Annotated in this window: 47 protein-coding genes and 1 riboswitch (1 of these 48 running past the window's edge); of the genes, 14 read left to right on the top strand and 33 right to left on the bottom strand. The window is 72.6% G+C overall.

Going from position 1 to position 57,671, the window contains the following annotated elements:
• Positions 1-139 precede the first annotated feature (139 nt).
• From truB to rimP, 7 genes are all read right to left on the bottom strand, one after another.
• On the bottom strand, positions 140-1,012 hold the full coding sequence (gene truB, locus ACIP9H_RS27765) for a tRNA pseudouridine(55) synthase TruB (RefSeq protein ID WP_401591217.1): 873 nt from the start codon (positions 1,010-1,012) through the stop codon (positions 140-142).
• The gene (gene rbfA / locus ACIP9H_RS27760) at positions 1,009-1,494 is read right to left on the bottom strand and encodes a 30S ribosome-binding factor RbfA (protein ID WP_401591220.1); all 486 of its coding nucleotides are present in this window, start codon (positions 1,492-1,494) and stop codon (positions 1,009-1,011) included. Before rbfA ends, truB begins: the two co-directional genes overlap by 4 nt.
• A gap of 42 nt (positions 1,495-1,536) precedes the next feature.
• Positions 1,537-1,833: a DUF503 domain-containing protein gene (locus ACIP9H_RS27755; protein ID WP_401961381.1), complete on the bottom strand. Its 297-nt coding sequence runs from the start codon at positions 1,831-1,833 to the stop codon at positions 1,537-1,539.
• 144 nt (positions 1,834-1,977) lie between these two features.
• Positions 1,978-5,130 (bottom strand): translation initiation factor IF-2, encoded by a 3,153-nt coding sequence (gene infB, locus ACIP9H_RS27750; protein WP_401591226.1) that lies wholly within the window; start codon positions 5,128-5,130, stop codon positions 1,978-1,980.
• A 160-nt stretch (positions 5,131-5,290) separates the two neighbouring features.
• Positions 5,291-5,569: a YlxR family protein gene (locus tag ACIP9H_RS27745; RefSeq protein WP_360911311.1), complete on the bottom strand. Its 279-nt coding sequence runs from the start codon at positions 5,567-5,569 to the stop codon at positions 5,291-5,293.
• 78 nt (positions 5,570-5,647) lie between these two features.
• Positions 5,648-6,634 carry a transcription termination factor NusA gene (nusA, locus tag ACIP9H_RS27740; protein WP_401591230.1) on the bottom strand — a complete coding sequence of 329 codons (987 nt, stop codon included), beginning with the start codon at positions 6,632-6,634 and terminating at the stop codon, positions 5,648-5,650.
• Between the two features lie 2 nt (positions 6,635-6,636).
• Positions 6,637-7,161 (bottom strand): ribosome maturation factor RimP, encoded by a 525-nt coding sequence (gene rimP, locus ACIP9H_RS27735; protein ID WP_401591233.1) that lies wholly within the window; start codon positions 7,159-7,161, stop codon positions 6,637-6,639.
• A 184-nt stretch (positions 7,162-7,345) separates the two neighbouring features.
• Between rimP and ACIP9H_RS27730 the strand changes: the two genes are divergently transcribed.
• From ACIP9H_RS27730 to ACIP9H_RS27720, 3 genes are read left to right on the top strand one after another with little or no spacing between them, the layout of a single operon-like run.
• A complete protein-coding gene (locus ACIP9H_RS27730; protein WP_401961416.1) occupies positions 7,346-7,912 on the top strand; it encodes a hypothetical protein in 567 nt (188 codons plus the stop codon).
• An 8-nt stretch (positions 7,913-7,920) separates the two neighbouring features.
• Complete coding sequence (locus ACIP9H_RS27725) at positions 7,921-8,349, top strand: ferritin-like domain-containing protein (RefSeq protein WP_401591238.1); 429 nt, start codon at positions 7,921-7,923, stop codon at positions 8,347-8,349.
• 30 nt (positions 8,350-8,379) lie between these two features.
• Positions 8,380-9,318, top strand: coding sequence for an aminoglycoside phosphotransferase family protein (locus ACIP9H_RS27720; RefSeq protein ID WP_401961376.1), 939 nt, complete (start codon positions 8,380-8,382; stop codon positions 9,316-9,318).
• Between the two features lie 561 nt (positions 9,319-9,879).
• Here ACIP9H_RS27720 and ACIP9H_RS27715 read toward each other — a convergent pair.
• The 10 genes from ACIP9H_RS27715 to ACIP9H_RS27670 all read right to left on the bottom strand — a co-directional run bounded on the left by ACIP9H_RS27715 (position 9,880) and on the right by ACIP9H_RS27670 (position 25,539).
• Positions 9,880-11,556 (bottom strand): proline--tRNA ligase, encoded by a 1,677-nt coding sequence (locus ACIP9H_RS27715; RefSeq protein WP_401591244.1) that lies wholly within the window; start codon positions 11,554-11,556, stop codon positions 9,880-9,882.
• Positions 11,557-11,637: 81 nt separating this feature from the next.
• Positions 11,638-12,171, bottom strand: coding sequence for a GNAT family N-acetyltransferase (locus ACIP9H_RS27710; RefSeq protein ID WP_401591246.1), 534 nt, complete (start codon positions 12,169-12,171; stop codon positions 11,638-11,640).
• Between the two features lie 14 nt (positions 12,172-12,185).
• Complete coding sequence (locus ACIP9H_RS27705; RefSeq protein WP_401591249.1) at positions 12,186-13,031, bottom strand: GNAT family N-acetyltransferase; 846 nt, start codon at positions 13,029-13,031, stop codon at positions 12,186-12,188.
• 139 nt (positions 13,032-13,170) lie between these two features.
• Positions 13,171-14,325 (bottom strand): flavodoxin-dependent (E)-4-hydroxy-3-methylbut-2-enyl-diphosphate synthase, encoded by a 1,155-nt coding sequence (gene ispG, locus ACIP9H_RS27700; RefSeq protein ID WP_401591251.1) that lies wholly within the window; start codon positions 14,323-14,325, stop codon positions 13,171-13,173.
• Positions 14,326-14,425: 100 nt separating this feature from the next.
• Complete coding sequence (locus tag ACIP9H_RS27695) at positions 14,426-15,751, bottom strand: M50 family metallopeptidase (RefSeq protein WP_401591253.1); 1,326 nt, start codon at positions 15,749-15,751, stop codon at positions 14,426-14,428.
• Entirely contained in the window at positions 15,748-17,025 is a 1,278-nt protein-coding gene (gene dxr / locus ACIP9H_RS27690) for a 1-deoxy-D-xylulose-5-phosphate reductoisomerase (protein ID WP_401591255.1), read from the bottom strand. The genes ACIP9H_RS27695 and dxr overlap by 4 nt, the downstream gene beginning before the upstream one ends.
• Before the next feature lie 77 nt (positions 17,026-17,102).
• Positions 17,103-19,040 carry an acyl-CoA dehydrogenase family protein gene (locus ACIP9H_RS27685; protein WP_401591257.1) on the bottom strand — a complete coding sequence of 646 codons (1,938 nt, stop codon included), beginning with the start codon at positions 19,038-19,040 and terminating at the stop codon, positions 17,103-17,105.
• 513 nt (positions 19,041-19,553) lie between these two features.
• Entirely contained in the window at positions 19,554-20,999 is a 1,446-nt protein-coding gene (locus ACIP9H_RS27680; protein WP_401961370.1) for an aldehyde dehydrogenase family protein, read from the bottom strand.
• Between the two features lie 88 nt (positions 21,000-21,087).
• Complete coding sequence (locus ACIP9H_RS27675) at positions 21,088-22,626, bottom strand: PucR family transcriptional regulator (RefSeq protein ID WP_401591263.1); 1,539 nt, start codon at positions 22,624-22,626, stop codon at positions 21,088-21,090.
• Positions 22,627-23,226: 600 nt separating this feature from the next.
• Positions 23,227-25,539, bottom strand: a complete 2,313-nt coding sequence (locus ACIP9H_RS27670; RefSeq protein WP_401961367.1) for an ATP-binding protein — start codon at positions 25,537-25,539, stop codon at positions 23,227-23,229.
• Between the two features lie 191 nt (positions 25,540-25,730).
• Between ACIP9H_RS27670 and gabT the strand changes: the two genes are divergently transcribed.
• Positions 25,731-27,062 (top strand): 4-aminobutyrate--2-oxoglutarate transaminase, encoded by a 1,332-nt coding sequence (gene gabT, locus ACIP9H_RS27665; protein WP_401591268.1) that lies wholly within the window; start codon positions 25,731-25,733, stop codon positions 27,060-27,062.
• Between the two features lie 355 nt (positions 27,063-27,417).
• Positions 27,418-28,041, top strand: a complete 624-nt coding sequence (locus tag ACIP9H_RS27660) for a phosphatase PAP2 family protein (RefSeq protein ID WP_401591271.1) — start codon at positions 27,418-27,420, stop codon at positions 28,039-28,041.
• Here the strand turns inward: ACIP9H_RS27660 and ACIP9H_RS27655 are convergent.
• From ACIP9H_RS27655 to ACIP9H_RS27615, 9 genes are all read right to left on the bottom strand, one after another.
• On the bottom strand, positions 28,013-29,518 hold the full coding sequence (locus ACIP9H_RS27655) for a CoA-acylating methylmalonate-semialdehyde dehydrogenase (protein ID WP_360911275.1): 1,506 nt from the start codon (positions 29,516-29,518) through the stop codon (positions 28,013-28,015). The genes ACIP9H_RS27660 and ACIP9H_RS27655 overlap by 29 nt on opposite strands.
• Positions 29,519-29,617: 99 nt before the next feature.
• On the bottom strand, positions 29,618-30,310 hold the full coding sequence (locus tag ACIP9H_RS27650) for a nucleotidyl transferase AbiEii/AbiGii toxin family protein (protein ID WP_401591274.1): 693 nt from the start codon (positions 30,308-30,310) through the stop codon (positions 29,618-29,620).
• Positions 30,311-30,385: 75 nt separating this feature from the next.
• Positions 30,386-30,856 (bottom strand): hypothetical protein, encoded by a 471-nt coding sequence (locus ACIP9H_RS27645; protein ID WP_401591276.1) that lies wholly within the window; start codon positions 30,854-30,856, stop codon positions 30,386-30,388.
• A 144-nt stretch (positions 30,857-31,000) separates the two neighbouring features.
• Entirely contained in the window at positions 31,001-32,395 is a 1,395-nt protein-coding gene (locus tag ACIP9H_RS27640; RefSeq protein WP_401591279.1) for an NAD(P)/FAD-dependent oxidoreductase, read from the bottom strand.
• Between the two features lie 57 nt (positions 32,396-32,452).
• Positions 32,453-33,253, bottom strand: coding sequence for an ABC transporter permease (locus tag ACIP9H_RS27635; protein WP_401591282.1), 801 nt, complete (start codon positions 33,251-33,253; stop codon positions 32,453-32,455).
• Complete coding sequence (locus ACIP9H_RS27630) at positions 33,253-34,188, bottom strand: ABC transporter permease (protein WP_401591285.1); 936 nt, start codon at positions 34,186-34,188, stop codon at positions 33,253-33,255. Before ACIP9H_RS27630 ends, ACIP9H_RS27635 begins: the two co-directional genes overlap by 1 nt.
• Positions 34,188-35,369, bottom strand: coding sequence for an ABC transporter ATP-binding protein (locus ACIP9H_RS27625; RefSeq protein ID WP_401591289.1), 1,182 nt, complete (start codon positions 35,367-35,369; stop codon positions 34,188-34,190). The genes ACIP9H_RS27630 and ACIP9H_RS27625 overlap by 1 nt, the downstream gene beginning before the upstream one ends.
• Before the next feature lie 28 nt (positions 35,370-35,397).
• The gene (locus tag ACIP9H_RS27620) at positions 35,398-36,627 is read right to left on the bottom strand and encodes a spermidine/putrescine ABC transporter substrate-binding protein (RefSeq protein WP_401591292.1); all 1,230 of its coding nucleotides are present in this window, start codon (positions 36,625-36,627) and stop codon (positions 35,398-35,400) included.
• An 84-nt stretch (positions 36,628-36,711) separates the two neighbouring features.
• Positions 36,712-38,229, bottom strand: coding sequence for a gamma-aminobutyraldehyde dehydrogenase (locus ACIP9H_RS27615; protein WP_401961359.1), 1,518 nt, complete (start codon positions 38,227-38,229; stop codon positions 36,712-36,714).
• 325 nt (positions 38,230-38,554) lie between these two features.
• On the opposite strand from ACIP9H_RS27615, the gene ACIP9H_RS27610 reads away from it, so the two are divergent.
• On the top strand, positions 38,555-40,225 hold the full coding sequence (locus ACIP9H_RS27610) for a PucR family transcriptional regulator (RefSeq protein ID WP_401591298.1): 1,671 nt from the start codon (positions 38,555-38,557) through the stop codon (positions 40,223-40,225).
• A gap of 18 nt (positions 40,226-40,243) precedes the next feature.
• On the opposite strand, the gene ACIP9H_RS27605 is transcribed toward ACIP9H_RS27610, so the two are convergent.
• Positions 40,244-41,734 (bottom strand): hypothetical protein, encoded by a 1,491-nt coding sequence (locus tag ACIP9H_RS27605; RefSeq protein ID WP_401591301.1) that lies wholly within the window; start codon positions 41,732-41,734, stop codon positions 40,244-40,246.
• A gap of 113 nt (positions 41,735-41,847) precedes the next feature.
• Here ACIP9H_RS27605 and ACIP9H_RS27600 point away from each other — a divergent pair, with 113 nt between their 5' ends.
• Positions 41,848-42,882, top strand: a complete 1,035-nt coding sequence (locus ACIP9H_RS27600) for an adenosine deaminase (protein ID WP_401591304.1) — start codon at positions 41,848-41,850, stop codon at positions 42,880-42,882.
• On the top strand, positions 42,870-43,553 hold the full coding sequence (locus ACIP9H_RS27595) for a glycerophosphodiester phosphodiesterase (protein ID WP_401591306.1): 684 nt from the start codon (positions 42,870-42,872) through the stop codon (positions 43,551-43,553). The genes ACIP9H_RS27600 and ACIP9H_RS27595 overlap by 13 nt, the downstream gene beginning before the upstream one ends.
• 27 nt (positions 43,554-43,580) lie before the next feature.
• Here ACIP9H_RS27595 and ACIP9H_RS27590 read toward each other — a convergent pair whose 3' ends face one another.
• Both ACIP9H_RS27590 and ACIP9H_RS27585 read right to left on the bottom strand, forming a co-directional pair.
• On the bottom strand, positions 43,581-44,105 hold the full coding sequence (locus tag ACIP9H_RS27590) for a hypothetical protein (protein WP_401591309.1): 525 nt from the start codon (positions 44,103-44,105) through the stop codon (positions 43,581-43,583).
• A gap of 81 nt (positions 44,106-44,186) precedes the next feature.
• The gene (locus ACIP9H_RS27585; protein ID WP_401591312.1) at positions 44,187-45,638 is read right to left on the bottom strand and encodes a gamma-aminobutyraldehyde dehydrogenase; all 1,452 of its coding nucleotides are present in this window, start codon (positions 45,636-45,638) and stop codon (positions 44,187-44,189) included.
• Between the two features lie 162 nt (positions 45,639-45,800).
• Between ACIP9H_RS27585 and ACIP9H_RS27580 the strand changes: the two genes are divergently transcribed.
• The 5 genes from ACIP9H_RS27580 to ACIP9H_RS27560 all read left to right on the top strand — a co-directional run bounded on the left by ACIP9H_RS27580 (position 45,801) and on the right by ACIP9H_RS27560 (position 51,019).
• Positions 45,801-46,304: an Lrp/AsnC family transcriptional regulator gene (locus ACIP9H_RS27580; protein WP_401591315.1), complete on the top strand. Its 504-nt coding sequence runs from the start codon at positions 45,801-45,803 to the stop codon at positions 46,302-46,304.
• A gap of 2 nt (positions 46,305-46,306) precedes the next feature.
• Positions 46,307-47,668: an aspartate aminotransferase family protein gene (locus ACIP9H_RS27575; protein WP_360911247.1), complete on the top strand. Its 1,362-nt coding sequence runs from the start codon at positions 46,307-46,309 to the stop codon at positions 47,666-47,668.
• 247 nt (positions 47,669-47,915) lie between these two features.
• On the top strand, positions 47,916-48,641 hold the full coding sequence (locus tag ACIP9H_RS27570) for an ATP-binding cassette domain-containing protein (RefSeq protein ID WP_360911245.1): 726 nt from the start codon (positions 47,916-47,918) through the stop codon (positions 48,639-48,641).
• Positions 48,623-49,777 (top strand): hypothetical protein, encoded by a 1,155-nt coding sequence (locus tag ACIP9H_RS27565; protein ID WP_401591320.1) that lies wholly within the window; start codon positions 48,623-48,625, stop codon positions 49,775-49,777. Before ACIP9H_RS27570 ends, ACIP9H_RS27565 begins: the two co-directional genes overlap by 19 nt.
• Positions 49,778-49,891: 114 nt before the next feature.
• A complete protein-coding gene (locus ACIP9H_RS27560; protein WP_401961350.1) occupies positions 49,892-51,019 on the top strand; it encodes an LOG family protein in 1,128 nt (375 codons plus the stop codon).
• A 581-nt stretch (positions 51,020-51,600) separates the two neighbouring features.
• Here ACIP9H_RS27560 and ACIP9H_RS27555 read toward each other — a convergent pair.
• From ACIP9H_RS27555 to rlmN, 4 genes are all read right to left on the bottom strand, one after another.
• Positions 51,601-52,626 carry an ABC transporter ATP-binding protein gene (locus ACIP9H_RS27555; protein WP_401591325.1) on the bottom strand — a complete coding sequence of 342 codons (1,026 nt, stop codon included), beginning with the start codon at positions 52,624-52,626 and terminating at the stop codon, positions 51,601-51,603.
• Complete coding sequence (locus tag ACIP9H_RS27550) at positions 52,626-54,257, bottom strand: ABC transporter permease (RefSeq protein WP_401961413.1); 1,632 nt, start codon at positions 54,255-54,257, stop codon at positions 52,626-52,628. Before ACIP9H_RS27550 ends, ACIP9H_RS27555 begins: the two co-directional genes overlap by 1 nt.
• Before the next feature lie 59 nt (positions 54,258-54,316).
• Positions 54,317-55,393: a thiamine ABC transporter substrate binding subunit gene (locus tag ACIP9H_RS27545; protein WP_401591329.1), complete on the bottom strand. Its 1,077-nt coding sequence runs from the start codon at positions 55,391-55,393 to the stop codon at positions 54,317-54,319.
• Positions 55,385-55,489, bottom strand: a riboswitch (TPP riboswitch). (Overlaps the previous gene by 9 nt.)
• A 68-nt stretch (positions 55,490-55,557) precedes the next feature.
• Positions 55,558-56,664, bottom strand: a complete 1,107-nt coding sequence (gene rlmN, locus ACIP9H_RS27540) for a 23S rRNA (adenine(2503)-C(2))-methyltransferase RlmN (RefSeq protein ID WP_401591331.1) — start codon at positions 56,662-56,664, stop codon at positions 55,558-55,560.
• A 318-nt stretch (positions 56,665-56,982) separates the two neighbouring features.
• On the opposite strand from rlmN, the gene ACIP9H_RS27535 reads away from it, so the two are divergent.
• Positions 56,983-57,671, top strand: the 5' portion of a protein-coding gene (locus ACIP9H_RS27535; RefSeq protein WP_401591333.1) for a hypothetical protein. Its footprint extends 43 nt past the window's final position; only the first 689 of its 732 coding nucleotides appear in the window; its start codon is at positions 56,983-56,985; its stop codon lies off the right edge, out of view.

Genomic DNA, 57,671 nt, shown 5'->3' with positions numbered 1-57,671 from the left:
CTGGGGGCACCTCCCAGCGGTAGCTGGGGGAGACGAGCGGAGACTGCGGTGCGCAGCGCGTTGGCGTAGACCGCGAGCGCCGTGGGGGCACCCCCGGCCGAAGGTTGGGGGAGGGCGGGAGGGCGGGGGAAAGGCCGGGTCAGGCGAAGTTCGCCAGGATGCGTGCCTGCCCCTCGCGCCCCTCCACCAACGCCAAGAACCTCCCGTCCGGCCCGAACACCCCCGTCGGCTCCGCCCCCACCGTGGCCGGCGCGTCGAGCCGGACCCCATTGGCGAGCAGACGGGCCGCCCGCTCGTCGACGTCCCAGCGGGGGAACGCCGCCGCCGCGGCCTCCGCGATGGGGAGGACCGCGAAGGACTCGGCCAGTTCCTCCAGCGTGCGGGCAAGGCCCGCCCCGTAGGGACCGACCCGGGTGCGCCGCAGCGCGGTGAGGTGGCCGCCGACGCCGAGCCCCGCGCCGAGGTCCCGCGCGAGGGCGCGGATGTATGTGCCGGAGGAGCACTCGACCGTGACGTCGACGTCCACGAGGTCGTCGCCCTCGCGCCGCACGTCCCGCACGACGAACGAGGAGACCGTCACCGGCCGGGCGGCCAGTTCGAACTCCTCGCCGCCGCGTACGCGCGCGTACGAGCGGACGCCGTTCACCTTGATCGCGCTGACCTTGGACGGCACCTGCATGATGTCGCCGGTGAGCGCCGCGATGCCCGCGTCGACGGCCTCGCGGGTGACCGCGCCCGCGGGGACCGCGGCCGTGATCTCGCCCTCGGCGTCGTCCGTGACGGTGGTCTGGCCGAGCCGGATCGTGGCCTCGTACTCCTTGCGGGTCAGCGCGAGGTGTCCGAGCAGCCGGGTGGCCTTCTCCACGCCGATGACAAGTACGCCGGTCGCCATGGGGTCGAGCGTGCCGGCGTGGCCGACCCGCCGCGTCCCGGCGAGCCTGCGGAGCCGGGACACGACGTCGTGCGAGGTCATACCGCCCGGCTTGTCGACGATGACAAGCCCGTCCTTCACCGTGCCTCGCCCCCGGCGCCCTCAGCGCCCTCGGCGCCTTCGTCATCCTCGTCGTCGCCGTCCTCGGCCGGCTTCCGGTAGGGGTCGGCCTCGCCGGCGTACGTGGCGTCGGTGGCGCTCTTGCGCACCTCCTCGTCGGCCTCGCGGGCCTTGGCGAGCAGGTCCTCGATGGTGCGCGCGTTCTCCGGGATCGCGTCGGCGACGAACGTCAGCGACGGCGTGAAGCGCACGCCCGTCTGCCGTCCGACCTCCGAGCGGAGGACGCCCTTGGCGCTCTCCAGGGCCGCCGCCGAGGCGGCACGCTCCTCGTCGTCCCCGAAGACCGTGTAGAAGACGGTCGCCTCCCGCAGGTCACCGGTGACCCGGGTGTCGGTGATCGTGACGTACCCCAGCCGCGGGTCCTTGATCCGTCGCTGGAGGGTCTCGGCGACCACGACCCGGATGCGGTCCGCCAGCTTGCGCGCCCGCGCGGTGTCGGTCATGCCTGCTCTTCTCTCTACTCTTCACTCTTCGGTACGTGAGTGTCAGTCGTCGTCGTCCCCGTGGATCCGCTGCCGAGCCGACAGCAGGTCCACCTCGGGACGGGCGACCATCCATCGCTCGCAGCGTCCGAGTACGTCATTGATGTGCCCGAGGTCCCCGGACACGACCGCCACGCCGATTTCGGCCCTGCGGTAAAGATCATGGTGGTCGACCTCCGCCACACTGACCGCGAACTTGCGGTGCAGCTCGGCCACGATGGGCCGGACGACGAAGCGCTTCTCCTTGAGCGACCGGACGTCGCCGAGAAGCAGATCGAAGGACAGCGTCCCTACAAACATGGGCGTCAGGTCAAGCCGACCTGTGGGGCCTCGTGGCGAACAGTGCGAACACTGCGAACAGTAAGCACCACACTAAAGGCAACGGCCGGGGCCGATCGACGGAATTTTTCTTCCACCGACCGGCCCCGGACACGGCACCAGCGATCAGACGCGCGGCTTCTCGCGCATCTCGTAGGTCGCGATGACGTCGTCGATCTTGATGTCGTTGTAGTTGCCGAGGTTGATACCGCCCTCGTAACCCTCACGAATCTCGGTGACGTCGTCCTTGAAGCGCCGCAGACCCTCGATGTTGAGGTTCTCGGCGACGACCTTGCCGTCGCGCAGCAGGCGCGCCTTGGTGTTGCGCTTGACCTCGCCGGAGCGGATGAGCACACCGGCGATGTTGCCGAGCTTGGAGGAGCGGAAGACCTCGCGGATCTCGGCGGTGCCGAGCTCCACCTCCTCGTACTCGGGCTTGAGCAGACCCTTGAGCGCCGCCTCGATCTCCTCGATGACCTGGTAGATCACCGAGTAGTAGCGGACGTCGACACCCTCACGCTCGGCCAGCGACGTGGCGCGGCCCTCGGCCCGCACGTTGAAGCCGATGATGATCGCGTCGGAGCCCGCCGCCAGGGTGACGTCGGTCTCGGTGACCGCACCGACACCCCGGTGGAGGATGCGCAGGTCCACGTCCTCGCCGACGTCGAGCTGGAGCAGAGAGGACTCCAGGGCCTCGACCGAACCGGACGCGTCGCCCTTGATGATGAGGTTGAGCTGCTGGACCTCGCCGGCCTTGAGCACCTTGTCCAGGTCCTCCAGGCTGACCCGGCGGCGGGACTTGGCGAAGGCCGCGTTCCGCTCGCGGGCGGCACGCTTCTCGGCGATCTGACGGGCCGTACGGTCCTCGTCGACCACCAGGAAGTTGTCGCCGGCGCCCGGCACGTTCGTCAGACCGAGCACCAGGACCGGGGTCGAGGGGCCCGCCTCTTCGAGCGTGTTGCCGGTGTCGTCGAGCATCGCGCGGACACGGCCGTACGCGTCGCCGACCACCATGGTGTCGCCGACCCGCAGGGTGCCGCGCTGGACCAGGACGGTCGCCACGGCGCCGCGGCCGCGGTCGAGGTGGGCCTCGATCGCGATGCCCTGTGCGTCCTGCTCGGGGTTGGCGCGCAGGTCGAGCGCGGCGTCCGCAGTGAGGACCACGGCCTCCAGCAGGCCGTCGATGTTGAGGCCCTGCTTGGCGGAGATGTCGACGAACATCGTGTCGCCGCCGTACTCCTCGGCCACCAGGCCGAACTCGGTCAGCTGACCGCGCACCTTCGTCGGGTCCGCGCCCTCGACGTCGATCTTGTTGACCGCGACCACGATCGGCACGTCGGCCGCCTTGGCGTGGTTCAGCGCCTCGATCGTCTGCGGCATGACGCCGTCGTTCGCCGCCACCACGAGGATCGCGATGTCGGTGGACTTGGCACCACGGGCACGCATGGCGGTGAACGCCTCGTGACCGGGGGTGTCGATGAAGGTGATGGCCCGGTGCTCGCCGTTGACCTCGGTGGCCACCTGGTAGGCACCGATGTGCTGGGTGATGCCGCCGGCCTCGCCCGCGACCACGTTGGTCTTGCGGATCGCGTCGAGGAGGCGGGTCTTTCCGTGGTCGACGTGACCCATGACGGTCACGACCGGCGGACGCGCGACGAGCGCTTCCTCGCCGCCCTCGTTCTCGCCGAACTCGATGTCGAAGGACTCGAGCAGCTCGCGGTCCTCCTCCTCCGGGCTGACGACCTGGAGGGTGTAGTTCATCTCGTCGGCCAGCATCTGCAGCGTGTCGTCGGAGACGGACTGGGTCGCGGTGACCATCTCACCGAGGTTCAGCATCACCTGGACGAGCGACGCCGGGTTGGCGCCGATCTTCTCGGCGAAGTCCGTCAGCGACGCGCCACGGGACAGGCGCACGGTGTCGCCGTTGCCGCGAGGCAGCATCACACCGCCGACGGACGGGGCCTGCATGGCCTCGTACTCCTGGCGCTTCGCACGCTTCGACTTGCGGCCACGGGCCGGACGGCCACCGGGGCCGCGGCCGAAGGCACCCTGCGTGCCACCACGGCCACCCGGGCCGCCGGGACGACCGCCGAAGCCGGGACGGCCACCGCCGCCGGCGAAGCCGCCGCCGCCACCCGCACCGGGGGCACCGCCACCGGGGCGCGGGCCGCCGAAGCCGCCGCCACCACCGGGACGACCGGCACCGCCGCCGCCACCGGGACGGCCGGCGAAGCCGCCGCCACCGGGACGACCGGCACCGCCGCCACCGCCGGGACGCGGGCCCGGGCGGGCACCGGCGCCTGCGCCGGGACGACCGGGACCGCCGCCCGTGGAGGCGGGACGCTGCGGCATCATGCCGGGGTTCGGACGAGGACCGCCGCCCTGGGGACGGGGCATGCCGCCCGGGGTCGGACGGGGACCGGACGGGGCACCGCCGCCGGGACGGGGCGCGCCACCGGGACGCGGACCGGCGGCACCCGGGGCGCCACCGGGGCGCGGGCCGGGCTGGCCGGGGGCTCCGCCACCGGGACGCGGCGCCTGCGGGCGCGGCATGCCGGTGGAGCCGGAGGTGAAGGGGTTGTTGCCCGGACGGGGACCGGCCGGACGAGCGGCACCACCCGGACGCGGCGCCTGGCCGCCCGGACGCGGAGCGCCGGGGCCGCCCTGACCGCGACCGCCGTCACGCTGGCCGTCGCGCTGACCGCCGTCACGCTGGCCGTCGCGCTGACCGGGACGCGGCGCGCTGCCGCCGGGACGCGGACCGGGCTGACCGGTACGCGCGGCGGGGCGCTCCGGGCGCTCGGCCTGGGCCGGACGCTCGGGAGCCGGGGCCTGCGGAGCCGGCGGGGCGGAGAACTCCGCCTGCGGCACAGGGGTGACCGGCGCCGGGGCGGGCTTGGCCGGTGCCGGCTTGGGGGCCGGCGTCGGGCGCGGACCGGGGGTCGGCGCGGAGCCGGCCGCGGGCCGGGGGGTGGGGGCGGGTCCCGCCGCCGGCTTGGGAGCCGGGGCAGCGGGACGGGCCGGCGCACCCGGAGTGGGGGCGGCCGGCTTGGCGGGCGCTGCCTTGCGGGGCGCCGCGGGCCTGGCGGCGGAGGGCTTGCCGGGGGCGGAACCGCCGCCGGGGCCCTGCAGTGCGTCAGTCAACTTGCGAACAACCGGCGCCTCGATCGTCGAGGACGCCGAACGGACGAATTCGCCAAGTTCTTGGAGCTTGGCCATGACGACCTTGCTCTCAACTCCGAACTCCTTGGCGAGTTCGTATACCCGGACCTTAGCCACTTCGCTCCTTCATGAGGTCCGGGGTGGTCGTCCGCCGGACCGTCGCTACTTCATGGGCGTACTCATCGCGTGCTCATCGAGTGCTCATCGCAATCTCGACCTACTTCCAACTCGCGGGGTACCTGGACCGCACGGTCGCCCGAGCGGTCTCCTTGCTCACTCACAGTGTCGCCTGCTCGACATGATCGCGGAGTTCCGCGGTGTCCAGCGGTCCCTGGGCCCGGAAGGCCCGCAGAAACGCCCGGCGGCGGACCGCCAGGTCGAAACAGACGGTGTCGGGGTGCACATAGGCACCCCGACCGGGCAGCGTACCGCGAAGATCGGGAACACAGGAGTCCCCGGCCATCACCACACGCAGCAGATCGTGCTTGGCCGCCCGCTCCCTGCAGCCGATGCATGTGCGCTCCGGGCGTGCTGGGCCGTGCGTCCGGCCAGACATCTTTAGTCTACCTCCCCGCGCCGACCTCACCCCTCTGGGTTATCCGGCGCACGGTCGATCCTCGATTGCCAACAGGTGCTACTGCTCGACCGGCTCGGTGTCCGGGCGGATGTCGATCCGCCAGCCCGTGAGCCGCGCGGCCAGGCGTGCGTTCTGCCCTTCCTTGCCGATCGCCAGCGAGAGCTGGTAGTCCGGCACGGTCACCCGGGCTGAGCGCGCAGCCATGTCGACGATCTCCACCTTGCTCACCCGAGCGGGTGACAGGGCGTTCGCCACCATCTCACCCGGCTCGTCCGACCAGTCGACGATGTCGATCTTCTCGCCGTTCAGTTCGGCCATCACGGCACGCACCCGCGCGCCCATCGGGCCGATGCAGGCGCCCTTGGCGTTCAGGCCCGAACGGGTGGAGCGCACCGCGATCTTCGTACGGTGCCCGGCCTCGCGGGCGATGGCCGCGATCTCCACGGACCCGTCCGCGATCTCCGGGACCTCCAGCGCGAAGAGCTTCTTCACCAGGCTCGGGTGGGTGCGCGACAGCGTCACGGACGGGCCGCGCACGCCCTTGGCGACCCGCACGACGTACGAACGCAGCCGCGTGCCGTGCTTGTAGTCCTCGCCGGGCACCTGCTCCTGCACCGGCAGGATGGCCTCCAGCTTGCCGATGTCGACCAGCACGTTCTTCGGGTCCTTGCCCTGCTGGACCACTCCGGTGACGATGTCGCCCTCGCGGCCCGCGTACTCGCCGAAGGTGATCTCCTCCTCGGCGTCCCGCAGCCGCTGGAGGATCACCTGCTTGGCGGTGGTCGCCGCGATCCGGCCGAAGCCGCTCGGTGTGTCGTCGAACTCCCGGGGCTCGGCGCCCTCGGGGGTCTCCGCCGCGTCCTCCTTGGCCCACACGGTCACATGGCCGTTGGTGCGGTCCAGCTCAACCCGCGCGTTGCGGCGGCTGCCCGGCTCGCGGTGGTACGCGATGAGGAGCGCCGACTCGATCGCCTCGACCAGCAGTTCGAAGGAGATCTCCTTCTCCCGGACCAGCCCCCGCAGGGCACTCATGTCGATGTCCACGGCTACGCCTCCTCAATGCTCTCGTCGCCGTCGGTATCGGCATCGGCCGGGTCCTTGCGACTGAATTCGATCTCCACCCGCGCCTTGGCGATCTCGCCGAAGGCGACACGGGCGGGCTTGGGCTTGCGCCCCTTGACACCGGGGACCTCGAGGTCGAGACCGTCCTCGTCGACCGCCATGATCCGCGCGACCAGCTCACCGCCGTCGGTCCGGTTCAGCTTGACCAGCCGGCCCTCGTTCCGCCGGAAGTGCCGCGGCTCGGTCAGCGGGCGGTCCACACCCGGGGAGGAGACCTCCAGCAGGTACGGCGTGCCGCCCATGGCGTCGGCGTCGTCCAGTGCCTGCGAGATCTCCCGGCTGAGGTCGGCGAGGGTGTCCAGCGGGGCGCCCTCGTCGGAGTCCACGATCACCTGGAGCTGGCGCCGGTTGCCGGCCGCCGTCACCTTGATCTCTTCCAGCTCCAGCCCCGTCTTCGCGACGAGGGGCTCAAGCAGCCCGCGCAGCCTCTCGCTCTGGGTGGTGCTCATCCGGGTGACTCCTCGGCCGCGTGTGCTGTTGTGGTGGAAGGTCGTGTGTCGGCCCAAAGCCTATCGGTTCGGGTGCCGGAACGACGATTCGGCGCCGCGGAGGGCGCCGTCGCGGGGCGCGCCGCCCGCGCCGGTACCCTCTCCCGTGGTGATCACGGGAAGGGGCACTGTGCCGCTCAGGAACATGCCGCGCCGGCGCGCGGTCCGCACCGCTCTCGTCCTGCCCGCCCTGCCGGCCGCGGCCGGGCTGCTCGGCGGCTGCTCCGACCCGCCGGGGCGGCGCTCCGGTGCCCCCGGGCCCTCCACGCCCTCGCCCGATCCCGGCGAGATCCTGCGCGAGCGGGCCGCCCGGGACAGCGGCGCGCTGCTCGCCCGCTACGACGCCACGGTCGCCGCCCACCCCCGGCTCGCCACGCGGCTGCGTCCGCTGCGGGCCGAAGTGGCCCTGCACGTCGCGGCGTTCGGGCCGGCAGCCCCCCGGCGGCCCGCCACCCCTTCGCCGTCGGCGTCGGCGTCGGCGTCGGCGTCGGCGTCGGCGTCGGCGTCGGCGTCGGCGTCACCGTCGCCGTCGGCCTCCGTGTCCGTTCCCTCCGCCGAGTCCGCGGCACTGGCCGCCCTCGCCACCCAGGAACGGACGCTCGCCGGCGAGCGGGCGGCCGCGCTGCTCGACGCCCCGCCCGAACTCGCCCGCCTGCTCGCCTCGGTGGCCGCGTGCGGCGCCGGGCACGTCCTGCTGCTCAAGGAGAAATGACCCCGCCCATGGCACAGCAGCAGCCGCTCGCGGCCGTCCAGGCCGCCCTCGCCGCCGAGCACGCGGCCGTCTACGGCTACGGCGTGGTCGGCGCCCGCATCGGCGCGGACCCCACCGGACGGGCCACCGCCGGCTACGACGCCCACCGCGCCCGCCGCGACTCCCTGCGCCGCACCGTCACCGACCTCGGCGGCGAGCCCGTCGCGGCCTCGGCCGCGTACACGCTGCCCTTCCCCGTCCCGGACCGGGCGGCGGCGATCCGCCTCGCCGCGGAGCTGGAGGACCGGGTCGCCGGTGTCTACGCCGACCTCGTCCGCGCCGCCACCGCCGGCCTGCGCCGCGAGGCCGCCGACGCACTCCGCGAGGCCGCGGTGCGGGCGGTGGGCTGGCGCGGCGGGAGCGTAGCCTTCCCCGGGCTGGCCGAGCGCGGCCGGTAGACCCGATCCGCAGGAGGGACAAGCCCCCGCATGACCCCGGCACCGCAGCACCTCGAACCGCCCGAGCGGCTGATCCGCACCATCAGCGCCTGGGAGGGCGACCCGGGCCGCGCCTGGCTCGCCACGCTCCCCCAGCGCGCCGCGGACCACCTCGCGCGGTGGGACCTGCGGCCGGAACGCGTGCTCTCCCCCGGCGGCCGGATCAGCATGGTCGTCCTGGTCCGCCAGGCCGACGGCACCCCCGCCACGCTCAAGCTCGGCCTCGTCACCGACGAGACCCGGCACGAGCACGCCGCGCTCGCCCGCTGGGACGGACGCGGCGCGGTACGGCTGCTGCGCGCCGACCCCGACGAGGGCGTCCTGCTCATGGAACGCCTGCACGGCGAGGTCTCGCTGCGCTCGCTGCCCGAGCCCAAGGCGATGCTGGAGGCGTGCGCCACGCTCCAGCGGCTGTGGGTGCCGCTGCCGCCGGACGAGGCCCACCCCTTCGCGTCCGTGGCCGACCACACGGCGGGGCTCGCGGCGCGGCTGCGGGAACGCGCCGCGCGGCCCTGCGTCGACGCGGAGATCCGGCCCCTGGTCGAGGAGGCCCTCGCGCTGCGGGACGCCCTGACGGGCGGGCCAGGGCCCGTGCCCGCTGTGCTGCTGCACGGGGACTACCACCACGGGAACGTGCTCTCCGCCGACCGCGTCCCCTGGCTCGCCATCGACCCCAAGCCGCTCGTCGGAGACCCCGCCTTCGATCTCGCGTGGCTCGTCCGCGACCGCCTGGAGACGCTGCTGGCCACCGGGGGCGCGCAGGCCGCGGCGCGGCGGCGGGTCGCCAAACTGTCCGACGCGCTCGAGGTGGACCGGGAACGGGTGCGGGGGTGGGGGCTGTTCCGGGCGGTCGAGGCGGGGGTCTGGGCGTTCTCGGTCGGGGACCGGGCGGGGGGCGAGCTGCTGCTCGAGTTCGCGGGCCTGCTCTAGCCTGTGCCGGGTCCCCTCCCCGCCCTCCCACCCGTGTGCCCTGTGAAGTCAGGGCGCCCCGACGCCAGTTGTTGGGGGACCGGGTGCGGGCCCTCCGGGGCTGCCATTCTGGACAGCACATTTAGGTGCCTCAGGAACTCTCGGCTGCGTGCCCGGGTAATGCACCCAAATATGCTCCACAGTCCAGAACGCCACCCCTCCGACCCCGCCCCCTGCGTGAGTTGTCGCGCCTGATCCCCGGTAGGTGGTCTGAAGCGGCACCGTGCTCGGGCACCCGTTGGCGCAGCGCCAACAAAGTGCGCAGCCGTCACCGCCCACAGACATCCCACCGGCCGTAAGCCGCCCCAACCGACCCGGGAGGGGGTGTGGCGGGGTGCCCCCGCAGGCGACGAGCGGCGACCGCGTGGTCGATGCCGAACGATGTGGGGGCAAACCGCGAGCGCCGAGGAGGTACCCCGGCGCGGCACCGACCCCACGGGAAACAGAGCGGGGCCCGCACTTACCGCGCCGGGCACTCGGGAGGGAGGGTGGGGAAAAAACCCGGCACGGCGAAGCGCAGCGTTACGCGGACAGGCGGGCCACCGCATCCCCCACGGTGAGCTCCTCGCGCTCTCCCGTACGCCGGTCCTTGACCTCGACGACCCCGTCCCCCGCCCCACGCCCGACCACCAGAATCGTGGGCACGCCGAGCAGTTCCGCGTCCGTGAACTTCACGCCCGGCGAGACTCCGGCGCGGTCGTCGACGATGACCCGGACGCCGGCCGCGTGCAGCTTGTCCGCGACCTCGAGGGCCAGCTCCGTCTGCAGTGCCTTGCCCGCGGCCACCACGTGGACGTCCGCGGGGGCGATCTCGCGCGGCCAGCACAGGCCCTGCGCGTCGGCGGTCTGCTCGGCGATGGCGGCGACGGCGCGGGAGACGCCGATGCCGTAGGAGCCCATGGTGACGCGGACGGGCTTGCCGTTCTGGCCGAGGACGTCGAGCTCGAAGGCGTCGGCGTACTTGCGGCCGAGCTGGAAGATGTGGCCGATCTCGATGGCCCGGTCCAGCTTGAGGCCGGCGCCGCAGCGCGGGCAGGGGTCGCCGGGCTCGACGGTGACGACGTCGAGGTACTCGTCGACGTGGAAGTCGCGGCCCGCGACCACGTTGCGGGCGTGGGTGTCGGGCTTGTTGGCGCCGGTGACCCAGGCGGTGCCGGGGGCGACCCGGGGGTCGGCGAGGTAGCGGACGCCGGTCAGGCCCTGGGGACCGACGTAGCCGCGGACCAGGTCGGGGCGGCCGGCGAAGTCCTCCGCGGTGACGAGTTCGACCTCGGCGGGGGCGAGGTGCTCCGCGAGCTTGCCGAGGTCGACCTCGCGGTCGCCGGGGACGCCGACGGCGACGATCTCGCCGTCGACCTTGACCAGCAGGTTCTTCAGCGTGGCGGAGGCGGGGACACCGAGGTGCGCGGCCAGTGTCTCGATGGTCGGGGTGTCGGGGGTGTCCACCTCCTCCAGGGCCGGGTGGTCGACGCCCTCGACCGGGGGCACCACGGTGGTGACGGCCTCGGTGTTGGCCGCGTAGTCGCAGGCGGGGCAGTCCACGAAGGTGTCCTCGCCGGCCGCAGCGGGGGCGAGGAACTCCTCGGAGGCGGAGCCGCCCATGGCGCCGGAGACGGCGGAGACGATGCGGAAGTCGAAGCCGAGGCGGGAGAAGATCTTGATGTAGGCCTCGCGGTGGAGGCGGTAGGCCTCGGCCAGGCCCTCGTCGGTGGTGTCGAAGGAGTACGAGTCCTTCATCTGGAACTCGCGGCCGCGCAGGACGCCGGAGCGGGGCCGGGCCTCGTCGCGGTACTTGGTCTGGATCTGGTAGAGGATCACCGGCAGGTCCTTGTAGGACGCGGCCTGGTCCTTGACGACCTGGGTGAAGATCTCCTCGTGCGTGGGGCCGAGCACGTAGTCGGTGCCCTTGCGGTCGCGGAGCTGGAAGAGCAGGTCGCCGTACTCGCCGGCGCGGCCCGTCGCCTCGTAGTTGTCGCGCGGGAGCAGCGCGGGCAGGAGGACCTCCTGGCCGCCGATGGCGTCCATCTCCTCGCGGACGACGCGGGTGACGTTCTCCAGGACCCGCTTGCCGAGCGGCAGCCAGGTCCACACCCCCGCCGAGGAGCGGCGGACGTATCCGGCCCGGACCAGGAGCTTGTGGCTCGCGGTCTCGGCGTCGGCCGGGTCGTCGCGCAGCGTCTTGAGCATCAGCTTGGACATGCGCAGGACCATGGGGCTCTCCAGGGGGTTTCGTGCCGTTGCGGCGAGGATATCGACCCGCCGGGCGCCCCCGGAAACCGATTACCTCAGGAGCGGCAGCCAGGCGCCCATGACGGCGTACGGGCTCGTCGCGCTGGGGAAGTGCACCGGGCGGGCGAGATCGGTGTAGCCGAGGGCGCGGTACAGGCGCCGGGCGCGGCTCTCGGTGTCGATGGCCGACAGGATGCTGCGCGGCTGGACGGCGGCGTCGGTGATCGCGGTGATGAGGGCGCGCCCGATGCCGCGGCACTGGAAGTCGGGGTGGACGTGCAGTTCGGTGATGGTGAAGGAGTCGTCGAGCCAGTCGTCGGTGCCGGTGCGGCGCAGGTAGGGCTCGACGACGGTGGACCACCAGTGCGTGCGGTGGTTGGGCATGCCGTAGACGAAGCCGGCCAGCCGCCCGTCGGGGGTGAGGGCGCCGAGCGCGCGGACCCCGGGGAAGCCGAGGTGGCGCAGCACGATCTGGCGGCGGATGGCGACTTCCTCCGCGCCCAGCCCGAAGGCGACCGCCTGGACGGCCAGTGCTTCGTCCACCCGTGCCGTCAGGTCGATCGGCTCGACCGCCACGTCATCCATGGGCGGGGACACTACTAGAACAGGACGCTCATGAACGCGCCGACTTCGGTGAAGCCGACGCGCCGGTAGGCGGCGCGGGCGGGCGCGTTGAAGTCGTTGACGTAGAGGCTGGCCACGGGCGCGACGTCGCGCAGCGCGTAGTGGAGCACGGCCGCCATGCCGGTCTCGGAGAGCCGCCGGCCGCGGTGGTCGGGGTCGACCCAGACGCCCTGGATCTGGCAGGCGTGCCGGGTGACGGCGCCGATCTCGGCCTTGAAGACCACCTTGCCGTCCTCGATGCGGGCGAACGAGCGCCCGGTGGAGACGAGTTCGGCGACCCGCGCCTGATAGATCAGCCCGCCGTCGCCGGCGAGCGGGGAGACGCCGACCTCCTCGGTGAACATGGCCACGCACGCGGGCATGATCACGTCCAGCTCGTCGCGCCGTACGCGGCGCACGTAGGGGTCGGGTTCGACGTCGGCGGGCAGGGCCCGGGTGACCATCAGCGGCTGGTGGGCGCGGATCTCACGGGCCGGTCCCCAGCTCCGTTCGAGCAGCGACCACAGCGCGCCGGTGGACTCGGCGGGGCCGACGATGGACGAGCAGCGGCGGCCGGAGCGCAGCGCCCGGTCGGCGAAGGCGCGGACGGCCTCGGGTCCGGCGCAGATGGGGACGAGGTTGGCGCCCGCGTAGCACAGGGCCTCCAGCCGGCCGCCGAAGTACCAGCCCCACAACTCGCCGCCGAGCCGCCAGGGGTCGAGCCCTGCGACGGCGACCCGGGAGGCGACGAAGGCGTTGGCCACCGGGTCCCGGTCGAGCACCGCGAGTACGGCGTCGAGTTCTCCGGGTTCCAGAACCTTGGTCGTCGTGGTCGTCAACACGTGGGCGCCTCACCGTACGGGCAGCGGTGGTCGGGGAAGTCCCAGAACCTTACCCCGCCGCGACGTGTTCCGCCCCTGCCGCCCGGATCCCGGACCGGGAGGGGCGACAGGGGCGGGACGAAACGCGTGTGCGCGGGGGTCAGCTGACGGAGACGGAGGGCTCGCCGGAGGTGATGCCGTCGGCCTCCATCTGCTCGGCGAGCTTCATGGCCTCCTCGATGAGGGTCTCCACGATCTTCGACTCCGGCACGGTCTTGATGACCTCGCCCTTCACGAAAATCTGCCCCTTGCCGTTGCCCGAGGCCACCCCCAGGTCCGCCTCGCGCGCCTCACCGGGACCGTTGACGACACAGCCCATCACCGCGACCCGCAGCGGGACCTCCATGCCCTCCAGACCCGCCGTCACCTGATCGGCCAGCTTGTACACATCCACCTGCGCACGACCGCACGACGGGCACGAGACGATCTCCAGCCGCCGCTGCCGCAGGTTCAGCGACTCCAGGATCTGGATGCCGACCTTGACCTCCTCCGCCGGAGGGGCCGACAGCGACACCCGGATCGTGTCCCCGATGCCCTCGCTCAGCAGCGCGCCGAACGCCACCGCCGACTTGATCGTGCCCTGGAACGCCGGACCCGCCTCGGTCACACCCAGGTGCAGCGGGTAGTCGCACTGCGCCGCCAGCTGACGGTAGGCGTTGACCATCACCACCGGGTCGTTGTGCTTCACCGAGATCTTGATGTCCCGGAACCCGTGCTCCTCGAACAGCGAGCACTCCCACAGCGCCGACTCCACCAGCGCCTCGGGCGTCGCCTTGCCGTACTTCTCCAGCAGACGCCGGTCCAAAGACCCGGCGTTCACCCCGATCCGGATCGGCGTACCGGCGTCGGAGGCCGCCTTCGCGATCTCCTTCACCTTGTCGTCGAACTGCCGGATGTTGCCCGGGTTCACCCGCACCGCCGCGCAGCCCGCGTCGATCGCCGCGAACACGTACTTCGGCTGGAAGTGGATGTCGGCGATCACCGGGATCTGCGACTTCTTGGCGATGGTGGCGAGGGCGTCCGCGTCGTCCTGCGAAGGGCAGGCGACCCGCACGATCTGGCAGCCGGAGGCGGTGAGCTCGGCGATCTGCTGCAGCGTCGCGCCGATGTCCGCGGTGACGGTGGTGGTCATGGACTGGACGGAGACCGGTGCGTCGCCGCCGACGGCCACGGATCCGACCTGGATCTGGCGGCTCTTGCGGCGGTCGGCGAGCTTGATCGGAACGGACGGCATCCCGAGCGAAATCGCGGTCATGTGCGTGGCATCCCCAAAGTACGCGGATCGAGGTCCCGGCGGCATGGGCGGGCTCCGTTGAACGAGACTACGTCACCCCACCCATGCCGAGGACATCGCGCTAGGTCAAACGCACCGGATTGATGAGATCCGCGGCCATGACCAGGGCCGTGAAGCAGATGAAGACGCCCGCGATCACGTAGGCGACCGGCATCAGCTTCGCCACGTCGAACGGGCCCGGGTCGGGGCGCCGGAAGACACGGGCGAGGTTGCGCCGCAGGGACTCCCACAGGGCGCCCGCGATGTGGCCGCCGTCCAGCGGGAGCAGCGGCAGCATGTTGAACAGGAACAGGGCCAGGTTGACCCCGGCGAGCAGGTTCACCATCAGGGCGATCTTCTGCGTGGCCGGCAGCGGCAGGGAGAAGACGTCGCCGCCCAGACGGGCCGCGCCGATCATGCCGACCGGGGAGTCGGGCTGGCGTTCGGCGCCGTTGAAGACCGAGTTCCACAGGGCGGGGATCTTGCCGGGGAGCGCGCCGAGCGACCGGACGCCCTCCTCCGCCGTGGTGGCCATGTGGTCGACCGACTGGCCGAAGCCCAGCCGCACGACGCCGGTGGCGGGCGTGAAGCCGAGGAAACCGGCCTGGACGTACTTGCCCTTGACAACGAGGCCGTCGCTGTCGGTCTTGACGACCTTGTTGGCGATCAGGTTCGCGTGCAGGTCGACGGTCTTCCCGTCGCGCAGCACGGTGATGGTGGCGGGGCCGATGGTCTTGCGGATCTGCTGCTGGAGCAGCGACCACTGGGTGTCGTCGACCTTGACGCCGTTGAGCGCCACGATCCGGTCGCGCTTCTGCAGTCCGGCCGCCTTGGCGGGCGCCGCCGGGTACGAGCCCTGGGCGCAGGGGTCCTTGGAGTCCAGGGCCTTGGTGTCGGAGGCGGGGATGACGCAGTCGGAGACCGAGCCGACCGTCGTGGTCTGCGTCTGGAAACCGAAGACCATGAAGAGCATCAGGAAGAGCCCGAACGCCAGGATCAGGTTCATGAAGGGCCCGGCGAACATCACGATCACGCGCTTCCACGGCTTGCGCGTGTAGAACATCCGGGTCTCGTCGCCGGGCTGCAGCTCCTCGTAGGCGGCCGAGCGCGCGTCCTCGATCATGCCCCGGAACGGCGAGGTGGAGCGGGCGGTGACCCGGCCGTCGTCGCCGGGCGGGAACATGCCGATCATGCGGATGTAGCCGCCGAGCGGGACGGCCTTGACGCCGTACTCGGTCTCGCCCTTGTGCCGGGACCAGATGGTCGGCCCGAAGCCGACCATGTACTGGGGCACGCGGATCTTGAAGAGCTTGGCGGTGGAGAGGTGGCCGAGTTCGTGCCAGGCGATGGAGAACAGCAGGCCCACGAAAAACACCGCGAGCCCCAGGACCCACATGAGTGCCGTCATACGCGTGCCGCCTCCGTAGTCGCCTGCTCCGCTTGTTCCGCTGCCAGTTCCCGGGCACGGGACCGTGCCCAGCTCTCCGCCTCGAGGACGTCCTCGACGGTGAGAGAAGTTCCCGCCGTGGGGGTGCCGTGCTCCTCCACCACCCGCGCGACAGTGTCCACGATGCCGGTGAAGGGCAGCGAACCCGCGAGGAACGCGGCCACGCACTCCTCGTTGGCCGCGTTGAACACCGCGGGCGCGGTACCGCCGAGGGTACCGACGTGGCGCGCGAGCGCCACCGCCGGGAACGCCTCGTCGTCGAGCGGGAAGAAGGTCCAGGTGGCCGCCTTCGTCCAGTCGCACCCCGGCGCGGCGCCGGGCACGCGCTCGGGCCAGCCCAGCCCCAGCGAGATCGGCATCCGCATGTCCGGCGGGCTGGCCTGGGCCAGGGTCGAACCGTCCGTGAACTCCACCATCGAGTGGACATACGACTGCGGGTGGACGACGACCTCAATGCGGTCGAAGGGAATGTCGAAGAGCAGGTGGGCCTCGATGACTTCCAGGCCCTTGTTGACCAGGGTGGCGGAGTTGATGGTCACCACCGGTCCCATGTCCCACGTGGGGTGGGCCAGCGCCTGCCGCGGGGTGACCCCGGCCAGTTCCTCCCTCGTCCGCCCGCGGAAGGGGCCGCCGGAGGCGGTGACGACGAGCTTGCGGACCTCGGAGCGGGCGCCGCCCATGAGGGCCTGGAAGAGCGCGGAGTGCTCGGAGTCCACGGGCACGATCTGACCGGGCGCGGCCACGGCCTTCACCAGGGGGCCGCCGACGATCAGCGACTCCTTGTTGGCGAGGATCAGGATCCGGCCCGCCTCCAGGGCGGCCAGCGTCGGGCGCAGCCCGATCGAGCCGGTGATGCCGTTCAGCACCGAGTGGCAGGGCCGCCCGGCCAGCTCGGTCGCCGCGTCCGGGCCGACGAGCACCTCGGGCAGCGGCTCGCTCCCGTACCGCTCGGCCAGGGCCTCGCGGAGCGGGCCCTCGGCCTTCTCGTCGGCGACGGCGACGGCCTCGACGCCCAGCTGCAGGGCCTGGTCGGCGAGCAGCCCGACCCGGCCGCCGGCGGCGGACAGGGCGACCACCCGGAAGCGGTCGGGGTTGCGCAGGACGACGTCGATGGCCTGGGTGCCGATCGAGCCGGTCGAGCCGAGGATCACGATGTCGCGCGGGCCGTCGTGGGCGGCGCTGCCCGTGTCCGGTCCGGTCGGCCGCAGGTGCGGGTCGGCGAGAGAGTCGGTCATCCCCCCATTGTGTCCGGTCGGCGGCAGGCCGAGGGCACCGCCTCCGGGAAGCGGTGCCCTCGGCCGCGGCCTGCCGTTCAGCGGATCGGCCGGTGGACGTTCTCCTTGCCGGAGGGTCCGGGGTCGGTGGCGGCGATCCACGGTCCGTCGCCCGAGGGGTCGACGATGCCGGATTCGAGCCAGGTGTACGCGCCGCCGAGGACGCCGCGGACCACCTTGCGGTCGATGGTGTCGGTATTGGCCCACAGGCGGCCGAACAGCTCCTCCACCCGCAGCCGCGACTGGCGGCAGAAGGCGTCGGCGAGCTGGTAGGCCTCGCGTCCGTTCTCGCCGCGGGTGCGCAGCATCTCGGCGCGGACGCAGGCGGCGCTCATCGCGAACAGCTCGGCGCCGATGTCGACCACACGGCCGAGGAAGCCCTGCTTGGTCTCCATACGGCCCTGCCAGCGGGACATCGCGTAGAAGGTCGAGCGGGCGAGCTTGCGCGCGCTGCGCTCCACGTAGCGCAGGTGCGCCGCGAGGTCCGGATGGCCCGAGGGGTGGAAGGTGCCGTAGGCGGAGGGCAGTTGACCGGGACCGGCGACCAGCTTCGGCAGCCAGCGGGCGTAGAAGCCGCCGGCCTTCATGCCGGCCCTGGCCTTGTCTCCGAGGGCCTTGTCGGGGTCGATGAGGTCGCCGGCCACCGACAGGTGGGCGTCGACGGCCTCGCGGGCGATCAGCAGGTGCATGATCTCCGTCGAACCCTCGAAGATCCGGTTGATGCGCAGGTCGCGCAGCAACTGCTCCGCGGGCACAGCGCGTTCGCCGCGCGCCGCCAGCGACTCCGCGGTCTCGAAGCCGCGGCCGCCGCGGATCTGGACGAGCTCGTCGGCCATCACCCAGCCCATCTCGGACGCGAAGAGCTTGGCGAGCGCGCCCTCGATGCGGATGTCGTTGCGGTTCTCGTCGGCCATCTGGCTGGACAGCTCCATGACGGCCTCGAGGGCGAACGTCGTCGCCGCGATGAAGGCGATCTTCGATCCGACGGCCTCGTGCTCGGCGATCGGCTTGCCCCACTGCTCACGGGCCACCGACCACTCGCGGGCGACCTTCAGGCACCACTTGCCGGCCGCGACGCAGGACGCGGGCAGCGACAGGCGGCCGGTGTTGAGGGTGGTCAGGGCGATCTTCAGACCCGAGCCCTCGGGGCCGATGCGGTTCTCGGCGGGGACCCTCACCCGGTGGAAGCGGGTGACACCGTTCTCGATACCGCGCAGCCCCATGAAGGAGTTGCGGTTCTCGACGGTGATGCCCTCCGAGCCGGCCTCGACCACAAAGGCGGTGATGCCGCCCTTGTGGCCCTCGCTCCTCGGCACCCGGGCCATGACGACCAGCAGATCGGCCACGACACCGTTGGTCGTCCACAGCTTGACGCCGTCGAGGATGTACGAGTCCCCGTCCGGGACGGCCGTGGTGGCCAGGCGCGCCGGGTCGGAGCCCACGTCGGGCTCGGTGAGCAGGAAGGCGGAGATGTCGGTGCGGGCGCAGCGCGGCAGGAACCGCTCCTTCTGCTCCGGGGTGCCGAACATCTTCAGCGGCTGGGGCACGCCGATCGACTGGTGCGCGGAGAGCAGCACACCGACGGCGGGGCTGGCGGACCCGACCAGGGCCAGCGCCTTGTTGTAGTAGACCTGTGTGAGACCGAGACCGCCGTACTTGGGGTCGATCTTCATGCCGAGGGCGCCGAGCTCCTTGAGCCCGGTGATGACCTCGTCGGGGATGCGCGCCTCGCGTTCGATCAGCGCGCCGTCCACCTTCGTCTCGACGAAGTCGCGGAGCTTGGCCAGGAACTCCTCGCCACGCTGGACCTGTTCGGTCGACGGGGTGGGGTGGGGGTGGATCAGGTCGAGCCGGAAGCGGCCCAGGAACAGTTCCTTGGCGAAGCTGGGCTTGCGCCATTCCTGTTCGCGGGCCGCCTCGGCGACCTGGCGTGCTTCGCGTTCCGAGACGGTGGGGCGGGCTGAACTTGCGGACATGGGGGCATCACCTCGTGTCGTTACCGACCGGTGCTACGTGTTCGTTAGTACCCCGGTTCCGGCATGGTCACCAGCCCTCGCGCGCCGCCGGCCGGGTCCGCGGTGCCCGGTGCCCCCTCCCGGCGACGCGGGGAGCGGGGCGGGCGCGCACGTCCCGGCGGCCCGGAGGGGGTGCCGCGGCGGGCCGGGCCTGCGGGGCGCCGGTGGCGGGTGATGCGACGTCAGGAGGGTTTCCGCGGTGTGCTCTTCGCATCCCGGGCCGGCGGCGCGGACACGGCCGGGAACCCGTACGGGACGCCGCGGGCCGGGCTCACGCGCGGCTGACGGCCGGGAGGACACGGGGCACCGGAAGCGGCCCGGCGGGATTCGCCGCGGCGTCCGGCTCCACCCGGGTGAACGCCCGGACCGCCGCGCCGGGCGGACGCCAGGGGCCAGCGCTTCACGGAGCGTCGGGTGGGGACAACGCGGCCGGGGCGCACCGCACATGCGCCCCGGCCGCTGGAGAAGGGTGGTCTACAGGGCGAGCCCGGTCAGCACGAGGACGCGCTCGTAGGTGTAGTCCTCCATCGCGTACTTGACGCCCTCACGGCCGACGCCGGAGTCCTTGACGCCGCCGTAGGGCATCTGGTCGGCGCGGTAGGAGGGCGCGTCGCCGATGACGACCCCGCCGACCTCCAGCTCCCGGTGGGCGCGGAACGCCGTCTGCAGGTCGTGCGTGAAGACACCGCTCTGCAGGCCGAACTTGGAGTCGTTGACGACGGCGAACGCCTCGTCGGCGCCGTCGACCCTGTGCAGCGACAGCACCGGGCCGAAGACCTCCTCGGTGGCGATGATCGCGTCGGCCGGCAGGTCGGCCAGCACGGTCGGCTCGTACGCGGCGGCGTCGCGCACCCCGCCGGTCAGCAGCTTCGCGCCCTTGGCCACGGCGTCCTCGACCCAGGACTCGACACGCCGGGCGGCGTTCTCGTCGACCAGCGGGCCGACGTCGGTCGCCTCGTCCGACGGGTCACCGGTGACCTGCGCCCGGACCTTGGCCACGACCTTCTCCGCCAGCCGGTCGTAGACCGCCGTGTCCGCGACGACCCGCTGCACGGAGATGCAGGACTGGCCGCCCTGGTAGTTGGCGAAGGTCGCGATGCGGTTCGCGGCCCACTCCAGGTCCTCCTCGGACGACCAGTCCGCGAGGACGACCGCGGCGGCGTTGCCGCCCAGCTCCAAGGTGATGTGCTTGCGCGGCACCGAGTCCATGATCTGGTAGCCGACCCGGTCCGAGCCGGTGAAGGAGACGACGGGCAGGCGCGTGTCCTGCACCAGCGCGGGCATCCGGTCGTTGGGGACCGTCAGCACGCTCCAGGAACCGGCCGGCAGGCCGGTCTCGGCCAGGATCTCGCCCAGGACGAGGGCCGAGAGCGGGGTGGACGGCGCCGGCTTGAGGACGATCGGGGTGCCGACGGCGATCGCCGGGGCCACCTTGTGCGCCACCAGGTTGAGCGGGAAGTTGAAGGGCGCTATGCCGAGCACGCTGCCGCGCGGGAAGCGGCGGGTCAGCGCGAGACGGCCCACGCCGCCTGCGTCGGTGTCCAGGCGCTGCGCCTCACCGCTGTTGAAGCGGCGAGCCTCCTCCGCCGCCCAGCGGAACACCGAGACGGCACGGCCGACCTCGCCGCGCGCCCACTTGATCGGCTTGCCGTTCTCGGCGGTGATCAGGCGCGCGATCTCCTCGGTGCGCTCGGCCAGCCGCTTGGACACATGGTCCAGGGCGGCGGCGCGCACATGCGCGGGGGTGGCGGCGAACTCGGCCTCGACGGCCTTGGCGGCCGCGACCGCCTCCTCGACCTGCTCCTCGGTCGGCACGGCGACCGAGGCCACGACGCTGCCGTCGTACGGGTTCACGACATCGAAGCTGTCCTCGCCGATGACCGGGCGGCCGGCGAGCCAGAAGGCGGTGGAGGTGCTCATGCGGACACCGTAGGACGGGCGGCACCCGGACGGGCTTGTCCACAGCGGAGCACGGCCCCGCACCGATGCGCCGTTTCGGCAGATGCCGTCAGCGGCCGGCCGCCTTCAGGGCCAGCCACAACTCCATCCGCACGTCCGGGTCGTCCAGCGAGCGGCCCAGGATCTCCTCCACGCGCCGCATGCGGTAGCGCAGCGTGTGCCGGTGCACCCCCAGCTCGGCCGCGGCCGCGTCCCACTGGCCGTGCCGCGACAGCCACGCCTGGAGCGAGGCGACGAGATCGCCGCGGGCGGTGGCGTCGTGCTCCCGCAGCGGGCGCAGCAGCCCGTCGGAGAACGCCCGCACGGCGTCCTCGCTCAGCAGCGGCAGCACCGAGCCGGAACCCACCTCGTCGTGCTCGACCAGGCCGGCGCCGCGGCGTCGCGCGACCGCCAGCGCGCGCTCCGCCTGCTCGTGGGCGGCCGGGACGGCGGCGGAGCCGACCGCTGCGGACAGCCCCGCCACCAGGTCGTCGTCGCTGTCGAGCGCCGCCAGGCACGCGGCGAGCACCGCGCCCCCGGCCGAGGCCAGGACCGTCAGCCGGTTGCCCTCGCGCACCGCGAGCACCGGCTCCGCCGCGCGCAGCGCCGCCGCCTCCACCCGCTCGGCCAGCAGGCCCACCGCCTCGGCCGCGGACTCCGCGGGCTCGGCCACCAGCACGCGCACGGGCGCCTCCAGCAGCCCGCCGTACAGCCGCCCCGCCACCGTGCGGGCGTGCTCGGCCTCCCCCACGAGCAGCATCCGCAGCAGCGCGCCGCCGAGCCGCTGCTCGGTGTCCTGCAACGTGCGGGACTGCTCCAGGGAGAGCGTCAGCAGGGCCACGGCCGCGTGCACGATCCAGCGGGCGGAGGTGTCCAGGCGCTCCTCCGTCCCCACGGCGAGGAAGCCGCGCGGGCGCCGGCCCGTGCCCAGCGACTGCAACTGCACGCGGTCCTCCGTGCCCGCCGGGCCCGCCACGGCCGCGCTCGCCGGCGCCGGCTTGCCCCGCAGCCGGTCCACCTCCCCGGCCAGCCGTGCGGCACGCCGTCCCGCCCAGTCCGGGGCGGCGGCCACCACCGCGCCGGACGCGTCGTACAACGCCGCCCAGCCGTCCAGATGCGCCGCCAGCCGGGCCAGCAGCGCGGTCGTCCCGTCAGGCGCCAGCGCGGCCCGGGTCAGCTCGCGCTGCGCCTCGAAACCCGCCGTCACCGCCTTGTACTGGTCCGCGGCTATCGCCGCCGACACGGCCTTGCTGATCGCGATGAACGGCGTCTTGCGCGGCACCTCCAGCAGCGGCAGCCCGTGCGCCTCCGCCGCCTCCACGAGGGCCTCCGGCACGGTGTCGTGACTCAGCCCCACGCCGAAGCCCAGCCCCACGACGCCGGCCCGCGCCAGGCGCCCCACGTACGCCGCGAGGGCGTCGGGCGACCCCATGTCCAGCTTCAGGCCCGTCGTCAGCAGCAGTTCCCCGCCCTCCAGGTACGGCGCGGGGTCGTCCAGCTCGCTGGTGTGCACCCAGCGGACCGTTGCCTCGTCCACGTGCTCGCCTGCGGCGAGGACGGTCAGCCTCAGGGTGGGGTTCCGGAGGAGGGAGGTGAGGGTGGGGGGCACGGGCTTTTTCTCCATCGTGGAGTACGGTCTCATCCGATTCTGCCTCACCGTATACCTGCGGCGCCGCCAGGGTTTTTCCCCCGCCCTCCCGCCCGATTGCCCGGCACGATAAGTGCGGGCCCTGCGCCGCGTGCGTTGTGGGGTCGGCGCCGCTCCGGCGCCCGTCCTCGGGGCTCGCGGGTTACCCCTGCAAGTCGTGTACCGCGGTCACCGCTCGTCCCCTGCGGGCGGACCCCGGCGCACCCCCTCCCGGGCTCGTTGGAGCGACTGACGGCCGGTGGGGGTGCTGTAGGCGGTGACGGCTGCGCACTTGGACAGCGCTGCGTCAACGGGTGCCCGAGCACGGTGCCGTCCATACCCACCCACCGGGGATCAGGCGCGATACGAGACGGAGGGGGCGGGGTCGTAGGGGTGGCGTTCTGGACACTGGAGCATATTTGGGTGCACAACCCCGGGCACGCAGCCGAGAGTGCCTGAGGCACCTAAATGTGCTGTCCAGAATGGCAGCCCCGGAGGCCCCGAACCCAGCCCCCCAACAACGCGCGTCGGGGCGCCCTGACTTCACAGGGCACACGGGCGGGCGGGCGGGGAAAAAGAGGCCTACGACCGGAGGTCTACCAGGACCGGGGGTGCGTGCTCACCGTTGACGGCAGTCAACGACAGCACCGCATGCCCCGCAGGCACCACATGCGCCAGGTCCGACGCGGACCACCGCTCCCGCTCGACCTTCCGCACCGTCACGGACTCCGCCGTGACCGCCTTCCCCGTGACAAGCCGCCGCACCGTGTGCAGCACACGCGTGAGCGGCTCGTCCGCGATGATCTGGCGGTTCGTGACGTCCTGGACGTCCACCCACTCCTTGCCCCAGACCTCCGCGAAGCGGGCCCCGTCCCAGGCGGTGACGCCGGAGAGCGCGGCCCGGCAGCCCACCGCGCCGAGGAGGGCGGCGCGCAGGGGCTCGGGGACGTCGTCGAGGGTGCGGAGGGTGAGGACGGCCCCGGCGTTCGCGGAGCGCATCCGCTGGAGGCCGCGCACCGATTCCGCGGTGACCGTGTGGGACGCGTCGTCGAGGACGAGGCAGGCGAAGAGGGAACGGTCCTGCCGGGCCACGGCGCACTCCGCGAACTGGGCGAGGACGAGCCGCGCGAGGATGCGGGAGACCTCGGCGTGGCCGCGTTCGGGGAGGTCGATGCGGACCCGGAGGGGGTGTTCGAGGCCGCGCAGGGAGAAGGGGTGGCTGCCGCCGGTGGTGTCGAAGAAGCCGGCGAACGCGGGACGGTCCAGGAGCGCGATGCGGTCGGCGAGCAGGGGCCCCGCGTCGCCGGGGCGGGCGGACTGGCGCTCGCGGGCGTCGAGTTCGCGCAGCTGGGCCTGGGCGGCGGGGCCGTGCTCCTGGAGGGCGGCGCGGAGCGCGGCCAGGGCCGCGGGCGTGCCGTCGAGGAGTTCGCGCAGTTCGGGGACGGAGGGGAAGCGGCCGTGGGCGGCGTGGAAGGGCCCGAGCAGTTGGGCGAGGGCCGTGGCGGCGCGCCGGCTGTCGCCGCCGGGGAGGGCGGCGGCGAGGTCGCCGACGAGGGCTTCGGCGAGGAAGCCGGCGGCTTCGTCGGGGTCGCCGGCGCCGCCGTACAGGTCGAGGTCGTACGCGGAGTCGGGGCGGCCGATCTTGACGACGACGTCGAAGGACTCGTCGGGGGCGAGCCGTGCCCCGTCCGTGCCGACGGCGACGACCGCCGCCCGCCCTGCGAGGGCCTGGAGGCACAGGAACTCCAGGGCCGGCCGCACAATGCGCACGGTCTTGCCCGAGCCGGGCGGGCCCACGGCGAGCAGGGAGGTGCCGAGGACGGAGGTGTCGAGGGCGAAGCCGGCGCCGCGGTGGCTGCGGGGGTTGCGTTCGTCCTCGGAGGCGGTGCCGATGCGGACCTGTCCGGCGGACAGGTCGTGCGCGGCGGCGCGCACCGGCAGGTCGCGGGCGCCGCTGGGGTGGGCGCAGGCGGCGGCGCCGTAGCGGAGCACGGTGTCGGTGAAGGCGGGGAGCCGGCCGGGCTCGGAGCGTACCGACTGCCAGGCGCGGGTGAGCCGCGCGAAGTCGACGTCGTTCATGCGCCCGGCGCGCGCGTCGCCGGCGAGCCGGTCCGCGGCGTCGGCCGCGCCGCCGTCGCGCAGCGCGGGGAATTCGGCCGGGTCCTGCCGCGGGTCGGCGGGCGGGCGGGCGGAGGCGGCCGGGTCCTCCTCGCGGGCCCGCCGGAGCGGGGCGGAGATGTAGCGGCGCCACATCTCGGGCCAGCGGCCGAGCCGGGCGAAGAAGACCAGCAGGGCCCCGCCGACGAGCGCGTAGTACAGGTACGAGGCATAGGCGTAGGCGGTCTGGTTGCCGCCGGCCTGGCGCCAGGAGTCGGGGGTGACGGCGAGCAGGGGCCAGAGCCAGTAGCTGCCGAGGTAGCCGTTCCACAGCAGCGACCACAGCAGCCAGCCGCCGAGGAAGGCGATGACGGCGCCGCTGATCAGCTGGCGGCCCGGCACGGCCTCGGGGTCGTCCGCGGGTCGCGCGCGGTGGCCGTGGCGCCACACGCCGGGCTCGGCGGCTGGGCGCGGCGCGCGCAGCCAGGCAATAAACCCGGCGCCGTCGGGGCCGGCGGGCGGGGCGCCCTCCGGGGGCGCGGGCCAGGTGCCGGTGACCGGGCGGGCGCCGGGGGCGGCGGTGGGCGGCGGGGGCGTGCCGGTGCGGCCCTTGTCGCCGGCCGGACCGCGGCCGCCGGGGTCGCCGGGTCCGGGCCGTGCGCCGGGGACCGGGGGCGGTCCCGAGGGCACGGGTGGGACGCCCGGCACCGGCCGGGCGCCCGGAACGGGCGGTGTGCCCGGGCCCGTACCGCCGGGCGGAGGCGCCGCAGGCCTCCCGTGCGTACCGTCGATGTCCATCGCGTGTGCCACCCCTCGCAGGTCCGCACTCAATGTAGTCGAGCGGCCACCCGGGTCCGAAGGATCTTGGCACGCTCATGTCCGTCACGTCGAAGAGAGTTCGTAGAGTGCGCCCCCGCGGCGTGTGCGGGGTACCGCCGTACGGGCTTAGCCTGCGGGAAAGGACACCGGTTCGAAGGAGAACGCCCGCCATGACCGATCTGGCCCAGGAGCGCCGCCTCGTCACCCCGATCCCCGGCCCCAAGTCGCAGGAGCTGCTGGCGCGCAAGGCTGCTGCGGTCGCGAACGGCGTCGGTGTGACCCTGCCCGTCTTCGTCACCCGGGCCGGCGGCGCCGTGCTGGAGGACGTGGACGGCAACTCGCTGATCGACTTCGGTTCCGGTATCGCGGTGACCTCGGTCGGCAACAGCGCGGAGGCGGTCGTGCGCCGTGCCTCGGCGCAGCTCGCCGACTTCACGCACACCTGCTTCATGGTGACGCCGTACGAGGGCTACGTGGAGGTCGCCGAGGCCCTCAACGAGCTGACGCCGGGCGACCACGAGAAGCGCACGGCGCTGTTCAACTCCGGTGCCGAGGCGGTCGAGAACGCGGTGAAGATCGCCCGCGCGTACACCGGGCGCCAGGCCGTCGTGGTCTTCGACCACGGCTACCACGGCCGCACCAACCTGACGATGGCGCTGACGGCGAAGAACATGCCGTACAAGCACTCGTTCGGCCCCTTCGCGCCCGAGGTCTACCGGGTGCCGCTGGCCTACCCCTTCCGCTGGCTGACGGGTGCGGAGAACTGCGCGGAGGAGGCGGCCGCCCAGGCGATCGACATGATCACCAAGCAGGTCGGCCCGGAGAACGTGGCCGCGATCGTGATCGAGCCGATCGCGGGCGAGGGCGGCTTCATCGAGCCGGCCAAGGGCTTCCTGCCGAAGATCGTGGAGTTCGCGCGCGAGAACGGCATCGTCTTCGTCGCGGACGAGATCCAGACCGGTTTCTGCCGCACCGGCCAGTGGTTCGCCTGCGAGGACGAGGGCATCGTCCCGGACCTGATCACCACGGCCAAGGGCATCGCCGGCGGTCTGCCGCTGGCTGCCGTGACGGGCCGCGCGGAGATCATGGACGCCGCGCACTCGGGCGGTCTCGGCGGCACCTACGGCGGCAACCCGGTGGCCTGCGCGGCCGCGCTGGGGGCCATCGAGACAATGAAGGAGCTGGACCTCAACACCAGGGCCCGCCGCATCGGCGAGATCATGCTGGGCCGGCTGCGCGGTATGCAGGAGAAGTTCGACGTCATCGGCGAGGTCCGCGGCCGCGGCGCCATGATCGCGGTGGAGCTGGTGGAGCCCGGGAGCAAGAACCCGAACGCGGCCGCCACGGCCGCCCTGGCGAAGGCCTGCCACGCGGAGGGCCTGGTGGTCCTGACCTGTGGCACCTACGGCAACGTGCTGCGCTTCCTGCCGCCGCTGGTGATCGGCGAGGACCTGCTGAACGAGGGTCTGGACATCATCGAGAGCGCGTTCACCCGCCTGTGACCAGGTATTTCCCTGGTGCTGGGGAACCCCCGGCACCCGCAGTGAAGAAGGTGTGCGGGCCTGATGGCGGGAGGGTGCAACCCCTGTCCGGCCCTCCGCCCGTGACGTACGGTTTCCGCAGATGGAAGAAACACCCCGTCTGCGGAAGTCCGCGGGCGACACTTTGCCGGTGACTCCCCATCACCGGTGCAGCTGTGCCCTCGCGCACACCGCCGAAGCCGCAGGCTCCGGCAATCCTCGCCGATCGGTCGGCCGCTTGTCCCAAACCCCCCGGGGCGGGCGGCACGGCGATCGTTCTGGCCGCCCCGGAACTCTCCCCCCTGTTCCGGGGCGGCCAACTTCTCTGCTGATCGTCGTGTGCACGGCGCTCTTCGGACTGCTGACCTGGCAGGAAGCGGTTCATGGGCGCCTGCTGGCGTGGGACGGTCCCCTTCGCGGCGCGCTCGCAGGTCCCGCCGCGCACCCGGCCGGGGCCGGTTCGCCCGTCGCGCAGTTCTTCGCCGACCTGGGCAACGCGCAGATCGCCGTGCCGGCACTGATGGCAGCAATGGTCTGGACCACCTGGCGGCTACGGCGGGCCGGAAGGCCCCGCTGGTGGCTGCCGGCGCTCGCCTACGCCGCGGCGACGGCCGCGGTCCCCCTGCTGGTGAGCCTGCTCAAGCCGCTGATCGGCCGGGCGGGTCCCGGTTCGCTGACGCTCTCCCCCGGCTACCCGGGGCTCTACCCCTCCGGCCATGCCGCCACCGCCGCCGTCGCGTACGGGGGCGCGGCGCTGCTGCTGGCGCACCTCGTCGTACGCACGGCGGCACGGCGGCTGCTGGGCGCGGCCGCCGTGCTGCTGAACGCCGCGGTGGGGGTCTTCCTCGTCCGGTGCGGCTACCACTGGCCGCTCGACGTCGTGGGGAGCTGGCTGCTGTGCGGCGCCCTGCTGGCGGGCGCCGCCCTCGCGGTCAGTTGTTGGTCGGGAAACCGAGGTTGATGCCGCCGTGGCTCGGGTCGAGCCACCGCTGGGTGACGGCCTTGCCGCGGGTGAAGAAGTGGACGCCGTCGGGGCCGTAGGCGTGGGTGTCGCCGAAGAGCGAGGCCTTCCAGCCGCCGAAGGAGTAGTACGCCACCGGCACCGGGATCGGCACGTTGATGCCGACCATGCCGACCTCGACCTCGTGCTGGAAGCGGCGCGCCGCACCCCCGTCGTTGGTGAAGATGGCCGTGCCGTTGCCGTACGGGTTGGAGTTGATCAGCTCCAGGCCCTCGTCGTAGGAGCCCACCCGGACCACGGACAGGACCGGGCCGAAGATCTCGTCGTTGTAGACCGACATGCCGGGCTTGACGTCGTCGAAGAGGGTCGGGCCGAGCCAGAAGCCGCCCTCGGTGGCGTCGCCGGTGACGGCGTGCTCGCGGCCGTCGACGGCGAGGGTCGCGCCGTCGGCGAGGCCCGCGTCGAGGTAGGACGTCACCTTGTCGCGGTGCGCGCCGGTGACCAGGGGGCCCATCTCGGACGTGGCGCTGCAGCCGGGGCCGACGGTGAGGCCGGCCATCCGCTCCTTGATCTTCCCGACCAGCTCGTCGCCGACGGGGTCGACCGCGACCAGGACGGAGACGGCCATGCAGCGCTCGCCGGCCGCGCCGAAACCGGCGTTGACGGCGGCGTCGGCGGCCAGGTCCAGGTCGGCGTCGGGCAGCACCAGCATGTGGTTCTTGGCGCCGCCGAGTGCCTGGACCCGCTTCCCGTAGCGGGTGCCGGTCTCGTAGACGTAGCGGGCGATCGGGGTGGAGCCGACGAACGAGACGGACTTGATGTCCGGGTGCTCCAGGAGGCGGTCGACGGCGACCTTGTCACCGTGCACGACGTTGAAGACGCCGTCGGGCAGCCCGGCCCGCTTCCACAGCTCCGCGAGGAAGTTGGCGGCGGAGGGGTCCTTCTCGGAGGGCTTGACGACGACGGTGTTGCCCGCGGCGATGGCGATCGGGAAGAACCACATCGGCACCATGGCCGGGAAGTTGAACGGCGAGATGATCGCGACCGGGCCGAGCGGCTGGCGGATGGAGTAGACGTCGATGCCGGTCGAGGCCTGCTCGGTGAAGCCGCCCTTGATCAACTGCGGGATGCCGCAGGCGTACTCGACGACCTCGATGCCGCGGGCGATCTCGCCCAGGGCGTCGGAGTGCACCTTGCCGTGCTCGGAGACAATGATCGCGGCCAGCTCGTCGCGCTGGGCGTTCAGCAGCTCCCGGAAGGCGAAGAGCACCGCGGTGCGCTTGGCGACGGAGGCGTTGCGCCACTCCTTGAACGCGGCGGCGGCCGCGCCGACGGCCTGGTCGACCTCGGCGATCGCCGCGAAGTCCACCCGCCCGGTGACGGCGCCGGTCGCCGGGTCGTACACGTCGCCGTGGCGCTCCGCGGTACCGGCCCACGCCTGCCCGGCGATCCAGTGCGTGATGTGCTTGTCGGTCACGGCTGTTCTCCCTGTCGTCCCGCACGTCCTTCGCTGCCAGTCTCACCAGTGCGGGAGGCGGTTCCAAGCACCAAGGTGTCGGCGACCGCGGCGTTCGCTTTACATGTCGTACAGATCGTCGGGCCGCTCCATGCCCTCCATGAGGTCGAGCCGGATGTCCTGGGCCCAGGCGAAGGCCCAGCGCTTGAGTTCGGCGACCTCTGCGGCCTCCAGGCCGCGGGCGGCGTAGGCGCGGTCGTCGGCCCCGACCAGTTTGTCCAGGCGGTCGGCGAGCGCGCCGGGCTCGAAGTCCTCGTCGCGGCGCACCGCCATGGACAGCAGCTCCCCGGGGGCGAACCACGCGGCCATGGCCCGGACGTCGACGAGGTCGCCGGGCTGGGCCCGGTCGACGAGCGCGGCCACCTTCAGCGCGGCGCAGTCCTCCAGGGCGACGACCGGAACCGGCCGCGACAGCCCCAGGCCGATCGGGACCGGCGGGTGCGACAGCGGCTCCTTGGCGATGTGCACGGTGTACGCGAGCGATCCCGGCAGCGCCGCGGTGAACTGCGCGGACAGCGGGGTGCGGGGCAGGTCGGCGACCTCGTACCCGGCCGCGGTGCACGCGCCCTCCAGCGCCGCGGCGATCCGCCCGACGGAGGTGGAGCTGAAGGTCACCAGGTCCAGGTGGCGGGAGGGGGCGCCGCGCAGCCCGTGGGCGTGCACCGCGTGACCGCCGGCGAGCACCAGGCCGAGCTGCTCGCAGACGGGCAGCACGGTCTCCAGGAACGCGGCGTGGCCCGGCGCGAGCCCCACGTCAGGCCGCCGCCGTCGGGTGTCCGGAACGGATCATGGAACCAGTGTCGCGCACCGGGCCCGCGGCCCCCCGCCTCACTCCTCCGTGTCGCGGGGCCGGTGCACCGCGAGATGGGCGGCGGCCTCGTGCATGGCGAGTTCGAGGACGCCGGGGTCGGTGAGGTGGCCGGTGCCGTCCGGCGGGACGAGCCAGCGCACACCGCCGGTCGCCCGGCCCGGGTAGGGCACGACGATCCACGTGCCGTTGCCCGCGGTGCGCACGCCGGTGCCGATCCAGCGGGCGGCGGTGCCCGGCGGTACGAGGAAGCCCATGCGGGAGTCGCCGAAGTCGGCCAGGACGGGTCCGGTCCGGTCGACGAGCCGGGTCAGCACGTCGAGGGTGGGGTAGCCGAGCTCGCCGGTGAGGATGAGGACGTCCCAGAGCCGCCCGGCGGGCAGGAGCGTCACCCCGAGGGGGTTGCGCTCCCATTCCCACCGGGTGGTCTCGGGGTCGGGTGCCACGGAAACCAGCCATTCGACCGCGCCGCGCGCGCCGGTGCCGACCATGCCGGTTCCTCCGTTCCGTGTGTGTGTTCATGCCTGTCACACGGTGAGAGGGGCGCGGGGGCCGATCATTACGCGAGTTTTCGGATCTTTCGCCGGTGATTCCCGTCACAGGCCGCCGGGAGGGGCCCGCCGGGTGCTCCGGCCTCAGCTGTCGAAGCCGAGCCCGAGCCGGTCCATCGCTTTGAGCCACAGGTTGCGGCGGCCCGCGTTGCGGTCGGCGCGGCCCATCGACCACTTGGTCAGCCCGATCCCGGCCCAGGCCAGCGGCTCGGGCGGGAAGGGCATCGGCTTGCTGCGCACCATCTCCAGCGCCGTGCGCCCGGTGGTCTCCCCCGCCAGCAGGTCGAGCATCACGTCGGCGCCGAAGCGGGTCGCGCCGACGCCGAGGCCGGTGTAGCCGGCGGCGTAGGCCACCCGTCCGCCGTGGGCGGTGCCGAAGAAGGCCGAGAAGCGCGAGCAGGTGTCGATCGCGCCGCCCCAGGCATGGGTGAAGCGGACACCCTCCAGCTGGGGGAAGCAGCGGAAGAAGTGCCCGGCGAGCTTCAGGTAGGTCTCCGGGCGCTCGTCGCGCGCGGCGTCCAGGCGCCCGCCGTAGGGGTAGATGGCGTCGTAGCCGCCCCACAGGATGCGGTGGTCCGCCGTCAGCCGGAAGTAGTGGAACTGGTTGGCGCTGTCGCCGAGTCCCTGGCGCCGCTTCCAGCCGATCGCGCCGAGCTGGCCGGCGTTGAGCGGCTCGGTCATCAGGGCGTAGTCGTAGACCGGGACGACGTAGTGGCGTACGCGCTTGACCAGCGAGGGGAAGACGTTGGTGCCGAGCGCGACGTGCCGGGCGAAGATCCGTCCGTACGGGGTGCGGACGGCCATGCCCGAGCCGTTGCGGGCCAGTCCGGTGGCGCGGGTGTGCTCGTAGACCCGTACGCCCAGTTCCTCGCAGGCGCGTTTGAGGCCCCAGGCCAGTTTGGCGGGATGGAGCATGGCGACGCCGGTGCGGTCCCACAGGCCGCCGACGAAGGTGGGCGAGTCGACCTCGGCGCGCACCTGCTCGCGGTCGAGCACCTCCAGTTCGACGCCGTGCCGGGCCGCCTCCTCGGCGGCGGCGCGCAGGGCGTCGAACTGGTAGGGCTCGGTGGCCACGTCGATCTCGCCGGTCCGCTCGAAGTCGCAGTCGATGGCGTAGCGGGCGACCGCCTCCTCGATGCCGTCGAGGTTGCGGTTGCCGAGCTCGTGCAGTGCGGCGAACTCGCCCGGCCAGCGGGCGAGTCCGTTGGCCAGGCCGTGGGTGAGGCTGGCGGCGCAGAAGCCGCCGTTGCGGCCGGACGCCGCCCAGCCCACCTCCTTGCCCTCGACGAGGACGACATCGCGCCGCGGGTCGCGCTCCTTGGCCAGCAGCGCGGTCCACAGCCCGGTGTAGCCGCCGCCGACCACCAGCAGGTCGCAGTGCTCGTCGCCGACGAGCGCGGATCCGGCCCGCGGCCTGCCGGGGTCCTCCAGCCAGTACGGTGTCGGCTGCGCGTCGGCGAGCGAACGGGCTGGATCCATGGGTTCTCACACCTTTGGGGATGCGGGGGGTCGGGGCCGACACATGTCGTGTCCGGCCTACGTATGGGCCTTCCTGCGGCGCCCCAGCAGCTGTCCGGCGACCACGCAGAGCACGGCCACCACGAACATCAGCGTGCCGATGACGTTGACCTGGACGGGCAGTCCCTTCTGGGCGGCGCCCCAGACGAACATCGGGAAAGTCACCGTGGTGGGGCCCGCGTTGAACTGCGTGATGATGAAGTCGTCGATGGAGATGGCGAAGCTCAGCAGGGCGCCGGCCGCGATGCCGGGCGCGGCGATCGGGAAGGTGATCCGCCAGAACGTGGACCACGGTGTGGCGTACAGGTCCTGGGCGGCCTGCTCCAGCCGGGGGTCCATGCTCATCACGCGCGCCTTGACCGCCGTCACCACGAAGCTGAGGCAGAACATGATGTGCGCGATGAGGATGGTCCAGAAGCCGAACTGGATGCGCATGTTGAGGAAGAGGGTGCCGAGCGAGGCACCCATGACGATCTCGGGCATCGCCATCGGCAGCCAGATCAGCCCGGTGACCGGCGCGCGGCCGCGGAAGCGGTGGCGGGCGAGCGCGAAGGCGACCATGGTGCCCAGCACGGTGGCGCCGATCGTGGCGAGGACGGCGATCTCCAGGGACAGCGACACCGAGTCGCACATGTCGCCGACGCCGCAGGGGTTCTGCCAGGCGTCGAGCGAGAAGTGGTTCCAGGAGTAGTTGAAGCGGCCCTTGGGCTGGTTGAAGGAGAAGATCAGGACGATGACGTTGGGGAGCGTCATGTACGCCAGGGCGGCGACGCCGGCGAAGACGACCAGGTGGCGGCGCACCCAGGTGAGAACGGGCATCAGACCAGCTCCTCCGTTCCCGCCTTGCGGATGTACACCGAGACGATCACCAGGATCACGGCCATGAGCATGAACGACAGCGCGGCGGCCGTCGGGTAGTCGAGCACCGTCAGGAACTTCGACTGGATGACGTTGCCGATCATCTGCTCGCTGGGGCTGCCGAGCAGTTCGGCGTTGATGTAGTCGCCCGAGGCCGGGATGAAGGTGAGCAGCGTGCCGGCCACGACGCCGGGCAGCGAGATCGGGAACGTCACCTTGCGGAAGGTGGTGAACGGGCGGGCGTACAGGTCGCCGGCCGCTTCGTGCAGCCGCGGGTCGATGCGTTCGAGCGAGGTGTACAGCGGAAGGATCATGAAGGGCAGGAAGTTGTAGGTCAGTCCGCACACCACCGCCAGCGGCGTGGCCAGCACGCGGTCGTCGGCGGTGAGGCCGAGCGCGGCGGTGGCGTTGAGTATGTGCAGCTTGTCCAGCACCGAGACCACGACGCCGTCGTCGGCCAGGATCGTCTTCCAGGCCAGGGTCCGGATCAGGAAGCTGGTGAAGAACGGCGCGATGACCATCACCAGCAGCACATTGCGCCAGCGGCCGGCCTTGAAGGCGATGGTGTACGCGAGCGGGTAGCCGACGGCCAGGCACAGCACGGTGGCAATGCCCGCGTAGACCAGCGACCGCAGGTAGAAGACGTCGTACTCCTGGAAGGCGTCCCAGTAGGTCGCGAAGTGCCAGGTGACGCGGTAGCCGGTCTCCAGTGAACCGGTCTGCACGGAGGTCGAGGCCTGGTAGACCATCGGGGCCACGAAGAAGACCAGCAGCCACAGGATGCCGGGCAGCAGCAGCCAGTACGGGACGAGTTTGCGGCGTCCGGCGGCCGCGGCGGGGGGTGCCGGCGGGAGCTGCGCGGGCGCGCCCGCGGGTGCCGGGGAGAGGGCGGCCATTACGCGCTGACCTCCCCCGCCTCGATGTCCTGGGCGGCGTCGAGGCCGAAGGTGTGGGCCGGGCTCCAGTGCAGGACGACGTCGGCGCCGGGCACCAGGCGGCCGTCGCGCTCCACGTTCTGCGCGAAGACGGCGAGTTCGGGGCACCAGGGGCTGTTGACGACGTACTGCGTGGAGACCCCGATGAAGCTCGCGTCCACGATCCGGCCGGTCATGGAGTTGCGTCCGGAGGGGATGCCCTCGGCGTCGTCGGCGTGCACGATGGTGATCTTCTCGGGCCGCACCCCGGCGAGGACCTTGTCGCCGGACTGCGCGCTCCTGGCGGCGCAGCGCGCGGCGGGCATGACCAGCCGCCGGTCGCCGACGCTGAGCAGCAGGTCGTCGCCACTGGTGCCGGAGATCTGGGCCTCGATCAGATTGGACTGGCCGAGGAAGTTCGCGACGAAGGTGGTACGCGGGTTCTCGTACAGGTCGGTGGGGGCGCCGAGTTGCTCGATGCGGCCGGCGTTCATCACCGCGATGGTGTCGGCCATGGTCATGGCCTCTTCCTGGTCGTGCGTGACGTGCACGAAGGTGATGCCGACGTCGGTCTGGATGCGCTTGAGCTCCAGCTGCATCTGGCGCCGGAGCTTGAGGTCCAGGGCGCCCAGCGGCTCGTCGAGCAGCAGCACCTTGGGGTGGTTGATCAGGGCGCGGGCGACGGCGACGCGCTGCTGCTGGCCGCCGGAGAGCTGGTGCGGCTTGCGGCGGGCGAGGTGGCCGAGCTCGACCAGGTCGAGCATGGACTCGACCTGGCTCTTCACGGACTTGATGCCGCGGCGGCGCAGGCCGAAGGCGACGTTCTCGTGGATGTCCAGGTGCGGGAAGAGGGCGTAGTTCTGGAAGACGGTGTTGACCGGGCGCTTGTAGGGCGGCAGTGCGGTGACGTCCTGGTCCCCGATGCGGACGGTGCCGGAGGTCGGGTCCTCCAGTCCGGCGACCATGCGCAAGGTGGTGGTCTTGCCGCAGCCGGAGGCGCCCAGGAGGGCGAAGAAGGAGCCCTCGGGGATGGTCAGGTCGAGCGGGTGCACGGCGGTGAAGTCGCCGTAGGTCTTGCCGAGGCCGGTCAGTGTCACGGCGCCGCCGGCGGGGCCGCCGGGTCCGGCCGGCTTGTCGGTGGGCGATGCGGTCTGCTGGGTCATGTCGTCGAGTCCCTGTCTGCGTGGCCGGTCAGGCGCCGATGAGCTTGGCGAACTTGCCCTCGAAGGCGGTCTCCTCGTCGGCGGTGAGGGACCGGAAGGGATGGGCCTTCGCCTTCATCTCCGCGTTGGGAATGATCAGCGGGTTGTCGGCCACGTCCTTGTCGATCTTGAGCAGCTCCTCGTACACGCCGGCGCAGGGCGTGATGTAGTTGACCCATGCCGACAGTTCGGCGGCGATCGCGGGCCGGTAGTACCAGTCCATGAGCAGCTCGGCGTTCTTGCGGTGCTTGGAGCCCGCCGGGACCAGCATGTTGTCCGTCGAGTACAGGTAGCCGGCGTCGGGGATCACGAACTTGATCTCGGGGTTGTCGGCCTGGAGCTGGACCAGGTCACCGGCCCACGCCACGCAGGCCGCGATGTTCCCCGAGGCCAGGCCGTCGGTGTACTCGTTGCCGGTGAACTGGCGGATCTGCTTGCTGTCCACGGCCTTCTGGACCCGGGCGACGGCGGCGTCGAAGTCGTCGGCGGTGAAGGACTCCGGCTGCTTGCCGAGGTCGAGCAGCGTCATGCCGATGGTGTCGCGCATCTCGCTCAGCATCGCGACCCGGCCCTTGAGGGAGGGGTCGTCGAGCAGCTGGGAGATGCTGGCGACCTTCTTCCCCTTGGTGGCCTTCTCGTTGTACGCGATGACCGTCGCGATGCCCTGCCAGGGGTAGGAGTGGGCGCGCCCGGGGTCCCAGTCCGGGTTGCGGAAGCGCTGCTCCAGGTTGGTGAAGGCGTTCGGCAGGTACGTGGGGTCCAGCGGCTGCGCCCAGCCCAGCCGGATCATCCGGGCCGCCATCCAGTCGGTGAGGACGACCAGGTCGCGCCCGGTGGACTGGCCGGCCGCGAGCTGCGGCTTGATCTTGGCGAAGAACTCGACGTTGTCGGTGATGTCGTCGGTGTACTTGACCTTGATCCCGGTCTTCTTCTCGAAGGCCTCCAGGGTCGGCATGTGCTTCTCGTCGTCGCTCATGTCGATGTAGAGCTGCCAGTTGGAGAAGACCAGCGACTTGTCCTTGTCGGACAGGTCGTCGCTCTTCACTCCGCCCCGGTTGCCGGCGGCGGCCGGGATGCCGCACGCGGTCAGCGCCCCGGCGCCCGCGACACCGAGACCGGCGCCCAGCACCCGGCGCCGGCTGAGGGAGGCCCTCCCGCCGGCCAGGCTGCGTTCCCACGCGGTGCGTACGGGCTCGGACAGGCCCTCGAACATCTCCATGGCGGTGCTGCCTCCAGAGGCGGAATTGCGTGGGACGGACGGGCGTACGGGCCGGTGGGGGCGGTCCTGGGGCCGGCGGCGGGGTCAGCGGTCGCCGAAGACGGTACGGTGCCACTCCTTGCGGGCCACCGCGGTGTTGTCGTACATCACATGCTTGACCTGGGTGTACTCGTCGAAGGAGTACGCGGACATGTCCTTGCCGTAGCCGGAGGCCTTGGAGCCGCCGTGCGGCATCTCGCTGATGATCGGGATGTGGTCGTTCACCCAGACGCAGCCCGCCTTGATCTCGCGGGTGGCGCGTCCGGCGCGGAAGACGTCGCGGGTCCACGCGGACGCCGCCAGGCCGTAGGGCGAGTCGTTGGCCAGATCCAGACCCTCATCATCGCTGTCGAACGGCAGCACGACCAGTACCGGGCCGAAGATCTCCGACTGGACGATCTCGCTGTCCTGGGCGGCGCCGGTGATCAACGTGGGCCGGTAGAACGCGCCCGCCGCCGCGGGGGTCTCGCCGCCGGTGACGACCGTGGCGTAGGACCGGGCGCGGTCCACGAAGCCGGCGACGCGGTCGCGCTGGGCGTGCGAGATCAGCGGCCCGAGGTCGGTCGCGGCGTCGAAGGGGTCGCCCACGCGGATGCCGGCGAAGAGGTAGGCGACCCCGGCGACGAAGGCGTCGTACAGGGGCCGCTGCACATAGGCGCGGGTCGCCGCCGTGCAGTCCTGGCCGGTGTTGATCAGGGCGCCGGCGACGGCGCCGTGCACGGCGGCCTCCAGGTCGGCGTCGTCGAAGACGACGAAGGGCGCCTTGCCGCCGAGTTCCAGGTGCAGGCGCTTGACGGTGGCGGTCGCGATCTCGGCGACGCGCCTGCCGACGGCGGTGGAGCCGGTGAAGGACGTCATCGCGACGTCGGGGTGCCCGACCAGGTGCTCGCCCGCGGGCCGGCCGGCGCCGGTGACGATGTTGACCACGCCGTCCGGGATGCCGGCCTCGCCGGCCGCCTGCGCGAACATCAGCGAGGTCAGCGGCGTCAGTTCGGCGGGCTTGAGCACGATGGTGTTGCCCGCGGCGACGGCCGGGAGGATCTTCCAGGCGGCCATCTGCAGCGGGTAGTTCCACGGCGCGACGGACCCGACGACGCCGACCGGCTCGCGGCGCACATAGGACGTGTGGTCGCCGGAGTACTCGGCCGCGGCCCTGCCCTCCAGATGGCGGGCGGCCCCGGCGAAGAAGGCGGTGTTGTCGATCGTGCCGGGGACGTCGAACTCGGTGGTCAGCCGCAGCGGCTTGCCGCACTGCAGCGACTCCGCCCAGGCGAACTCCGCCGCCCGCTCCGCCAGTACGGCCGCGAAGCGGTGCAGGGCGTCGGAACGGGCCGCGGGGGTGGCGCCCGCCCAGCCGGGCAGGGCGGCCTTCGCGGCGGCGACGGCCGCGTCCACGTCGGCGGTGCCGGCCAGCGCATACTGGTGCACGGCCTTGCCGGTGGCGGGGTCGATCACGGTGTGGTCGTGGCCGGACGTGCCCGGGCGGAGTTCTCCGGCGATGTACTGGGCCCCCTCGGCGAACCGTTCCTGCACATCGAACGCGCCATGCGCACTGAGGGCCATCGTCTTCTCCTCGGATCCGCTCGGGCTGCGTGGCCAAAGCCTGGATTGGTGGACGATCCTGACAGAGTAGGCTCGCCCCAACAAGTGATTCCGTTGTTTCCTTTTGGTTACGCGACGAAATCTGTCTTCATCGGCGACCGCTGACGATCCGGTGGCGCCGCTGACGTGGACAATGCCGAACGCCGGCCGCGCCCGGCAACCGACACATCGCATGCCGTGCCCCGGCCGCCCTTACACCCTGCGGGCTACGGTGGCAGTGGCGCCCGCGGGCGCGCCTCCCCGTCAGCCCGCCGATCCTGTCCTTCCCTCCACCGGAGGTCGCACCGTGTTCCCCACCGTCGCCGAGGTCCTGCAGCTCGACGCGCTCCGGCGCGGGTCGCCGCAGGTCGTCGCGGGCGCCGACGGCCTCGGCCGGCCGGTGCGCTGGGTGCACGTCAGCGAACTCGCCGACATCGCCGGCATGCTGCACGGCGGCGAACTGGTGCTGACCACGGGCGTCATGCTCCCCGAGGACAAGGAACCGCTCGCCCGGTACATCGACGACCTCGCCGACGTCGGCGCCGCGGGCCTGGTCGTCGAACTCGGCCGCCGGTACGCCGACACCCTGCCGCGGCCGCTGGTGCGGGCCGCCGAGCGGCGCGGGCTGACACTCGTCGCGCTCCGCAACGAGGTGCGGTTCGTCGCCGTCACCGAAGCCGTGCACGCGCACGTCGTGGACGCCCAGCTCAGCGAGTTGCGGGCCTCCGAGGCGATCCACCAGACCTTCAACGAGCTGTCCGTGGAGGGCGCCGAGGCCGACGAGATCGTCCGCGAGGTCGCGCGCATCGCGGGCGCGCCCGTCGTCCTGGAGAACCTCTCCCACCAGGTGCTCGCCTTCGACCCGGCGGGCCACGACCCGCAGGCCCTGCTCGACGGCTGGGAGCGGCGCAGCCGCGGCGTCGCCCCGGCCGGGCGCACCGGCCACGACCCCCGCACCGGCTGGCTGGTCACCGGGGTCGGCGCCCGCGGCCGCGACTGGGGGCGGCTGGTCGTCGTGGGGGAACCGCTGCCGGACCCCGCGCCGGCGGCGGACCAGCGCCCGCACCCGCACACCGTGCTGCTGGAACGCGGCGCCGCCACCCTCGCCCTGAACCGCCTGCTGGAACGCGACCGCGAGTCGCTGGAACGCCAGACCCACCGCACGCTGCTGTCCGGAATCCTCACCCACGCCCTCACCGTCTCCGACGTCGCCCTGCGCGCCCGGGCGATCGGCGTGCCCCTGGAAGGGCGCCGCCTCGTCGGCGTCATGCTGCGGCTGCGCGGCGCGGGCGTCGCCGCGGCCCTGGAGGCGCAGGCCAGGTTGCGGGACTTCACCGAGACCGCCGGCCAGGCCGTGCGCGACCGGGGGCTGACCGCGCTCACCGGCACCCTCGACGACGGCGCGGTCGGCGTCCTGGTCTCCCTCGGCCCCGCCGACGACGAGCACAGCGCGCTGGAGGGCTTCGCCGCGGCCCTCACCCGGCTCACCGAGCCCGCCCCCGACGGCGGCCCGGCCTTCGTCATGGCCGCGGGCTCCTCCGTCGGATCGCTGCGCGACGCCCGCCGGACCCTGCTGGAGGCCGCCCAGGTCGCGGACGCCGCACTGCACGGCGCCCGGCAGGAGGGGGGCAGGACGGGCGGCGGACGCGCCTACTACCGGCTGCCCGACGTACGGCTGCGCGGACTGCTGCACCTGCTGCGCGACGACGCCCGCCTCCAGACGTACGTCGAGCGCGAACTCGGCCCGCTGCTGGCGCACGACGCCGAGCACGGCACGGACCTCGTGCGCATCCTCGCCGTCTACCTGGAGAGCGGCCGCAACAAGTCCGCGGCGGCGGACGCCGCGCACCTGTCACGGCCCTCCTTCTACGACCGGTTGCACCGCGTCGAGCGCGTCCTCGGCGTCGACCTGGACCAGGTGGAGTCCTGCCTGTCGCTGCACGTGGCGCTGCTCGCGCTGGAGGCGGTGCGGCGGTAGGCCGGCCGCGGCGGCAGGTCAGGGAAGCGGCAACTCCCAGTAGGTGTAGTCGTAGTCGTAGCCCGGGGCGATCTCGACCTGGAACCTGCCGTCCGGGTCGTCGTCGGGCACGATCACGGTGACGTCGGACGTCACCGTCGCGCCGGAACGCAGTTCGGAGGGCAGCCCGCGTCCCCGCGTGACGTCCTCCAGGGTGTCGTCGTCCTCCTCCTCGGCGTACGCGTTGGCCTCGGAGTCCTCCATGTCGGCGGTCTGGTCGCCGGTGTTCTCCACGGTCACGGTGAACGTCACCGCCGTACCGTCGGAGACCGCGTCCGCGGGCGCGCCGCCGGCCGCGTGGGCGGCGGACACCGTCACCACCACGCCGTCGTCGTACGTCACGGGGCTGCCGGCCGCCATCGGCGTGCCGTACGCGCCCTGGTCCGCGCTGATCAGCTCGTCGTCCATCGTGTCGAACCAGCCGCCGGCGATCCCGCCGACCACCAGCGCGATCATCGCTCCGGAGACCACCACGGACACGATGCCGAGGATCAGGCCGGTCAGCGCCTGGCCGCGGTTGGTCGCCTCGCCGCGGCGCACGATCCGCAGGCCGACGATGCCGAAGACGAGCGCCGCCAGCCCGAGGGGAAGGCCGAGGAACGCCCCGAAGCACGCGATGCCGAGGATCGACCCGATGATGCCGAGCACCATCGCGGTGACCCCGAACCCGTTGCGCGGGGCGGGCTGCCCCCAGGCCCCGTACGGGCCGCCGGGGTAGGCCGGGTGGCCCGGGTAGCCCGGGTAGTCGGCGTACCCCGGGTATCCGGGGTAGCCCGGGTACTGCCCCTGCGGCGGGACGGCTCCCCACGGGCCGTACGGGTACGGCTGCGTCGGAGCCTGCGGCGCGGGCGCGTCGGCGGGCACGGGCCGCTTCGTCATCTCCACGCCGGGCGCCTGCGGTATGGGCGGCGGCGCCCACGGATCCCCCGCCCCCTGCGCCTGCGCCGGTGCGGCGGCCAGGGGGTACCCCCACGGCCCCGACTGCGGCACGGCCGGCTGCCCGGCCCCGGGCACCGGCGGGGCCCACGGGTTGCCGACCTGTGCCGCTGCCTGCGGCTCCCCCGCACCGAACTCCCGCACGGGGACAGCCTCGACGGGACCGGCAGGCCGTCCGGCCCCGGGCACCGGCGGGGCCCACGGGTTGTCAGCCGGGGCCGGGGCCTGCGGCTCCGCCGCGCCGAACCCCTGCGCGGGAACGCCGTCGACCGCACCGGCGGGCGGCACGTTCTCGACGGCCGGGCCGACCGGCTCCGCCGCACCCAACTCACGCGTGGGAACGCCCTCGACCGGACCGGCGGGCGACACGCCCTCGGCCGCCGGGCCGACCGGCTCCGGTGCCGCCGGCTGCGGCTCCGCCGGGGAACGGCGGAAGGCCCGGGTGCGGTCGTCGGGGGTGTCGTCCGGCGGCGGGACGGGGGGCTGGGCGGGGGCGGCGTCGTGGGGCGCCGGGGTCTCGCGGTCGTCGGACATGCGGTGATCCTCCTGGCTACGTCGGGCAATGCTATGGCCTGCGAAGACTGCGGACCGCAACAATTTCGCGTCTACGATGGCCGTTGCCGCCGACCGCTCAGGAGGATCACCGCATGTCCGACACCGTGCCCGCCCTCGACGCCTTCATCGCGGGGCTGCCGAAGGCCGAACTCCACGTCCACCACGTGGGTTCCGCCTCGCCCCGCATCGTCGCCGAGCTGGCCGCGCGGCACCCGGATTCCAAGGTGCCCTCCGACCCCGCCGCACTCGCCGAGTACTTCAGCTTCCGTGACTTCGCCCACTTCATCGAGGTCTACCTGTCCGTCGTGGACCTGATCCGCGACGCGGAGGACGTGCGCCTGCTGACGTACGAGGTCGCCCGCGACATGGTGCGCCAGAACATCCGCTACGCCGAGCTGACGGTGACCCCGTACAGCTCGGTGCGGCGCGGCATCCCGGACCGGGCGTTCGTGGAGGCGATCGAGGACGCGCGCACGGCGGCCGAGAAGGAACTGGGCATCGTGCTGCGCTGGTGCTTCGACATCCCCGGTGAGGCCGGACTCGCCTCCGCGGAGGAGACCGCGCGGATCGCGACCGAACTGCGCCCGGAGGGCCTGGTGAGCTTCGGCCTGGGCGGTCCGGAGATCGGCGTGCCCCGCCCGCAGTTCAAGCCGTACTTCGACCGTGCCCGCGCGGCGGGCCTGCACAGCGTGCCGCACGCGGGCGAGACCACCGGCCCGCAGACGATCTGGGACGCGCTGAACGAGCTGGGCGCCGAGCGCATCGGCCACGGCACCAGCGCCACCCAGGACCCGCGGCTGCTGGAGCACCTGGCCGAGCACCGCATCCCGTTGGAGGTCTGCCCGACCTCCAACATCGCCACCCGCGCGGTGGCCGACCTCGACGAGCACCCGATCAAGCAGATGGTCGCGGCGGGCGTGCTCGTCACGGTCAACAGCGACGACCCGCCGATGTTCGGCACCGACCTCAACTCCGAGTACGCGGTCGCCGCCCGGCTGCTGGAGCTGGACGAGGCGGGCGTGGCCGCGCTGGCCCGGAACGCCGTCGAGGCGTCCTTCCTCGACGCCGGCGGCAAGGCGCGGCTGTCCGCCGAGATCGACGCGTACCTGGCCGGATGGCAGCGCTAGCCGTCGCCCATCGCGGCGACCCGTACCGCCACCGCGAGAACACCCTGCCCTCGCTGCGCAGCGCGCTGCGCGCGGGGGCGTACGCGGTGGAGATGGACGTGCGGGTGACCCGCGACGGCGTGCCGGTGCTGCTGCACGATCCCACCCTCACGCGGCTGTGGGGGGTGGACGCCGCTCTCGCCGGACTGCCCGCGGCCGCCCTGCCGCCGGGGATCCCGACGCTGTACGAGGCGCTGGGCGCGGTCGAGGGGTGCCGGGCGCTGGTCGACATGACGGTGCCGGAGTCGGCGCCCGCGGTCCTGGCCGCGGTGCGGGACGCGGGCGCGGAGGACCGGACGTACTACTGCGGCGAGGCCGCGGTGATGCTCGCCGTCCGGGACCGCGACCCGGCCGCGGAGATCGCGCTCACCTGGAAGACCGCCGCGCCGGTGCCCCCGCTGCTGCTCACGGAGTTGCGGCCGCGCTGGGTCAATCTGCGCTTCGGGCTGGTGCGCAGACCGCTGGTGGCGTGGGCGCGCGGCGAGGGCCTGCTGGTGGGCGCGTGGACGGCGGACCTGCGCCGTACGATGCGCCGGCTGGAGCGGCTCGGCGTGGACGCCGTCACCTCCAACCGCATCGAGGTGCTGCTCGACGAGCTCGGCGGCCGGCCGGACCCTGCCGCCCGCCGGTGACGGCGGGCGGGGCGTCCGGCCGGGTGCTCAGGCCGGGGCGCCCGCGCCCGACAGGGGCCCGGACGGCGCGGCGGGCACCGGAGGCATCGCCTCCAGCCGCTTGATCATGCGGCGCAGGATCAGCAGCGGGACGACACCGAAGACGCCGAACGCCATGTCGACCGGCATCCACCACAGCGGCAGGCCCCGCAGCGGGATGCAGATCGCCGCGAGCGGGACGACCCCGGCGCAGGCGATCATGGCCCACTCCACGATCCAGATGTTCCGCACCGCGTCGCGCCAGACGCCGTAGAAGGCGGTGGCGATCACCAAGTGGGCGAAGGCCAGCCAGTCGGTTCCGTAGAACAGGAACGGGTAGTGGGCGTCGGTGGCGTCCAGCCCCTCCCGCACCCGGGAGATCCAGTCGTCGGCGAAGCCGGGAAGGTCCCAGCCGTCCAGCCACCGCACCTCGTGGACGAGCGGGAACGCGGTCACGCCGCTCAGCACCAGGCACACCACGAAGACAACGAGCCATGCGCGTATGCGCTGTTCAAGAGATCTTCGATCCTCCATGGTCCGGAGCGTACGCGCACGTGCCGCGGCCCCGGACGCGGGGTCGCGCCGGGGCCGTGGCGGAGGCTGGTGCCGGTGGTGTCAGCCGTCGAGCGAGGTCATGACGTGCTTGACGCGGGTGTAGTCCTCGAAGCCGTAGGCGGAGAGGTCCTTGCCGTAGCCGGACTTCTTGAAGCCGCCGTGCGGCATCTCGGCGACGAGCGGGATGTGGGTGTTGATCCACACGCAGCCGAAGTCGAGGCGCTTGGACATGCGCATCGCGCGCGCGTGGTCCTTGGTCCACACCGAGGACGCCAGGGCGTACTCGACGCCGTTCGCCCACTCGACGGCCTGGTCCTCGTCGGTGAAGGACTGGACGGTGATGACCGGGCCGAAGACCTCGTTCTGGATGATCTCGTCGTCCTGCTTGAGGCCGGACACCACGGTCGGGGCGTAGAAGTAGCCCTTGTCGCCGACCCGGTGGCCGCCGGTCTCGACCTTGGCGTGCGCGGGCAGGCGCTCGATGAAGCCGGTGACCTGGGCGAGCTGGTTGGCGTTGTTGAGCGGGCCGTACAGCACGTCCTCGTCGTCCGGGGCGCCGGTCTTGGTGTCGGAGGCGGCCTTGGCGAGCTGGGCGACGAACTCGTCGTGGATGGACTCGTGCACCAGGACGCGGGTGGCGGCGGTGCAGTCCTGGCCGGCGTTGAAGTAGCCGGCGACGGAGATGTCCTCGACGGCCTTGGCGATGTCGGTGTCCTGGAAGACCACGACCGGTGCCTTGCCGCCCAGTTCCAGGTGGACCCGCTTGACGTCCTTGGCGGCGCTGGCGGCGACCTGCATGCCGGCCCGCACCGAGCCGGTGATGGAGGCCATCGCGGGCGTGGCGTGCTCGACCATCAGCCGGCCGGTGTCGCGGTCGCCGCAGACCACGTTGAAGATGCCCTGGGGCAGGTCCAGTTCGGCGAGGACGCCACCGATGATCCCCGCGATCAGCACGGTGGAGGCGGGCGTGGTGTCCGAGGGCTTCAGGACGACCGTGTTGCCCGCGGCGAGCGCCGGGGCGAACTTCCACACGGCCATCATCATCGGGTAGTTCCACGGCGCCACCTGGGCGCAGACGCCGACCGGCTCACGGCGGACGATGGAGGTCATCCCGTCCATGTACTCGCCGGCGGAACGGCCCTCCAGCATGCGGGCGGCGCCCGCGAAGAAGCGGATCTGGTCGACCATCGGCGGGATTTCCTCGCTCGCGGTCAGCCCGATCGGCTTGCCGGTGTTCTCGCTCTCGACGGCCACCAGCTCGTCCGCGCGCGCCTCGAAGGCGTCGGCGATCTTCAGCAGCGCCTTCTGGCGCTCGGAGGGCGTCTTGTCGCGCCAGACCGGGAAGGCGGCCGCGGCCGCCGCCATGGCGGCGTCGACGTCGGCGGCACCGGACAGCGGGGCGGTCGCGTAAGCCTCGCCGGTGACCGGGTTGACCACGTCCGTGGTGCGCCCGTCAGTGGCGTCGCGGAATTCTCCGTTGATGTAGTTGCGCAAGATACGGAGCTCGCTCACTGCACCTCTCCCTGTCCTGTCCGATGTGTGAGACGCCCCCAGAGTACCCACAGCACTGCGGTATTCGACATAGCCGAAACTCCGCGACAATGGATTCCGTGAGTTTGAGGCCTCAAAACTGCGGATTTCATTGATTGGGGCTTGCGCGACTGCTGACCTCTCATGCACAGTGTGTCCGTGGCCACTCGTACTCCGGATCCCAGGGGCGCCAACGGCACCTTTGTGATCGACTCCGTCTCCAAGGCGATCATCGAGCAGCTCCAGGAGGACGGCAGGCGTCCGTACGCCGCCATCGGCAAGGCCGTGGGCCTGTCCGAGGCGGCCGTGCGCCAGCGCGTCCAGAAGCTGCTCGACCAGGGCGTCATGCAGATCGTCGCCGTCACCGACCCGCTCACCGTGGGATTCCGGCGGCAGGCCATGGTCGGCATCACCGTCGACGGCGACATCGACCCCGTCGCCGACGCGCTCGCCGCGATGACGGAGGTCGAGTACGTCGTCGTCACCGCGGGCTCCTTCGATCTGCTGATCGAGATCGTCTGCGAGGACGACGACCACCTCCTGGAGACGATCAACAAGCGAATCCGCACGCTGCCCGGCGTGCGGTCCACCGAGAGCTTCGTCTACCTCAAGCTCCGGAAGCAGACCTACACCTGGGGAACCAGATAGTCATGAGCGCGGACCATTCAAAGACCGCGTACGACCACCTGTGGATGCATTTCACCCGCATGTCGTCGTACGAGAACGCCCCTGTGCCGACCATCGTGCGCGGCGAGGGCACGTACATCTACGACGACAAGGGCAAGCGGTACATCGACGGCCTCGCGGGCCTCTTTGTGGTCAACGCCGGCCACGGACGGGTCGAGCTCGCCGAGACGGCCTACAAGCAGGCGCAGGAACTCGCCTTCTTCCCGGTGTGGAGCTACGCCCACCCCAAGGCCGTGGAGCTCGCCGAACGACTCGCGGACTACGCCCCCGGCGACCTGAACAAGGTCTTCTTCACCACCGGCGGCGGCGAGGCGGTCGAGACCGCGTGGAAGCTGGCCAAGCAGTACTTCAAGCTCAAGGGCAAGCCGAGCAAGTACAAGGTCATCTCGCGCGCCGTCGCCTACCACGGCACCCCGCAGGGCGCCCTGTCCATCACGGGCCTCCCCGGCCTGCGGGCGCCCTTCGAGCCGCTGGTCCCCGGCGCGTTCAAGGTGCCCAACACCAACATCTACCGCGCCCCGATCTTCGGCGACGACCCCGAGGCCTTCGGCCGCTGGGCGGCCGACCAGATCGAGCAGCAGATCCTCTTCGAGGGCCCCGACACCGTGGCGGCCGTCTTCCTGGAGCCGGTGCAGAACGCGGGCGGCTGCTTCCCGCCGCCGCCCGGCTACTTCCAGCGCGTGCGCGAGATCTGCGACCGCTACGACGTGCTGCTCGTCTCCGACGAGGTCATCTGCGCCTTCGGCCGGCTCGGCACCATGTTCGCCTGCGACAAGTTCGGCTACGTCCCGGACATGATCACCTGCGCCAAGGGCATGACCTCGGGCTACTCCCCCATCGGCGCCTGCGTCATCTCCGACCGCATCGCCGAGCCCTTCTACAAGGGCGGCAACACCTTCCTGCACGGCTACACCTTCGGCGGCCACCCCGTGTCGTCCGCGGTCGCCCTCGCCAACTTCGACATCTTCGAGCGCGAGCAGCTCAACCAGCACGTGCTCGACAACGAGGACGCCTTCCGCGCCACCCTGGAGCGGCTCCACGACCTGCCGATCGTCGGCGACGTCCGCGGCAACGGCTTCTTCTACGGCATCGAACTCGTGAAGGACAAGGTCACCAAGGAGACCTTCACCGACGAGGAGACCGAGCGCGTCCTGTACGGCTTCCTCAGCAAGGCGCTCTTCGAGAACGGCCTGTACTGCCGCGCCGACGACCGCGGCGACCCGGTCGTCCAGCTCGCGCCGCCGCTGATCGCCGACCAGTCGACGTTCGACGAGATCGAGGGCGTGCTGCGCACGGTGCTGACGGAGGCCTGGACCAAGCTCTGACGTCTTCTCAGGGCTCGGTTCGCCTCCGGGGCGCTCCAGCCGGTGTCGGGGGCACCCCCAGCCTGACGGCTGGGGGTGCCCCCGCCTTTCGGCACCGCCGGGCCCCTTCGGCCCACTCACCGGCGGCCGGCGTAGGCCGCACGGGTGGCCGCGTGCGGGAACAGCCCTCGGGAAGCGCGGCCCCGGGGGTCCTGGCGCGTAGCGTGCCCGCAGTGACCCGGACTCCCCGCGTTCGTTAGAGGCCAACGTGAACCCACCCGACAACGACGTGCTGTGGGCCCGCGGCCTGCGCCACACGCACGACCGCTCACCCGCCCTGCTCGGTGTGTCCCTGGGCGTGCGGGAGGGCGAGATCCTCGGCATCCTCGGCCCGCACGGCGCCGGGAAGACGACCCTGCTGCGCTGCCTGTCCGGCGAACTGCTGCCGGAGCAGGGCGAGGTGTGGTTCAACAGCGCACCCGTGCACACCCTGGGCAGCGCCGCACGCGAGCGGTTGCGCCGCGAGCGGTTCGGCTGGGTCGAGAGCACCCCGCAACTGCTGCCCGAGCTGACGGTCCGTGAGAACGCGGCGCTGCCGCTGCTGCTGGCCGGCATCCCCTACCGCACGGCCCGCACCGCCGCCCAGGACTGGCTGGACCGCCTCGACATCGGCGGCGCCGCCCGCAAGCGCCCCGGCCAGCTGCTGCAGGCCGAACGGCAGCGCGTCGCGATCGCCAGGGCCCTGGTCAACCGGCCGGCCGTGGTCTTCGCGGACGAGCCGACCGCCCCGCTGCACCGCGCCGACCGCTCCCAGGTGCTGCGCATGCTGACCAGCGCGGCGCGCTCGCACGGCATCACCGTCGTCCTGGCGTCCAACGAACCCGAGGTCGTCTCGCTCGCCGACCGGGTCATCACCCTTGTCGACGGGCGCCCCGTCGCGGGCATGCCGCAGCAGGACCGAGAGGGCGCCGACTCGTGCTCAGCCTCCGTGTAGCGCTCGGCTCGCGGCCGGCCGTCCTCGCCCGCCGGGCCCTTGTCGTCGCGGCGGCCGCCGGCACCGGCTTCCTGCTGCTCGCCACCTTGGGCCACGCCCTCGTCCACCCCGGGGACACCGGCCGCGGGCTGATCCGGCTCGCGTGGTGCGCCGTGCCGTTCGCCGCCACCGTCCACCTGTCGGTGTTCGTCGCGCGCACCGAGCCCAGCGGGCGGCTGCACGCCGGCCTGTCCGCGGCCGGGCTCGGACGGCACGGGCTGCCGCTGCTGGGCGCGGCGAGCACCGCCCTCAGCACCGGGCTCGGGGTCCTGCTCGCGCTGCTGGCCTTCCTGCACCTGCGCGGCGACCTGCCCGGCTCCCCGCTGGGCGGCGCCCTCGCCGGGCCGCTGGGCGCGGACCGCCCGCTGCCGCTGGTGGGGGCGCTCACCCTGATCGCCCTGGTGCCGGTGGTCTGCGCCGTGGCGACCGCGTACTGCCTGCGGGCGGCGCGCACCGCGGCCACCGACGAGACGGTCGTGCGCACGCCGCCCACCGGACTGCCCTGGGGCGCGGCGCTCACCACGATCGGCCTCGCCGTCGAGATCACCGCCGCCCACGACGCGCGCCGGACCCCGGCGGGCACGCTCCTCCCGCTGCCGGGCGGACTCGGCGGGATCGCCCCGGCCGTGGCGGGCGGCTGGATCCTCATCGCCATCGGCCTGGTCCTGGCCATGCCGGGGCTGCTCCACGAGTGCGGCCGCCTGCTGGCCTCCTGCCGGCCGACCGCGCTGCGCCTGCTCGCCGGGCGCGCCCTTCAGGAGGAGGCCCCGCGCGTCGGCCGGCCGCTCGGTGTGCTGTGCGCCGTGTGCGCCGCCGGGCTCGCCACGACGGCCCGGCTCGACGCGGGTGTCCGGCCGCTGGGGCCGCTGACCGTCCTCGGCGCCACGCTCGTCGCCGTCGCGGCCGCCGCCACCGCTCTCACCGCGACGGTCGACGCCCGGCGGGCCCGGCGCCCCTCGACGTCGGCGCTGACCCGCCTCGGCGCCCCCGCCTCCCTGCTGCGTTCCGCCGCCACCCTGCGGACGACCACCGCGCTCGTCCTGGTGGCCCCGGTCACCTGGCTGGTCTCCCACCTCGGCACTCTCCCCCTGCCGTAGTGGGCCCCGGGCCCGGCACCGTCCGGGCCCCATTGGACCGGGGCGCCCGATTCCCCTCCTCGAACCGGGCGCCCCCATCCCCCGCCCCCGACCCGTCCGCGGGCGCTCGCTAGGGTGGCGGGCGTGCAACAGCCGCCCCGCGACACCGAGATCGAGACCCTGGACGAGTTCGACCGCGTCGCCGCGTCGGGCTCCCTGCGCGGACACCGCGTGCAGTCGGTCGATCTGACGACCCGTACCTTCGCCCTGCTCTCCGCGGACACCGCCGAGGCCGTGTTCCTCGGCTGCCCGATGGAGCCCGAGGCCGCCGCCCATGTGCGTTCCACCGGCGCCCTGGTCTTCCCGCCCGTGCCGGAGCTGCCCTTCGACCCGTACCGGGGCTCGCTCTACACCCCGGACGCCCTGTACGAGGGCCTGACCGGCCCCGACGGGTACGACGCGACGCCCGACGCGCACGCGTACCAGTGGTTCCTGCGCACCCGCGGCACGGGCGACATCTTCGCCTCGATGCTCCGCAGCATCCACGACGACGCCGTCTCCGACGCCTTCGACGAACTCCTCGCCGGATCCCGTGTCGTCGGCGTGATGGGCGGCCACGCCATGGCCCGCGGCACCGACGCCTACGCGGGCGCCGCCCGGCTCGGCAGGGCGCTGGCCCGCGAGGGCCTGACCGTGGCGACCGGCGGCGGTCCCGGCGCCATGGAGGCGGCCAACCTCGGCGCGTACGCGGCCCCCTTCGACGACGCGATGCTCAAGGACGCCCTGGACACCCTCGCCCAGGTCCCCTCCTTCCGGCCCTCCATCACCGACTGGGCCCGCGCGGTCTTCGCCGTGCGCGACCGCTACCCCGGAGGGGGCGTCTCCGTCGGCGTGCCGACCTGGTTCTACGGCCACGAGCCGCCGAACGCCTTCGCCGCGCACATCGCCAAGTACTTCGCCAACGCCACCCGCGAGGACGGCCTGCTGGCCCGCTGCACGGCGGGCGTGGTCTTCCTCCCGGGTGCGGCCGGCACCGTGCAGGAGATCTTCGACAACACCACGCCCAACTACTACGAGTCGAACGGCGTCCCGCGCCCCATGGTGCTGGTCGACGAGGAGCACTGGACGACCCTCCTCCCGGCCTGGCCGCTGCTCCAGGCCCTCGCCGAGGGCCGCAGCATGGCGCCGCGCATCGCCCTGGTGGACTCCATCGAGGACGCCCCGAGGGCGCTGGCCCGCCTCTCGGCGGACGGCAACCAGTAGGCCCGCGTCCCGGCCCTCGCGACGCGGGGGCCGGGGCCCTCTCCCGGGTGGGCGCGGCCGTACGGCGGCCGGCGGACGCCATCGAGCCGGGCCTGCCGCCCGGTGAGAGCGGGCCGCCCGGCTTGCGCAACGCGCTCACAGCCCTGCGGCGCCGGGCACGGGATCCCGACGGCCGGCGGCTCCGTACCGCCACCTCACGGCCCGAAGGGCACGCGCTCGGCCGCCGCCCAACGCACCGCTGCGGCGCCCGCTTCAGCACGCCCGTCCCGCCGCGCGAACCCGGCGCGCGGGCGCGAGTTGCGCCACCACCTCAGCGCTGCCCGACGGGGCACGGCCCCAAGGACACGCGCTCGGCCACCCGCCCAACGCACCGATGCAACGCCCGCTTCAACACGTCCGTCCCGCACGGCGAACCCGGCACCGGTCCTGGCCGCGAGGGCAGCTGCGCCCATGGGCCGCCGGTTCCCGACGAGGACCGGCCCGGTCGCTGGCGCGCCCGCGGCGCCGGAGACGAACACCGCCTCGCGCCGACGGCGGCGCACCCGGGATCCGGGTCCCCATCGGGGCCGGCGCCCCGGGCCTCACGTCCCGAGGAGCACGACCTCGTCGGGGGCGAAGGCGATACCGACCGTCGCGCCCTCGGACGGCGCGTCGCGCAGGGCGCACGAGGCCTCCAGGCGCGGCCCGTCGGCGGGCTCCAGCAGCAGCGTGACCTGGTCGCCGCGGAAGGTGCGGGCGGCCACCGCGCAGGGCAGCCCCTCCTCGACCGGCACGAGCCGCACCCCGGCCGGGCGCACCAGGAGCCGGCCGGGCCCCTGCGGTGATCCGGGCGGTACGGGGATCTTGCCCCAGGGGGTGTCGGCGGCGTCGCCGGTGACGGTCACGGCCGGTACGTTGCCGAAGCCGAGGAAGCGGGCCACGAACTCCGACGCGGGCCGCCGCCACACCTCCAGCGGCGTCCCGGCCTGTTCGACGTGCCCGTCGCGCATGACGACGACCCGGTCGGCGAGCGCGAAGGCCTCGCCCTGGTCATGGGTGACGGCCAGCACGGTCGTGCCGAGCCGGCGGAAGAGCTGGCGCAGTTCGACCACGAGGTGCTCGCGCAGGCCCCGGTCGAGCTGCCCGAGCGGCTCGTCCAGCATCAGCAGCCGCGGCTCCGGCGCGAGCGCGCGGGCCAGCGCGACCCGCTGCTGCTCACCGCCCGACAGGGAGGCCACGGCGCGCCGCTGCGCGCCGGGGAGCCCCACCAGTTCCAGCAACTCCCCTACCATGCGTTCGCGTTCGTCCCGTCCCGTGCCGCGCATCCGCAGGCCGAAGCCGACGTTGCCCGCCACGTCGTGCTGCGGGAAGAGCTGGTGGTCCTGGAACATCAGGCCCACCCCGCGGCGGTGCGCCGGAACGCCCGTCTGGTCCCGGCCGCCGAGCAGGACGCGCCCGGCGTCCAGCGGTTGCAGCCCGGCCACGGCGCGCAGCATCGTGGACTTGCCGCCGCCGCTGGGCCCGAGCACGCACACCGTCTCGTGCTCGGCGACCTCCAGGTCCACGGCGTCCAGGACGGGCCGTCCGCCGAAGCGCACTGTGGCGCCGTCCAGTCGCAGCAGGGCCATCAGAACTCCCCCGGCCTCTCGTCGCCGCGGATCGTGCGGACCCGCAGTCGTTCCAGCGCCAGCAGCGCACCCGCGCACACCAGCATCAGCACGGTGCTCAGCGCCATCGCCTGCCCGTAGTTGAGCTCGCCGGCCCGCCCCAGCAGCCGGGCCACCGCGACCGGCAGCGTGGGGTTGTCGGGCCGCGCGATGAAGACCGTCGCCCCGAACTCGCCGAGGGACACCGCGAAGGCGAAGCCGGCCGCCACCAGCAGCGCCCGCCGCACCAGCGGCAGATCCACCTCGCGCCAGACGCGCGGGGGCGACGCCCCGAGCACCGCGGCGGCCTCGCGCAGCCGCTCGTCCACGGCACGCAGCACCGGCAGCATGGTGCGCACCACGAAGGGCACCCCCACCAGGGCCTGGGCGAGCGGCACGAGGATCCACGAGGACCGCAGGTCCAGCGGGGGTTCGTCGAGGGTGATGAGGAAGCCGAAGCCGATGGTCACGGCGGAGGTGCCCAGCGGCAGCATCAGCAGCGCGTCGAAGCCGCGGACGAACCGCCCGGCGCGCCGGGTGAGCGCGGCCGCCGCCAGACCGCCGACGGCCAGGGCGATCGCGGTGGCCGCGGCCGCGTACTCCAGCGAGTTCCACACGGCGTCCACGGGCGCGACCACGAAGGTGCCGCCGCTGCCGTCCGAGGAGCCGAGCGCGCGGTAGAAGTCCAGGCCGTATCCCGTAGGCCCGTCCAGTGACCGTTCGGCCAGGACGCCGAGCGGCACCAGGATCAGCAGCGCGGCCACCGCGAGCGTCCCGGCCAGCAGCCCCCACTCGCCCGCGCCGCGCGGCCGCCGGGCCGTCCCGGCCGGGTCGACCAGCCGCAGCGCGCTCTCGCGGCGGCGTACCGTCCGTGCGTGCACGGCCAGGATGCCGACGACGGCGGCGAACTGGACGATCGTCAGCACGGCCGCGGTCGGCAGGTCGAGCAGCTGCGCGGTCTCGCGGTAGATCTCCACCTCCAGGGTGGAGTAGGCGGGTCCGCCGAGGATCTGCACGACCCCGAAGGACGTGAAGGTGAAGAGGAACACCATGACCGCGGCCGCCGCCACGGCCGGCGCGAGCGCGGGCAGCGTCACGCGCCGCCACGCGGCGAACCGCCCGGCGCCCAGCACGCGCGCGGCCTCCTCCTGCCGCGGGTCGAGCTGCGCCCACAGCCCGCCCACGGTCCGTACGACCACGGCGTAGTTGAAGAAGACGTGCGCCAGCAGGATCGCCCACACCGTGGTGTCCAGGCGCACCCCCCACAGCTCGTCCAGCAGCCCTCCCCGCCCCAGCAGCGCGAGGAACGCCGACCCGGCGACGACCGTCGGCAGCACGAAGGGCACGGTCACCACCGCCCGCAGCAGATGCCGTCCGGGGAAGTCGAAGCGCGCGAACACATAGGCGCCCGGCAGGGCCACCGCCAGGGTCAGCGCGGTCGAGGCGGCCGCCTGCCAGCAGGTGAACCACAGCACGTGCAGGATGTCGGGATCGCCCAGCACGTCCGCGAAGCGGCCCAGGCGCCAGTGGCCGCCCTCGCGGAGCCCGCGGGTGACGATGGCGGCGACCGGGTAGCCGAAGAACACCGCGAAGAAGGCGGCCGGCACGGCCATCAGGCCGAGCCGCACGGCGTGCGGCCGCAGGGCGGCCGCCCTGCGCCGGGCCGCTCCGGTCACTTCAGCACGAGCGAGGACCACGTCTTGACCCACTGCTCACGGTTCGCGGCGATCTTCTTCGGCTCGACGGTGGCCGAACCGCTGATCACGGGCGCGTACTTGGTGAAGACCTCGGGCAGCTTCGCGTCGTCCCGGGCGGGGTTGACGAACATGCTGAGCGGCATGTCCTCCTGGAAGGCGCGGCTCAGCAGGAAGTCGATCAGCGCCTTGCCGCCCTCGCTGTTCTTCGCGCCGTCCAGCAGCCCGGCGAACTCGATCTGCCGGAAGCAGGTGGCCGTCGCCACGCCGGTCGGGCCCTGCGCGGGCTGCTCCTTCAGCGCGAGCACCTCGGCGGGCGGGCTGGAGGCGTAGGACACGACCAGCGGCTTGTCGCCCTTGCCGCCGCCCGCGCCCGAGAAGTTGTCGTAGTAGGCCTGCTCCCAGCCGTCGACGACCTGGACGCCGTTGGCCTTCAGCTTGGTCCAGTAGTCCTGCCAGCCCCCGTCGCCGTACTTGGCGGTGGTCGCGAGCAGGAAGGCCAGGCCCGGGGAGGAGGTCGCGGCGTTCTCCGTGACCAGCAGGTCCTTGTACTCCGGCTTGACCAGGTCGTCGAAGGTCTCGGGAACGGGCACCTTGTGCGCGGTGAACCAGGCGCGGTCGTAGTTGACGCACACGTCGCCGAAGTCGACGGGCGTGACACGGTGCTGCGCGGCGTCGAGCTGCAGGGCGGCGGGCACCTTGTCCAGGTCCTTCGCCTCGTACGGGGTGAACAGGCCGTTGTCCAGGGCGCGGGAGAGCAGGGTGTTGTCGACGCCGAAGAAGACGTCGCCCTGCGGGTTGCCCTTGGACAGCACGGCCTGGTTGACCGCCGCGCCCGCGTCGCCGCCGCGCAGGACCTTGACCGTGTAGCCGGTCTGCCGCGTGAACTCCTTCAGCACGGCCTTCGAGGCGGCGAAGGAGTCGTGGCTGACGAGGGTGACGGTCTTGGAACCGCCGCCGGCGGAATCGCCGCCTTCGCCGCAGGCCGCGAGGGACGCCGCGCCGAGCGCGACAACGAGGGCGGTGCCGGCGGCACGCCGACGGATGGTGCTCATCAAGTGACTCCCTACGCCGGTATGACCCGGATCAGGTTCGAGGGTCTGCGGCCGTGCCGCACTCTCAGCGCTGTGTGCGCTCCCCTGTCGGATGTTCTGTTGTCGATCGTTCAGGCCGTTCAGGGCAAACGGCCGCAAACGACCGCCACCCTAGCAAGCGCCGCTCAGCGCTCGGAAGCCGCCAGCTGCCCGCAGGCCCCGTCGATCTCCTGGCCGCGGGTGTCCCGCACGGTCACCGGGACGCCGTGCGCCTCCAGCGCCGCGACGAACGCCCGCTCGTCCTCGGGCCGCGACGCCGTCCACTTCGAGCCCGGCGTCGGGTTGAGCGGGATCAGGTTGACGTGCACGCGCTTGCCCTTGAGCAGCCGCCCCAGCAGATCGGCGCGCCACGCCTGGTCGTTGATGTCCCGGATCAGCGCGTACTCGATCGACACGCGACGCCCGGACACGTCCGCGTAGTGCCACGCGGCGTCCAGCACCTCGCGCACCTTCCAGCGTGTGTTGACCGGCACCAGGGTGTCGCGGAGCTCGTCGTCGGGCGCGTGCAGCGACACCGCGAGGCGGCACTTGAAGCCCTCGTCCGCGAAACGCAGCATCGCCGGCACGAGGCCGACCGTGGAGACGGTAATGCCCCGCTGCGACAGCCCCAGCCCGTCCGGCTCGGGGTCGGTCAGCCGGCGGATGGCGCCGACCACACGCTTGTAGTTGGCCAGCGGCTCGCCCATGCCCATGAAGACGATGTTCGACAGGCGCGCCGGGCCGCCCGGGATCTCCCCGTCACGCAGCGCGCGCATGCCCGCGACGATCTGGTGCACGATCTCGCCGGTGGACAGGTTCCGGTCCAGGCCGGCCTGCCCGGTCGCGCAGAAGGGGCAGTTCATGCCGCAGCCCGCCTGCGAGCTGATGCACATCGTCACGCGGTCCGGGTAGCGCATCAGCACCGACTCGACCAGCGTCCCGTCGAACAGCCGCCACAGCGTCTTGCGCGTCGTGTCGTTGTCCGTGCTGCTGTGCCGCACGACCGACATCAGGTCCGGCAGCAGCCCCTCGGCCAGCTTCCCGCGCGACGCCGCCGGGATGTCCGTCCACGCGGCCGGGTCGTCGGCGTACCGCGCGAAGTAGTGCTGCGACAGCTGCTTGGCCCGGAACGGCTTCTCCCCCAGCTCCGCGACCACCTCCCGCCGCTCGTCGGGCGTGAGGTCGGCAAGGTGCCGCGGCGGCTTCTTGGCGGCGCGCGGCGCGACGAAAGTGAGTTCTCCGGGTGCAGGCATGGTCCGTCCAGTGTCGCAGATCGTTTGGGGCGGCCCAGGTCAGATGGGTGAGGCTCCCGTCACCCTCAGGTGTCCCCTGTCAGCACCAGCCGATTCTGCACGGCCGAGGGACGGCGTCTGGTGCTCGGGCACATGGGCTTGAGTGAAAAGCGGGGCCCCAGCGTCCTCTGCCATCGCTGGTAGCCGTGGGCCGGCCCTGGCTCGGCGTGCTGGATGATTCACGGCACCCGCCACTGGAGACAACCCTCCTGGAGAGATTCTTCCCAGGGGGGCGGCATGTCCGATTCGGGTTCCCGATTTTCGCGGACCGTACGCAGCGTGATGCACAGTCTCGACCTCTACGTGACGCTGGTCGCAGCCGTCGCATTCGGCGTTCTAGGACTGGTCGGGAAGACTTCGCAGGAAGTCATTACTTCCGGTGTTCTGGCGGTGCTGGCTCTCGTGGGTTTCTCACTTCTCAGAATTCGCTCACAGGGCGACAGGATCAACGAGTCTCTCGCAGGGCTCGCTCGATCGAACGCTGACCGCTTCTTCAGTGAGGTGGACGACGCCGACGAGATCAAGGAGATGATCTCGTCCTCCCGTGAATTGTGGCTCCACGGCTGGACACTTGAACTGCACTTGGCGTCGTACGAACAGGAACTGAGGAGAGCCGTCACCGCGGGCCTGAACGTCAGGATCCTCGTCATCGCGCCGAACAGCCCAGCCATGGCCATCGCGGCCAGTGAAGCCGCCAACCGGAGCGCCGGCGATCTCAGTGCCAACCTGGAAGGCAATCTCAGGAGGCTCGTGGAACCGCCGGCCAGTCCCGTTTCCGGAAGGCTGGAAATCAGGACCCTGACCCATGTGCCGCACTACACGGTGATCGCCTCAGATCCCTCGACAGACCGGGGGAAAATCATCATGCGCCTCGCCACCTTCCGGGCCAATCATTGGCAACGCCCCACCTTCACTGTGACTCGGCGCAACGACGGCGATTGGTACACATTCTTCAGGGACCAGTTCGA

The sequence above is a fragment of the Streptomyces sp. NPDC088732 genome (assembly GCF_044751205.1).
Lineage (GTDB): Bacteria > Actinomycetota > Actinomycetes > Streptomycetales > Streptomycetaceae > Actinacidiphila.
Note: the sequence above shows the minus strand (reverse complement) of the source record. Positions and strands in the feature narration are given on the sequence as shown.

Coding starts and splice junctions, on each gene's coding strand:
- ACIP9H_RS27680 (WP_401961370.1), bottom strand. CDS start 20,999: ATGAGCACCTCCACCGCCTTCTGGCTCGCCGGCCGCCCGGTCATCGGC.
- ACIP9H_RS27605 (WP_401591301.1), bottom strand. CDS start 41,734: ATGTCCGACGACCGCGAGACCCCGGCGCCCCACGACGCCGCCCCCGCC.
- ACIP9H_RS27555 (WP_401591325.1), bottom strand. CDS start 52,626: ATGGCCCTGCTGCGACTGGACGGCGCCACAGTGCGCTTCGGCGGACGG.
- ACIP9H_RS27545 (WP_401591329.1), bottom strand. CDS start 55,393: ATGAGCACCATCCGTCGGCGTGCCGCCGGCACCGCCCTCGTTGTCGCG.
- ACIP9H_RS27710 (WP_401591246.1), bottom strand. CDS start 12,171: ATGGATGACGTGGCGGTCGAGCCGATCGACCTGACGGCACGGGTGGAC.
- ACIP9H_RS27590 (WP_401591309.1), bottom strand. CDS start 44,105: ATGGAGGATCGAAGATCTCTTGAACAGCGCATACGCGCATGGCTCGTT.
- ACIP9H_RS27725 (WP_401591238.1), top strand. CDS start 7,921: ATGGCACAGCAGCAGCCGCTCGCGGCCGTCCAGGCCGCCCTCGCCGCC.
- dxr (WP_401591255.1), bottom strand. CDS start 17,025: ATGACCGACTCTCTCGCCGACCCGCACCTGCGGCCGACCGGACCGGAC.
- ACIP9H_RS27640 (WP_401591279.1), bottom strand. CDS start 32,395: ATGGATCCAGCCCGTTCGCTCGCCGACGCGCAGCCGACACCGTACTGG.
- ACIP9H_RS27755 (WP_401961381.1), bottom strand. CDS start 1,833: ATGTTTGTAGGGACGCTGTCCTTCGATCTGCTTCTCGGCGACGTCCGG.
- ACIP9H_RS27685 (WP_401591257.1), bottom strand. CDS start 19,040: ATGTCCGCAAGTTCAGCCCGCCCCACCGTCTCGGAACGCGAAGCACGC.
- ACIP9H_RS27600 (WP_401591304.1), top strand. CDS start 41,848: ATGTCCGACACCGTGCCCGCCCTCGACGCCTTCATCGCGGGGCTGCCG.
- ACIP9H_RS27630 (WP_401591285.1), bottom strand. CDS start 34,188: ATGGCCGCCCTCTCCCCGGCACCCGCGGGCGCGCCCGCGCAGCTCCCG.
- ACIP9H_RS27720 (WP_401961376.1), top strand. CDS start 8,380: ATGACCCCGGCACCGCAGCACCTCGAACCGCCCGAGCGGCTGATCCGC.
- ACIP9H_RS27550 (WP_401961413.1), bottom strand. CDS start 54,257: ATGGCCGTGCCGGCCGCCTTCTTCGCGGTGTTCTTCGGCTACCCGGTC.
- rbfA (WP_401591220.1), bottom strand. CDS start 1,494: ATGACCGACACCGCGCGGGCGCGCAAGCTGGCGGACCGCATCCGGGTC.
- ispG (WP_401591251.1), bottom strand. CDS start 14,325: ATGACCGCGATTTCGCTCGGGATGCCGTCCGTTCCGATCAAGCTCGCC.
- ACIP9H_RS27635 (WP_401591282.1), bottom strand. CDS start 33,253: ATGCCCGTTCTCACCTGGGTGCGCCGCCACCTGGTCGTCTTCGCCGGC.
- ACIP9H_RS27645 (WP_401591276.1), bottom strand. CDS start 30,856: ATGGTCGGCACCGGCGCGCGCGGCGCGGTCGAATGGCTGGTTTCCGTG.
- ACIP9H_RS27580 (WP_401591315.1), top strand. CDS start 45,801: ATGCACAGTGTGTCCGTGGCCACTCGTACTCCGGATCCCAGGGGCGCC.
- ACIP9H_RS27695 (WP_401591253.1), bottom strand. CDS start 15,751: ATGACGGCACTCATGTGGGTCCTGGGGCTCGCGGTGTTTTTCGTGGGC.
- rimP (WP_401591233.1), bottom strand. CDS start 7,161: ATGAGCACCACCCAGAGCGAGAGGCTGCGCGGGCTGCTTGAGCCCCTC.
- ACIP9H_RS27730 (WP_401961416.1), top strand. CDS start 7,346: ATGCCGCGCCGGCGCGCGGTCCGCACCGCTCTCGTCCTGCCCGCCCTG.
- ACIP9H_RS27575 (WP_360911247.1), top strand. CDS start 46,307: ATGAGCGCGGACCATTCAAAGACCGCGTACGACCACCTGTGGATGCAT.
- ACIP9H_RS27625 (WP_401591289.1), bottom strand. CDS start 35,369: ATGACCCAGCAGACCGCATCGCCCACCGACAAGCCGGCCGGACCCGGC.
- ACIP9H_RS27670 (WP_401961367.1), bottom strand. CDS start 25,539: ATGGACATCGACGGTACGCACGGGAGGCCTGCGGCGCCTCCGCCCGGC.
- ACIP9H_RS27620 (WP_401591292.1), bottom strand. CDS start 36,627: ATGGAGATGTTCGAGGGCCTGTCCGAGCCCGTACGCACCGCGTGGGAA.
- ACIP9H_RS27745 (WP_360911311.1), bottom strand. CDS start 5,569: ATGTCTGGCCGGACGCACGGCCCAGCACGCCCGGAGCGCACATGCATC.
- ACIP9H_RS27615 (WP_401961359.1), bottom strand. CDS start 38,229: ATGGCCCTCAGTGCGCATGGCGCGTTCGATGTGCAGGAACGGTTCGCC.
- ACIP9H_RS27715 (WP_401591244.1), bottom strand. CDS start 11,556: ATGTCCAAGCTGATGCTCAAGACGCTGCGCGACGACCCGGCCGACGCC.
- rlmN (WP_401591331.1), bottom strand. CDS start 56,664: ATGCCTGCACCCGGAGAACTCACTTTCGTCGCGCCGCGCGCCGCCAAG.
- gabT (WP_401591268.1), top strand. CDS start 25,731: ATGACCGATCTGGCCCAGGAGCGCCGCCTCGTCACCCCGATCCCCGGC.
- ACIP9H_RS27595 (WP_401591306.1), top strand. CDS start 42,870: ATGGCAGCGCTAGCCGTCGCCCATCGCGGCGACCCGTACCGCCACCGC.